Source organism: Streptomyces ovatisporus (genome assembly GCF_042653885.1).
Taxonomy (GTDB): Bacteria; Actinomycetota; Actinomycetes; order Streptomycetales; family Streptomycetaceae; genus Streptomyces; species Streptomyces ovatisporus.
Genome location: NZ_JBHSFH010000003.1, coordinates 1 through 57,671 on the forward strand (window position 1 = coordinate 1; position 57,671 = coordinate 57,671).

Annotated in this window: 41 protein-coding genes, 3 pseudogenes and 2 riboswitches (1 of these 46 running past the window's edge); of the genes and pseudogenes, 33 read left to right on the plus strand and 11 right to left on the minus strand. The window is 71.5% G+C overall.

What is annotated here, in order from left to right:
• Both ACFPA8_RS01780 and ACFPA8_RS01785 read left to right on the plus strand, forming a co-directional pair.
• Positions 1–96, plus strand: coding sequence for a DUF397 domain-containing protein (locus ACFPA8_RS01780; RefSeq protein WP_386442747.1), 96 nt, complete (start codon positions 1–3; stop codon positions 94–96).
• 397 nt (positions 97–493) lie between these two features.
• Entirely contained in the window at positions 494–1,207 is a 714-nt protein-coding gene (locus ACFPA8_RS01785; protein ID WP_386441195.1) for a GntR family transcriptional regulator, read from the plus strand.
• On the opposite strand, the gene ACFPA8_RS01790 is transcribed toward ACFPA8_RS01785, so the two are convergent.
• Positions 1,200–2,039, minus strand: coding sequence for a PaaX family transcriptional regulator (locus ACFPA8_RS01790; RefSeq protein WP_386441198.1), 840 nt, complete (start codon positions 2,037–2,039; stop codon positions 1,200–1,202). The two genes, ACFPA8_RS01785 and ACFPA8_RS01790, sit on opposite strands and share 8 nt — an antisense overlap.
• Before the next feature lie 107 nt (positions 2,040–2,146).
• Between ACFPA8_RS01790 and ACFPA8_RS01795 the strand changes: the two genes are divergently transcribed.
• The 8 genes from ACFPA8_RS01795 (at position 2,147) to ACFPA8_RS01830 (ending at position 13,154) form a co-directional block, all read left to right on the plus strand.
• Positions 2,147–3,067 carry an SDR family oxidoreductase gene (locus ACFPA8_RS01795; protein WP_386441200.1) on the plus strand — a complete coding sequence of 307 codons (921 nt, stop codon included), beginning with the start codon at positions 2,147–2,149 and terminating at the stop codon, positions 3,065–3,067.
• 23 nt (positions 3,068–3,090) lie between these two features.
• Complete coding sequence (locus tag ACFPA8_RS01800) at positions 3,091–3,993, plus strand: amidohydrolase family protein (protein ID WP_386442749.1); 903 nt, start codon at positions 3,091–3,093, stop codon at positions 3,991–3,993.
• Entirely contained in the window at positions 3,990–4,448 is a 459-nt protein-coding gene (locus tag ACFPA8_RS01805; RefSeq protein WP_386441202.1) for a MaoC family dehydratase, read from the plus strand. The genes ACFPA8_RS01800 and ACFPA8_RS01805 overlap by 4 nt, the downstream gene beginning before the upstream one ends.
• Positions 4,449–4,546: 98 nt before the next feature.
• Entirely contained in the window at positions 4,547–5,905 is a 1,359-nt protein-coding gene (locus ACFPA8_RS01810) for an MFS transporter (RefSeq protein ID WP_386441205.1), read from the plus strand.
• 61 nt (positions 5,906–5,966) lie between these two features.
• Positions 5,967–7,508, plus strand: coding sequence for an acyl-CoA synthetase (locus ACFPA8_RS01815; RefSeq protein WP_386442752.1), 1,542 nt, complete (start codon positions 5,967–5,969; stop codon positions 7,506–7,508).
• A gap of 142 nt (positions 7,509–7,650) precedes the next feature.
• Positions 7,651–8,541 carry an amidohydrolase family protein gene (locus ACFPA8_RS01820; protein WP_386441208.1) on the plus strand — a complete coding sequence of 297 codons (891 nt, stop codon included), beginning with the start codon at positions 7,651–7,653 and terminating at the stop codon, positions 8,539–8,541.
• A gap of 622 nt (positions 8,542–9,163) precedes the next feature.
• Entirely contained in the window at positions 9,164–11,875 is a 2,712-nt protein-coding gene (gene aceE / locus ACFPA8_RS01825) for a pyruvate dehydrogenase (acetyl-transferring), homodimeric type (RefSeq protein ID WP_386441210.1), read from the plus strand.
• 103 nt (positions 11,876–11,978) lie between these two features.
• Positions 11,979–13,154, plus strand: a complete 1,176-nt coding sequence (locus tag ACFPA8_RS01830) for a helix-turn-helix transcriptional regulator (protein WP_386441213.1) — start codon at positions 11,979–11,981, stop codon at positions 13,152–13,154.
• On the opposite strand, the gene ACFPA8_RS01835 is transcribed toward ACFPA8_RS01830, so the two are convergent.
• Positions 13,145–14,068 carry an SDR family oxidoreductase gene (locus ACFPA8_RS01835; RefSeq protein ID WP_386441216.1) on the minus strand — a complete coding sequence of 308 codons (924 nt, stop codon included), beginning with the start codon at positions 14,066–14,068 and terminating at the stop codon, positions 13,145–13,147. The genes ACFPA8_RS01830 and ACFPA8_RS01835 overlap by 10 nt on opposite strands.
• Before the next feature lie 308 nt (positions 14,069–14,376).
• Here ACFPA8_RS01835 and ACFPA8_RS01840 point away from each other — a divergent pair, with 308 nt between their 5' ends.
• On the plus strand, positions 14,377–14,895 hold the full coding sequence (locus ACFPA8_RS01840; protein WP_386442755.1) for a DUF4240 domain-containing protein: 519 nt from the start codon (positions 14,377–14,379) through the stop codon (positions 14,893–14,895).
• A gap of 126 nt (positions 14,896–15,021) precedes the next feature.
• On the opposite strand, the gene ACFPA8_RS01845 is transcribed toward ACFPA8_RS01840, so the two are convergent.
• On the minus strand, positions 15,022–15,543 hold the full coding sequence (locus tag ACFPA8_RS01845) for a GNAT family N-acetyltransferase (protein ID WP_386441219.1): 522 nt from the start codon (positions 15,541–15,543) through the stop codon (positions 15,022–15,024).
• Positions 15,544–15,674: 131 nt separating this feature from the next.
• Between ACFPA8_RS01845 and ACFPA8_RS01850 the strand changes: the two genes are divergently transcribed.
• The 3 genes from ACFPA8_RS01850 to ACFPA8_RS01860 all read left to right on the plus strand — a co-directional run bounded on the left by ACFPA8_RS01850 (position 15,675) and on the right by ACFPA8_RS01860 (position 19,018).
• Positions 15,675–16,658, plus strand: a complete 984-nt coding sequence (locus ACFPA8_RS01850) for a TIGR01777 family oxidoreductase (protein ID WP_386441222.1) — start codon at positions 15,675–15,677, stop codon at positions 16,656–16,658.
• 289 nt (positions 16,659–16,947) lie between these two features.
• Positions 16,948–18,537 carry an FAD-dependent oxidoreductase gene (locus ACFPA8_RS01855; RefSeq protein WP_386441225.1) on the plus strand — a complete coding sequence of 530 codons (1,590 nt, stop codon included), beginning with the start codon at positions 16,948–16,950 and terminating at the stop codon, positions 18,535–18,537.
• 193 nt (positions 18,538–18,730) lie between these two features.
• Positions 18,731–19,018 (plus strand): hypothetical protein, encoded by a 288-nt coding sequence (locus ACFPA8_RS01860; RefSeq protein WP_386441227.1) that lies wholly within the window; start codon positions 18,731–18,733, stop codon positions 19,016–19,018.
• A gap of 117 nt (positions 19,019–19,135) precedes the next feature.
• Here the strand turns inward: ACFPA8_RS01860 and ACFPA8_RS01865 are convergent.
• Together ACFPA8_RS01865 and ACFPA8_RS01870 are read right to left on the minus strand one after the other, a co-directional pair.
• A pseudogene (locus ACFPA8_RS01865) lies at positions 19,136–19,551 on the minus strand (DnaJ family domain-containing protein).
• Between the two features lie 306 nt (positions 19,552–19,857).
• Positions 19,858–19,986, minus strand: coding sequence for a hypothetical protein (locus tag ACFPA8_RS01870; protein WP_386441230.1), 129 nt, complete (start codon positions 19,984–19,986; stop codon positions 19,858–19,860).
• 141 nt (positions 19,987–20,127) lie between these two features.
• Here ACFPA8_RS01870 and ACFPA8_RS01875 point away from each other — a divergent pair, with 141 nt between their 5' ends.
• The 3 genes and pseudogenes from ACFPA8_RS01875 to ACFPA8_RS01885 all read left to right on the plus strand — a co-directional run.
• Positions 20,128–20,655, plus strand: coding sequence for a TerD family protein (locus ACFPA8_RS01875; RefSeq protein WP_386441233.1), 528 nt, complete (start codon positions 20,128–20,130; stop codon positions 20,653–20,655).
• A 122-nt stretch (positions 20,656–20,777) separates the two neighbouring features.
• Positions 20,778–22,664, plus strand: a complete 1,887-nt coding sequence (gene nhaA, locus ACFPA8_RS01880) for a Na+/H+ antiporter NhaA (RefSeq protein WP_386441236.1) — start codon at positions 20,778–20,780, stop codon at positions 22,662–22,664.
• A gap of 69 nt (positions 22,665–22,733) precedes the next feature.
• Positions 22,734–22,868: pseudogene (locus tag ACFPA8_RS01885) on the plus strand (VOC family protein); the annotation flags it as partial.
• 24 nt (positions 22,869–22,892) lie between these two features.
• On the opposite strand, the gene ACFPA8_RS01890 reads toward ACFPA8_RS01885, so the two are convergent.
• A complete protein-coding gene (locus tag ACFPA8_RS01890; RefSeq protein ID WP_386441239.1) occupies positions 22,893–23,471 on the minus strand; it encodes a histidine phosphatase family protein in 579 nt (192 codons plus the stop codon).
• A 282-nt stretch (positions 23,472–23,753) separates the two neighbouring features.
• On the opposite strand from ACFPA8_RS01890, the gene ACFPA8_RS01895 reads away from it, so the two are divergent.
• Positions 23,754–23,978, plus strand: coding sequence for a CbtB domain-containing protein (locus ACFPA8_RS01895; RefSeq protein ID WP_386441242.1), 225 nt, complete (start codon positions 23,754–23,756; stop codon positions 23,976–23,978).
• A gap of 18 nt (positions 23,979–23,996) precedes the next feature.
• Entirely contained in the window at positions 23,997–24,767 is a 771-nt protein-coding gene (locus tag ACFPA8_RS01900) for a CbtA family protein (protein WP_386441245.1), read from the plus strand.
• Positions 24,768–24,919: 152 nt separating this feature from the next.
• On the opposite strand, the gene metE is transcribed toward ACFPA8_RS01900, so the two are convergent.
• Entirely contained in the window at positions 24,920–27,259 is a 2,340-nt protein-coding gene (gene metE / locus ACFPA8_RS01905) for a 5-methyltetrahydropteroyltriglutamate--homocysteine S-methyltransferase (RefSeq protein WP_386441248.1), read from the minus strand.
• A 137-nt stretch (positions 27,260–27,396) separates the two neighbouring features.
• Positions 27,397–27,618, minus strand: a riboswitch (cobalamin riboswitch).
• A gap of 388 nt (positions 27,619–28,006) precedes the next feature.
• Here metE and ACFPA8_RS01910 point away from each other — a divergent pair.
• A complete protein-coding gene (locus tag ACFPA8_RS01910) occupies positions 28,007–29,416 on the plus strand; it encodes a cytochrome P450 (RefSeq protein ID WP_386441251.1) in 1,410 nt (469 codons plus the stop codon).
• Positions 29,417–29,548: 132 nt separating this feature from the next.
• On the opposite strand, the pseudogene ACFPA8_RS01915 reads toward ACFPA8_RS01910, so the two are convergent.
• Positions 29,549–30,259: pseudogene (locus ACFPA8_RS01915) on the minus strand (VWA domain-containing protein); the annotation flags it as partial.
• 110 nt (positions 30,260–30,369) lie between these two features.
• On the opposite strand from ACFPA8_RS01915, the gene ACFPA8_RS01920 reads away from it, so the two are divergent.
• The 9 genes from ACFPA8_RS01920 to ACFPA8_RS01960 all read left to right on the plus strand — a co-directional run bounded on the left by ACFPA8_RS01920 (position 30,370) and on the right by ACFPA8_RS01960 (position 47,139).
• Positions 30,370–30,657, plus strand: a complete 288-nt coding sequence (locus ACFPA8_RS01920) for a DUF1360 domain-containing protein (protein WP_386441253.1) — start codon at positions 30,370–30,372, stop codon at positions 30,655–30,657.
• Between the two features lie 258 nt (positions 30,658–30,915).
• Positions 30,916–31,074, plus strand: a complete 159-nt coding sequence (locus tag ACFPA8_RS01925; protein WP_386441256.1) for a DUF7196 family protein — start codon at positions 30,916–30,918, stop codon at positions 31,072–31,074.
• 868 nt (positions 31,075–31,942) lie between these two features.
• Positions 31,943–38,581 carry an Ig-like domain repeat protein gene (locus ACFPA8_RS01930; RefSeq protein WP_386441259.1) on the plus strand — a complete coding sequence of 2,213 codons (6,639 nt, stop codon included), beginning with the start codon at positions 31,943–31,945 and terminating at the stop codon, positions 38,579–38,581.
• Positions 38,582–39,255: 674 nt separating this feature from the next.
• Positions 39,256–40,611, plus strand: a complete 1,356-nt coding sequence (locus tag ACFPA8_RS01935; RefSeq protein ID WP_386441262.1) for an ABC transporter substrate-binding protein — start codon at positions 39,256–39,258, stop codon at positions 40,609–40,611.
• 471 nt (positions 40,612–41,082) lie between these two features.
• The gene (locus tag ACFPA8_RS01940) at positions 41,083–41,952 is read left to right on the plus strand and encodes a HalD/BesD family halogenase (RefSeq protein ID WP_386441265.1); all 870 of its coding nucleotides are present in this window, start codon (positions 41,083–41,085) and stop codon (positions 41,950–41,952) included.
• Between the two features lie 158 nt (positions 41,953–42,110).
• Positions 42,111–42,962 carry a class I SAM-dependent methyltransferase gene (locus ACFPA8_RS01945; RefSeq protein WP_386441267.1) on the plus strand — a complete coding sequence of 284 codons (852 nt, stop codon included), beginning with the start codon at positions 42,111–42,113 and terminating at the stop codon, positions 42,960–42,962.
• Positions 42,963–43,066: 104 nt separating this feature from the next.
• Positions 43,067–44,869 (plus strand): choline/carnitine O-acyltransferase, encoded by a 1,803-nt coding sequence (locus tag ACFPA8_RS01950; protein WP_386441270.1) that lies wholly within the window; start codon positions 43,067–43,069, stop codon positions 44,867–44,869.
• A gap of 115 nt (positions 44,870–44,984) precedes the next feature.
• A complete protein-coding gene (locus tag ACFPA8_RS01955) occupies positions 44,985–45,797 on the plus strand; it encodes an SDR family oxidoreductase (RefSeq protein WP_386441273.1) in 813 nt (270 codons plus the stop codon).
• A 157-nt stretch (positions 45,798–45,954) separates the two neighbouring features.
• The gene (locus ACFPA8_RS01960; protein WP_386442758.1) at positions 45,955–47,139 is read left to right on the plus strand and encodes an acyl-CoA dehydrogenase family protein; all 1,185 of its coding nucleotides are present in this window, start codon (positions 45,955–45,957) and stop codon (positions 47,137–47,139) included.
• 184 nt (positions 47,140–47,323) lie between these two features.
• Here the strand turns inward: ACFPA8_RS01960 and cobN are convergent, their stop codons facing one another.
• Positions 47,324–50,968 (minus strand): cobaltochelatase subunit CobN, encoded by a 3,645-nt coding sequence (gene cobN / locus ACFPA8_RS01965; protein ID WP_386441276.1) that lies wholly within the window; start codon positions 50,966–50,968, stop codon positions 47,324–47,326.
• 50 nt (positions 50,969–51,018) lie between these two features.
• A riboswitch (cobalamin riboswitch) is annotated at positions 51,019–51,104 on the minus strand.
• Between the two features lie 126 nt (positions 51,105–51,230).
• On the opposite strand from cobN, the gene cobG reads away from it, so the two are divergent.
• Genes cobG through ACFPA8_RS01980 form a run of 3 tightly spaced genes read left to right on the plus strand, consistent with a single transcriptional unit; the run spans position 51,231 to position 54,959 of the window.
• Positions 51,231–52,592, plus strand: a complete 1,362-nt coding sequence (gene cobG / locus ACFPA8_RS01970; RefSeq protein WP_386441279.1) for a precorrin-3B synthase — start codon at positions 51,231–51,233, stop codon at positions 52,590–52,592.
• A 4-nt stretch (positions 52,593–52,596) separates the two neighbouring features.
• Positions 52,597–53,304, plus strand: coding sequence for a precorrin-8X methylmutase (locus ACFPA8_RS01975; protein WP_386441281.1), 708 nt, complete (start codon positions 52,597–52,599; stop codon positions 53,302–53,304).
• Positions 53,301–54,959, plus strand: coding sequence for a precorrin-2 C(20)-methyltransferase (locus ACFPA8_RS01980; RefSeq protein WP_386441284.1), 1,659 nt, complete (start codon positions 53,301–53,303; stop codon positions 54,957–54,959). Before ACFPA8_RS01975 ends, ACFPA8_RS01980 begins: the two co-directional genes overlap by 4 nt.
• On the opposite strand, the gene ACFPA8_RS01985 is transcribed toward ACFPA8_RS01980, so the two are convergent.
• Positions 54,945–55,745: a cobalt-precorrin-6A reductase gene (locus ACFPA8_RS01985; protein WP_386441287.1), complete on the minus strand. Its 801-nt coding sequence runs from the start codon at positions 55,743–55,745 to the stop codon at positions 54,945–54,947. The genes ACFPA8_RS01980 and ACFPA8_RS01985 overlap by 15 nt on opposite strands.
• 17 nt (positions 55,746–55,762) lie before the next feature.
• Here ACFPA8_RS01985 and ACFPA8_RS01990 point away from each other — a divergent pair, with 17 nt between their 5' ends.
• Complete coding sequence (locus ACFPA8_RS01990) at positions 55,763–56,911, plus strand: cobalt-precorrin-5B (C(1))-methyltransferase (protein WP_386441290.1); 1,149 nt, start codon at positions 55,763–55,765, stop codon at positions 56,909–56,911.
• A 132-nt stretch (positions 56,912–57,043) separates the two neighbouring features.
• Here the strand turns inward: ACFPA8_RS01990 and ACFPA8_RS01995 are convergent, their stop codons facing one another.
• Positions 57,044–57,671, minus strand: partial view of a maleylpyruvate isomerase N-terminal domain-containing protein gene (locus tag ACFPA8_RS01995; RefSeq protein ID WP_386441292.1) — the 3' portion only. It continues 29 nt past the right edge of the window; only the last 628 of its 657 coding nucleotides appear in the window; the start codon falls outside the window, past its right edge — the gene reads right to left on this strand; it ends in the stop codon at positions 57,044–57,046.

Consider the following 57,671-nt stretch of genomic DNA (forward strand, 5'->3'; position numbering starts at 1 on the left):
GTGCGGGACAGCAAGGACCCCGACGGTCCCGCGCTGCTTCTCTCCACGACCTCCTGGGCGGCGTTCGTCGGCGCGGTCAAGTCGTCCGCCGTGTAGGGCTGTCGCACCCCGAGGACCCGCCGGATCGCGGCCCGCGGCCCCGCACCGGCACGCTCCCGTCATGGACGCTCCGTCGTGGACGTCGCCGCTGAGGTGGTCGCCGTCGCCGGCTGGGCGCGGTGACCTCCGTGTCCGGGTCACGGCAGGGCGGAGCTGCCGCGGGCGCGGTGAAGACCACACCCGTACGAGGCGCTCTCGTCACCTGCGGGGCCGTATTGTCGAGGCACCTCTCCCGCCGGGACCCGTCAGCACCCGCCCGGACCCGCCCGGACCTGTCAGAACCTGCCGCACCCGGCAGAACCTGTCAGGGCAGCCGGAGCACCGGAAGCCGACGACCGCCGGGAGAAACCGCCCGGGAACCACCGAGAGCCCCGCTCAGAAGGAGGCCGCGCCTGTGACTTCGACCCCCTCCCCGCTGCCCCTCGCGCATTCACTGCGTGAGCAGATCCGCGAGCACATCGTGGAGGGCATCGTCAGCGGCCGGTGGCAACCGGGCGAGCGGATCGTGGAGCGGCGGATCGCGGTGGAGCTGGAGGTCAGCCAGACACCCGTGCGGGAGGCGCTGCGCGAGCTGGAGGCGCTGCGGCTGATCGAGTCGGTGACGAACAAGGGTGTGCGCGTACGGGAGTTGTCGGCCGCCGACCTGGAGGAGATCTACCCCGTACGGGCGGGCCTGGAGCAGATCGCCGCCGAGCTGGCGGCCCCGCGCCTCGCGGGCGACGCGTCGGCGCTCCGGCCGCACGTCGAGGCGCTGTACGAGGCCGACCGCACCGGGGACGGAGAGGCGCAGGTGCGGCACACCGTGGCGTTCCACCGCGAGATGGTGCGCGCCGCGGGCAACAGCGTGCTGCTGCACACGTGGGAGTCGCTGGGCATCGAGGTGTGGACGGCGCTGTCGATCCGCTGGCTGGGCACGGTGCAGCAGTCCTACGCGGAGGAGCACGAGGCCGTGATGGAAGCGTTCCGGCGCCGGGATCCGCGCATCGCCGAACTGGTCAAGGCGCACGTGCTCGGCTGCGCTCCCGCGCCGCGCGACGCGGGCGACGGCACCGGCACGGACGTGAGGTCGACGGCCGGATCCGAGGTGGGCAAGGCCCCTCTCAGCTGAGGTCCAGCACGTCCAGCACTTCCTCCGCGATACGCCGGGCGACCGGTTCGTACTTCCGCGCGAGGGAGCGGAAGCACTTCTCCGCCCTGATGGCGGGCCAGTCCTGCGGCAACTGCCCGGCCGGCAGATGGGGGTCCTGGCGGACCAGCTGGAGCCAGTCGGTGTGCAGCATGAGCTGCCGGGCCAGGTCGTCGGGTGCGGAAGGCGACGGACTGCCGGTGTCCCAGCACGCCAGGAAGGCCCGGTAGCCGTCGGCGATGGCCGAGGTGTCGAAGGCCTTCCGTACGAGGTCGGCGGCCTCGGTGGGCTTCGCCGCCTCCGCCTTCAGCACCGTCACGTGTCCGTCGAGGCCGAGCGGCGCGAGGATCGCCACGGCGTCCTTCTCGCCCGGTGCGATCCACAGTCCGCTCTGGAGCGGCCCGAACCCTTCCCAGGTCAGCAGGGAGCGCAGATCGTGCCGCTCGCGGCGGCGGCTGTCGGGCAGTGAGAACCCCACGAGCGTCCAGCTGCCGTCCCAGTCGCGGTTGACGGCGCCCGTCTCCCAGATGCGGCGGTGGCCGTCCTGGAGCACCTCCTCCGCGTGGGGGGTGAGCGCGAAGTACACCTTGCGGCCGTGCCGGTGGCGCACCAGCAGGTTCCGCTTGACCATGCGGGCCAGGGTCGAGCGCACGGCCTCCTCCGAGACCCCGACCCGGGCGAAGACGTCGATGATGCTGCCCGAGTAGACGCCCGTGCCGCGCCCGAGGACGTAGATGCCGAGAAAGCTGAACATCAGGGACTGCGGGCGCACCGACGGTCTCCGGCCCTGGTCCTCTTCACTGCTGAGCGTCACACGCAAGAGCGTAGCCGCGCCGCTCGATGTTGTGCACATTATTGACGAGCGTCACAAGACAGCCTTACGTTCCTGGCGTACAGACGCACCGAGAGAGGTACACAGTCATGGACCTGTCCGGGAAGTCCGCCGTCGTCACCGGCAGCGGACGGGGCCTCGGCCTCGCCTACGCGGAGGCGCTCGCCGCCGCCGGAGCGTCCGTCGTGATCAACGACGTCGACGCCACGGCCGCCGAAGCAGCGGTCAAGAAGATCACGGACGCGGGCGGTTCGGCGGTGGCCGTCGTCGCGCCCGTCGGAGACACCGCAACCGCGAACGCCCTCGTGGAGACGGCGGTCGAGACGTACGGGCGGCTCGACGTCATGGTCACCAACGCGGGCATCCTGCGGGACAGGGTGCTGTGGAAGATGTCCGACGAGGACTTCGACGCGGTGATCGACGTGCACCTCCGCGGCACGTTCACATGCGCCCGTGCGGCCGCCGTCCGCATGCGCGAACAGGACACCGGAGGCCGGCTGATCCTGGTCTCCTCACCGGCGGGCCAACGCGGCAATTTCGGGCAGACGAACTACGCGGCCGCCAAGGCGGGGATCGTGGCCATGGCCCGTACCTGGGCGCTCGAACTGGCCCGCGCCCGTATCACCGCCAACGCGGTCGTGCCCGTGGCGGCCACGGAGATGACGAGGACGATCCCGGCCTTCGCGCCCCTCATCGAGGAGGCGGAGAAGACCGGGGATCCGCTGCCCGGCTGGCTCCGCAGGGACGAGGGGTTCGGGACGGCGCAGGATGCCGCGCCCCTGGTGGTCTTCCTCGCCTCCGACGCCGCGAGTGAGGTGACCGGGCAGGCGATCGGCATCGGGGGCGACAAGCTCACGCTGTGGGCGCACCCGCAGGAGAAGGCACCGGCGGCGTACGCCGACGGCGGCTGGGACGCCGACTCCATAGCCGGGGCATGGGCGGCCGGGCTCGGCTCAGAGCCGGAGACCTACGGCATCCCCGCACCCCGGCCGCCCCAGGAGCGACAGTGAACGGCGGCGCGTCCGGATCCCGCATCGACGTCGAGAAGCTGACGGCGATCGACGTCCACACCCACGCGGAGGTGTCGGCCGACGGTCACGGCTCGCTGAGTCCCGAACTCCTGGGCGCCTCCGCCGAATACTTCAAGTCGCACACCGAACGGCAGCCCACGATCCCGCAGATGGCCGCCTACTACCGGGAACGCAGCATGGCCGCGGTCGTCTTCACCGTGGACGCCGAGCACGCGACCGGTCATCCCCGCATCTCCAACGAAGAGATCGCCGAGAGCTGCGCCGCGCACTCCGACGTGCTGATCCCGTTCGCGAGCGTCGATCCCTGGAAGGGCAGGGCCGCCGTACGCGAGGCACGCAGGCTCGTGGAGGTCTGCGGCGTGCGGGGCTTCAAGTTCCATCCGAGCGTCCAGGGCTTCTCACCGGATGACCGCATGGCCTACCCGCTGTACGGGGCGATCGAGGAGCTGGGCGTACCGGCCCTCTTCCACACCGGCCAGACCGGCATCGGCGCGGGCGTCCCGGGGGGCGGGGGGATCCGGCTGAAGTACTCGAACCCGATGCTGGTCGACGATGTCGCCGTGGACTTCCCGGAGTTGCGCATCATCCTCGCGCATCCTTCCTTCCCCTGGCAGGACGAGGCGCTGGCAGTCGCCACGCACAAGCCGTACGTCCACATCGACCTGTCCGGCTGGTCGCCCAAGTACTTCCCGCCGCAGCTCGTCCGGTACGCCAACAGCCTGCTCAAGGACAAGGTCCTCTTCGGCTCTGACTACCCGGTCATCACACCCGACCGCTGGCTGGCCGACTTCGGCAAGCTCGAGATCAAACCCGCTGTACGCCCCAAGATCCTCAAGGAGAACGCGGCAAGGCTGCTCGGCCTCACCGGGCCGTCAGCGCGACGAGTGGAGGGAGAAGGCGCATGACCACCACCGCACACGGCATCGAGGAACTCAAGGCGCTGGCCGGAACGGACCTGGGCGGCAGCGACTGGCTGGAGATCACGCAGGAACGCGTGAACACCTTCGCCGACGCGACGGGCGACCACCAGTGGATACACGTCGACGCGGCCAGAGCGGAGGAGGGACCCTTCGGCCGTACGATCGCACACGGCTACCTGACCCTCTCGCTGGTCATCCCCCTCTTCACCGAGCTCCTCCAGATCACCGGCGTCTCGATGAGCGTCAACTACGGCCTGGGGAAGGTGCGTTTCCCCAGCCCCGTACCCGTCGGCAGCAAGATCCGGCTGACGGGCAGGGTCGGCGCCGTGGAGGACGTGGGCGAGGGCGGGGTCCAGATGGAGCTCGACTTCGCAGTGGAGAACGACGGTTCGGACAAGCCCGCCTGTGTCGGCCGGGCCCTCTACCGGCACTACGCCTGAGCTTCACGCTCACGGTCGCAGTCACGGTCACCGCAGCAACACCACACGCGAGCCCTCCCGTTGAAGCGGACGCTCGCGACGGACACGGGACGGCAGTCATGGCCAAATCCGCAACACCACCTCCCGACAACACCCAGCTGCACCGCGCGGTCACCTCCAGCTTCTTCGGCAGCGTGATCGAGTACTACGACTTCCTGCTCTACGCCACAGCCTCGGCCGTGGTCTTCAGCAGGGTCTTCTTCACCGATCTGGATCCGCTGGCCGGTACGGTCGCCAGCTTCGGCACCTTCGCCGCCGGTTACCTGGCACGCCCTCTCGGCGGCGTCGTCTTCGGGCACTACGGCGACCGGCTGGGCCGCAAACGCATGCTCGTGCTGACGATGACCCTCATGGGCACGGTGAGCTTCCTGATCGGCGTGCTCCCGACGTACGAACAGGTCGGCAGCTGGGCGGCGGTCCTGCTGGTCCTGCTCCGCGTGCTCCAGGGCGTCGCGGTGGGCGGCGAGTGGGGCGGGGCCGTGCTGATGTCGGCCGAGCACGCCCGTACGCGCCGCGGCCTGTGGGCGAGCTTCACCAACGCCGGAGCACCCTGCGGCATGGTGCTCTCGACCGCGGCGCTCACGGGGACGGGCGCGCTGGTGGGCGAAGAGGCGTTCCTCGCCTGGGGCTGGCGCGTCCCCTTCCTCCTCAGCATCGTGCTGCTGGCGGTGGGCCTGTTCGTGCGGATGCGGGTGGAGGAGACACCGGTCTTCGCCGCGTCCCGGCGCGACCCGGCGAAGGAGATCAGGCTCCCGCTGCTGGACGTTCTGCGGACCCGTCCGCGCACTCTGCTGCTCGCCGTCGGGGTGGGACTCTCGGCCTTCGTCGCGCAGGGAACACTCATGACGTTTCTCATCGCCCACGGCGTCCAGACCGGGCACGAACGGCAGACGGTGCTCAACGCGCTCACCCTCTCCTCCGCGCTCGCGGTCTTCGGCATCATCGGGTGGTCGGCGCTGTCGGACCGGCTGGGGCGGCGTCCCGTCGTCCTCGTCGGGGCGGCCGCGATGGCCGTCTTCGGCTTCGCGCTCTTCCCGATGGTCGATGCCGGGAGTGCGCTGCTGCTGACCTGCGCACTGGTGCTGGGCCAGTCCGTCATCCACCCGATGATGTACGGGCCGCTGGCGGCTCTGTACGCGGAGATGTTCAGCACCCGCAACCGGTACACGGGGGCCTCGCTCGGCTACCAGCTCTCCGGAATGGGGGCGGGGCTCGCCCCGCTGCTCTTCGCCGAGGTCCAGCGCGCGTCCGGCGGCGGCGCCACCCTCGTCGTATCGCTGGTCATCGCGGCTTTCTGCGCGCTGACGATGGTGAGCATCCTGCTGCTGGGCGAGACCAGCGGGCACGACCTGGGCGACGAACCCGAGACGGCCGGCGCCCCGCGTCCCGCCGACGCCGGTCCCCTGCCCTCACCATGAGGGCCCGGGCACGCACGCGCAGCCGTACCCGGCCGGAAGCCAGGAACCCATGGAGCTGAAGATGCAGAACGAGGGCATCGGGTCGTGGCCCGCGCGGCGGGCTCAACTGTCCCCCCGCCGCACGGCCTTCATCCACGAGGGCGCCGAGGTGACCTACGCCGAGGTGTACGAGCGCAGCACGAAGCTGGCCTCGCAGCTGAGGAACGCCGGTGTACGGGCGGGCGACAGGGTCGCATACCTGGGCGTGAACCATCCGGCCTTCGCCGAGACGATGTTCGCCACCCACATGCTCGGCGCCGTCTTCGTGCCGCTCAACTTCCGGCTGACGGCGCGCGAACTGGACTACGTGCTCGACCACTGCGGGGCCTGCGCGCTCGTCCACGGACCCGAGTGCGCCGAGGCCGTCGGCGCACTCACCGTCCGCGAAGGGATCGGCACCGTCGTCGCCCTGCGCGATCCGGCCGCGGGCGAGGAGGACTACGAACCCTGGCTGGCCTCCGGCGACCCGGAGCCCGCCGACGTCCCCGTGGCACGCGACGACGCCGCGTTCATCCTCTACACCTCCGGGACCACCGGCAGGCCCAAGGGCGCCACGCTCACCCACGCCAACCTGATCTGGAACACCCTCAACCTGATGGTGGGCCTCGACATCGCCTCCGACGAGGTGACGCTGATCAGCGCCCCCCTGTTCCATGTCGCTGCTCTCAACCAGACGCTGCTTCCCACCTTCCTCAAGGGCGGCTGCTGCGTGATCATGCCGTCGTGGGACGTCGACGTCTGCTACGACCTCATGGCCGAGCACCGCATCACCTGGATGTTCGGCGTGACGACCATGTTCGCCGCGTTCGCCCAGTCCCCGCGCTGGAAGGACGCGGACCTCTCCTCGCTGCGGAACCTGATGTCGGGGGGCGCCCCGATCCCGGAGGCGCTCATCCGCACGTACCAGGAGCGGGGGCTGGTCTTCTGCCAGGGCTACGGGCTCACCGAGACGGCACCCGGCGCGACGTTCCTGGAGGCGGCGGAGAGCATCAGCAAGGCCGGCACGGCCGGGCTGCCCGCGTTCTTCGTGAACGTGCGGCTGGTGCGTCCCGACCTGACGGACGTGGCGGCCGGGGAGCGCGGCGAGGTCCTGATCCAGGGACCGAACGTCACCCCCGGATACTGGAACGACCCGGAGGCGACGGCCGCGGCGTTCTCGGAGGGCGGCTGGTTCCACTCCGGGGACATCGCGACACGTGACGAGGACGGCTACGTGTCCATCGTCGACAGGATCAAGGACATGTACATCTCCGGCGGCGAGAACGTCTACCCCGCCGAGGTCGAGGGCGCTCTGTTCGCGCATCCCGCCGTGACGGGCTGCGCAGTCGTGGGCGTTCCGCACGAGAAGTGGGGCCAGGCGGGACGCGCCTTCGTGACTCTGCGCCCCGGTGCGCAGACCTCGGGGGAGGAGCTGCGGGCGTTCCTGGCGGGGCGGTTGGCGAAGTACAAGGTGCCCGCACACTTCGACCAGGTCGACGCCCTTCCCCGTACGGGCTCGGGGAAGATCCAGAAGCAGAAGCTGCGCGGGATTCCCCTGCGCGGGGAGGGCGTACACCGGCTGTGACACCCACGGAGTGTCCGGACCCGCACGCCGGGCAGCCGTGCTCCGTCGCCCGGCGGACGCCGCGTACCGGCCGGACCGTGTCTGTGATGAGGTGGCCGGTGCCGCCCCGTGAACCAGGGGTCTGGGCGAAGGGAGGTCCGGGATGTCCGTGCCGGAGGAGTCGGAAGAGCAGGCCGAAGTCGCGGCGTTCCGCGCGTCGTTGGGGCTGGAGTCCCTCATCGACGTCCACACCCACTTCATGCCGCAACGCGTACTGGCCAAGGTGTGGGCGTACTTCGACGAGGGAGGCCCCCTCGTCGGGCGCCCCTGGCCCGTCAACTACCGGCACGAGGAGCAGCAACGTCTGGAGGTGCTACGGGGGTTCGGCGTGAAGGCCTTCACCTCGATGCTCTACCCGCACAAGCCGGGCATGGCGCGGTGGCTCAACGACTGGTCCGCCGACTTCGCCGCACGGACGCCGGACTGCCTCCACACAGCGACGTTCTACGCCGAACCGAGCGCCGCCGACGACGTGCGCCGCGCCCTCGACCAGGGGGCGCGGGTGTTCAAGAGCCACCTTCAGGTCGGCGGGTACGACCCCAACGACCCGCTGCTGAAGGAGGTCTGGGGCATGCTGGCCGAGGCACAGGTCCCGGTGGTGACGCACTGCGGGTCCGGTCCGGCGCCGGGCGCCTTCACCGGACCCGGGCCGATCGCCGCGCTGCTCGCCCGGCATCCGCAACTGCCGCTGGTGATCGCACACTTGGGCATGCCGGAGTACGAGGACTTCATGGGCCTGGCCGAGCAGTACGACCGCGTCATGCTGGACACGACCATGGCCTTCACCTCGTTCGTCGAGGCCGCCGCCCCCTTCCCCCGTACCGCCCTTCCCCGCCTGGCCGCCCTTCAGGACCGGGTGCTGCTCGGCACGGACTTCCCGAACATCCCCTACACCTACGCCGAGGCGCTCAGCTCTCTCGAACGGACGGGCCTGGACACGGCCTGGCTCCGCGCCGTATGCCACGACAACGCGGCACGCCTCTTCGACGTGTAACCGGGACCACCTGCCTGCCCCCGACCAGAACCCGACGCGGAACGCGAGGGCCGGGGCCGAAGGACGCGAGGCACCGAGCCCGAACAGGCCGAACGCGAGGCACCGAGACCGAACAGGCCGAACGCGAGGCACCGAGACCGAACAGGCCGAACGCGAGGCACCGAGACCGGACAGGCCGAACGCGAGGCGCCGGGGCCGAACAGGCCGGACGCGAGGCGCCGGGGCCGGAGGGGAGGACGGGCGTACGGGGACACTCAAGCGTGATTTGCGGACCGCGCCCGCTCCGTCGGCCTGAGGACAATTCTTCCGGTGGCGCGGTCCGTAAATCATGCCGTCCCCGTATGCCCGTCCGGACCGCAGGTCCCGGCGCCGCCCCGACACCGACCGGCACCCCCACCCCGCACCCGCACCCGCACCCACACCCACCCAGCCGACCACCCCAAGCACCACCCGTCACCGCGTGCCGACTTTCGTGGCACGGAATGCCAATTTCACTGGAAGCTTTGATCGATCATCGATCGCCGGAGTACAGTCCGATTGCCGGGCCGCCCTGTCCTGCCCCTTCAGGGGGCCCGCCCTGTTCCCCTCACCCCCCAGTCCGCCCGTACGGAAGGTGGCCACCATGCCCCGTCCCGCACGCAACCAGCCGAGCGAGCTCGACCAGCTCCCGGACCGCGACCCGCAGGAGACCGCCGAGTGGCGGGATTCGCTGGACGCAGTGACCACGCACGCGGGTCCCGAGCGGGCCGCGTACCTCGTGCGCCGGGCTCTGGACCACGCCCGGGACAGCGGGCTCCGCGTGCCGCGGCTCCTGGAGACGGACTACGTCAACACCATCCCCACCGCCGCCGAACCGGACTTCCCCGGTGACGAGGCGATGGAGTCCCGCATCACTGCCTGGAACCGCTGGAACGCCGCCGCGATGGTCACCCGCGGCAGCCGGTACGGCCTGGGCGGGCACATCGCGACCTTCGCCTCCGCGGCGTGGCTGTACGAGACCGGCTTCCAGCACTTCTTCCGCGGCAAGGACGGCCTCGGCGCCGCGCAGGCCGGTGGCTCGGGCGACCAGCTCTACATCCAGGGCCACGCCTCCCCCGGCATCTACGCCCGCGCCTTCCTCGACGGACGGCTCACGGAGGCCGACCTCGACCGCTTCCGGCAGGAGGCCGCCGGCGGAGGTCTGCCCTCCTACCCGCATCCCCGCCGCCTGCCGTGGCTGTGGGAGTTCCCGACCGTCTCCATGGGCCTCGGCCCGATCAACGCCGTCTACCAGGCGCGGTTCAACCGCTACCTGACCAACCGCGGCATCAAGGACACCTCCGGCTCCCACGTGTGGGCCTTCCTCGGCGACGGCGAGATGGACGAGCCCGAGTCGACCGCTGCCCTCGCCCTCGCCGGGCGCGAGCAGCTCGACAACCTCACCTTCGTCGTCAACTGCAACCTCCAGCGCCTGGACGGGCCCGTACGCGCCAACTTCAGGGTCGTGCAGGAGCTGGAGGCGCAGTTCCGCGCCGCGGGCTGGAACGTGGTCAAGTCCCTCTGGGGCACCGCCTGGGACGAACTGCTCCAGCTGGACACCGCCGGCGCCCTGGTGAAACGCCTCCGCGAGGTGCCGGACGCCCAGTTCCAGACGTACGCCACCCGCGACGCCGCCTACATCCGCGAGCACTTCTTCGGCGCGGACCCGCAACTCGCCGAGATGGCACGACTGTTGAGCGACGACAAGATCACCGCCTGCTTCCACGGCTCACGTGCCGGGCACGAGCCGCGCAAGGTGTACGCGGCCTACAGGGCGGCCGTCGAGCACAAGGGCGCCCCGACCGTGATCCTCGCGCAGACCGTGAAGGGCTGGACGCTGGGCCCCGGCTTCGAGTCCCGCAACGCCAACCACCAGATGAAGAAGCTCTCGGGCAAGGAGTTCCGCGCGATGCGGGACCTGCTCGAACTGCCCATCCCCGACAGCAGGCTGGACGACGAGCTGGTGCCGTACGTGCACCCCGGCCCCGACTCCCCCGAGGTGCGCTACCTCCAGGAGCGCCGCGCCGCGCTCGGCGGTCCCGCACCCGCCCGCAAGGTGCACCCGGTGGGTCTTCCGGAGCCGGCGGCGAAGCCGTTCACCGCGCTGGACAAGGGCTCGGGCAGCCAGGAGATCGCCACGACCATGGCGTTCGTGCGGCTGGTCAAGGACCTGATGAAGGAGAAGGAGAGCGGCAGGCGGTGGGTGCCGGTGGTGCCGGACGAGGCACGCACCTTCGGGATGGAGTCGCTGTTCCCGTCGGCCGGCATCTACTCACCGCTCGGCCAGAACTACGACCCCGTCGACCGCGACCAACTCCTGTACTACAAGGAGGCGTCGGACGGGCAGATCCTCAACGAGGGCATCACGGAGGCCGGTTCGCTGGCCGACTTCACGGCCGCCGCCACGTCGTACGCCACGCACGGCGAGCCGATGATCCCCTTCTACATCTTCTACTCGATGTTCGGCTTCCAGCGCACCGGCGACCAGTTCTGGTCGCTGGCCGACCAGTTGGGCCGCGGCTTCGTCATCGGCGCGACGGCCGGACGTACGACCATGACGGGCGAGGGCCTGCAGCACGCCGACGGCCACTCGCCGCTGCTGGCCTCGACCAACCCGGCGGTCGTCACGTACGACCCCGCGTTCGCCTACGAGGTCGGCGCCGTCGTCAAGGACGGGCTGCGCCGCATGTACGGTCCGGACCCGGCCGCGCACGAGGACGTCGTCTACTACCTGACGGTCTACAACGAGCCGAAGGTGCAGCCGCCCAGGCCGGAGGGCGAGGAGGTCGAGGAAGGCATCCTCAAGGGCCTCTACCGCTTCAAGGAGGGCACCTCGCCCCGCCCGGACTCCCCGAGCGTCCAGCTGCTGGCCAGCGGCACCGCCGTCCACTGGGCGCTGGAGGCGCAGCGGATGCTGGCCGAGGAGTGGGAGGTGCGCGCCGACGTGTGGTCGGCGACGTCCTGGAACGAGCTGCGGCGGGACGCTCTGGAGTGCGACGCGGCGCGGCTGCGGGGCGAGGACCGCGTTCCGTACGTGACGCGGGTGCTGGAGGACGCCCCCGGGCCGGTGCTCGCCGTCAGCGACTGGATGCGGGCCGTCCCGGACCAGATCAGCCAGTGGGTGCCGCAGGACTGGACGTCGCTGGGCACCGACGGCTTCGGGCTCTCCGACACCCGCGAGGCGGCACGCCGGTACTTCGGCGTGGACGCCGAGTCGGTCGTCGTGGCGGCGCTGGCACAGCTGGCACGGCGGGGCGAGGTCAAGCGCGAGACGGTACGGAAGGCGTCGGAGACGTACGGCTTCGCCACGGCCTGACGACCCGGCCCGCACGGGCGGCTCCCGCGTCCCCTCCCGGACGGCGCGGGAGCCGCCCGGCACGGCGGTTCCCGCCGCCGGGTGCCGGCGGCAGAATGCTGCCATGCGCGCGTCCCGGCTGATCAGAATGGTGCTGCTGCTCCAGACCCGCAGTGCGATGACAGGCGCCGAACTCGCCGCGGAGCTGGAGGTGTCGGAGCGCACGGTCTCCCGCGACGTGCTGGCGCTGTCGGAGGCCGGTGTCCCCGTCTACGCGGACCGCGGACGCAGCGGCGGCTACCGCCTCGTCGGGGGTTACCGGACCCGTCTGACGGGGATCGCGCGCAGCGAGGCCGAGGCCCTCTTCCTCTCCGGGGTGCCGTCCGCGCTGCGGGACATGGGGCTCGCGGACGCGGCGTCCGCGGCGCGGCTGAAGGTCTCCGCGGCGCTGCTGCCGGAGCTGAGCGACGCCCCGCACACCGCGGCCCAGCGGTTCCATCTCGACGCCCCCGGCTGGTGGCAGGCGCCGGAGGAACCGCCGCAGCAGCTGCCGGCGCTGGCGGAGGCGGTCTGGGACGACCGGCGCGTGCGCGTGCGCTACCGGCGCCGGGGGAACGACGTGGAACGCGAGCTCGAACCGTACGGACTCGTGCTGAAGGCCGGCGTCTGGTATCTGGCGGCCCGGGTGGCCGACGGGGGCGACCGGCGCGTGTACCGGGTGGACCGGGTCGCGGACGTCGTGGCGGGAGGCGGACGCTTCGAGCGGGACGAGGACTTCGACCTGCCCGCTTTCTGGGAGGAGCGGTCCGCGGCGTTCGCCCGGTCGATCCTGCGGGACGAGGTCGTGTTGAGGCTGACGCCCGCCGGGAGGCGGAGGCTGCGGCATGTGACCGACCGGAGGGCCGCTGAGGAGGCACTGGCGAAGGCGGAGCCGCTGCCGCGGGCGGACGGCGACGCCGGGCGCGCGGAGGACGCGGGGGACGCGGAGGAAGCGGAACAGGCCGAACAGGCCGAACAGGCCGAAGGTGCACGGGGCGACGGGCGTCCCCGAGCCGGCGGGCCCGGGGAGGACGACGACGTCCGGGTCGTACTGGCCGTGGAGTCGCTGGACGTCGCCCACTCCCAGCTGCTCGCCCTCGGCCCGGAGTGCGAGGTGCTCGAACCCCTCGCGCTCCGGGCCCGGTTCGCGGGCGCGGCACGCCGCATGGCCGCGCTCTACGAAGACGTCGGGCACGCCCCGGAAGCGCCGGACGCGGCCCCTGCCGCCCGGGAGGACCTCCCGGTCACGGATCAGCGGTAGCCGGTGACGTCGGCCGGCCTGCCTTCCTGCTCGACCTCCGTGATGTAGCGCCAGGCGTCCGGGGCCGACCCGTCCACGTCGGTGAATCCGTACTCCTGGGCGAGGCCGCCGCTGGAGAGCGACCGGCCGTTGAAGCGGGCCACGTCGGGATCTGCGGCCAGCGCCGCGACGGCCCGCCCGACGAACGTGGGCGACTCCGAGATGGCGAAGTGCGGGTCCTGGGCGGTGCCTTCACGCCAGTTCTCCTCCGTCACCTTGAACGCGGTGTCGAGCATGAACTCCGACCGCAGCCAGCCCGGCGTGACGCAGACCGCGGTCGCGCCGTGCTCGGGCAGCTCCTCCGCCAGTCCCACCGTCATTCTCAGCGGACCGTACTTCGCCAGGTCGTAGTAGAAGGGCTTGCGGTAACGGGTGTTGAACTCCGCGGTCCCGTCGGTGACTTCGACGACCAGGCCGCCGGGGCGGCGGATGAGCAGCGGGATGGCGTACCGGCTGGTGACGATGTGGGACTCCACGGCGAGCCGCAGGATGCGCAGTCCCGCGTCCAGGTCGTGCTCCCACATCTTCTTGTCCCACTCGACGAGGTGGTCACCGCCCCAGATGTCGTTGACCAGCACGTCGAGACGCCCCTGCTCGCGGTCGATCCGCTCGACGAGCTCCTTCACCTGCCCGGGTTCGAGGTGGTCGGTGGGCACGGCGACGCCCCGGCCGCCCGCCTCCTCGACCCGTTCGGCGGTGCCCTCGATGGTCTCGGACGCGCGGCCGATCTCGCTGACGTGTTCGCGGGTGGTGCGGCCCGTCACGTAGACGGTGGCGCCCGCCCTGCCCAGTTCGACGGCCATGGCGCGGCCCGCGCCTCGCGTGGCGCCCCCCACCAGTGCGACCTTGCCGGTCAGCGGCGATGCATTGCTCATTCCTGTGTCCCTCCGGTGCGTACGGCCCCGGCGCCCGTGCCGTACGGCTCACGGCGTACGGCACGCGGAGTGCGGCGGAGGCTGTACGGGATCTCCTGTGCCCAGCACGTTCGCACGGATACCGGACATCTCCTGTCGTGCTTTCTCGGTCGCACCGCTGCTCGCCCCCGAACCTGCGGTGAAGGCTGTTCCGTGGGATGGTCACAACAACCACACATTGAGCTCTTGACGCGCCCTGGTAACGACAAGGCGGCATCCGAGGGAGTCCGCGTGCGTCGGGCGGGTACAAGGCGGATGCTGTGTTCGTGATGGACGAGACCGAGTTCTGGGCGCTGATCGATTCCACCCGCGAGGACGCCGAGGGCGACCCCGAGGAGCAGGCCGACCTGCTCATCGAGCGGCTGACCCGGCTCGATCCGGAAGCCGTGATGTTCTTCGCCCGGCATTTCGAGTCCCGCTACAACCGGGCGAGCCAGTGGGATCTGTGGGCCGCGGCGTGGATCCTGCTCGACGGCGTCAGCGACGACGCGTTCGACTCGTTCCGCTGCTGGCTCATCGGCCAGGGCCGTGAGGTCTTCGAACACGCGGCGCACGACGCCGACTCCCTGGCCGACGTGCTCGAAGGGTTCGACGAGGAGCTGGACGGCGACGCAGAGGACCTGGGATACGCCGCGGACGAGGCGTACGAGCAGCTCACCGGCGTGATCATGCCGGACCTGGGTCTGCCGGAAACACCCGAGGACCCGACGGGCGTCGCCCTCGACCTGGAGGACGACGAGGCACTCGCCGAGCGGCTGCCCAAGCTCTGGGACCGCTTCCGCGGCTGACCAGCGGCGGAGGGCGGGAACACGCAGGAGCGCAGGACGCGCAGGGCGCTCAGCCCCGGCGAAACGCGAAACGCGGAATGGGGAACGCGGAACGCGGAATGGGGCCGTCGGGCTGGGCTCCGGCCGTCAGACGGCGTCCAGCCGACGCCCCATCAGGACGTCGTCCACGTACTCGCCGTCGAGCAGGAACTCCCCCGGCAGTACGCCCTCCACGGCGAAGCCCGCCGCCTCGTAGAGCCGACGGGCAGGCGCGTTGTGCGCGAGCACGCGCAGCGTGATCCGCCGTGCGCCCTCCCCGCGCGCCCGTTCGCATGCGGCCTCCAGCAGGGCGTGACCGGCGCCGCGCCCGCGGGCGGCGGGATCGACGGCGAGGCCCTGTATCTGCCGGACGTGCGCGTTGCTCGCAAGGTCCGTGGGCGGTACGAGCCGCAGATAGCCGACGACGCCCGGACCGGCCAGTTCCGCGACGAGGTAATGCGCGGGCAGATGCGCCGGGTCGAAGAAGGGCGCGTACGGCGGGCGGGGCGGAGGCTGGACGGAGTGGAGCCTCGACCAGCAGCGCCTGTCGAGCTCCGCGAGCGGGTCTTCGTCGGCGTGGGTCGCTGCGCGTACGGCCGGTGTCGCCGGCATGGCTTGCGTGGACGGCATGCGCGCAACCCTGCACCGGCGGCCCGCACGCCGCCACCGGTTTCCCGGCCGGACCGCGTCCGCCCCAAGTCCCCGCAGATGGCCCGTGCCCGGCGCTTCAGCATGGCGGTCCCAGACGGCAGGATGACCTCATGCGTATCGCGGTCACCGGTTCCACCGGCCTCATCGGCACGGCTCTCACGCGCTCGCTCCGCGCGGACGGGCACGACATCGTCCGGCTCGTGCGGCGCTCCTCGCAGGACGCCCGGCGCTACGAGGGCGCGGCGGCGGCCGGACGTCCCGCTCCGGAAGGCGGGAGCACAGGCGGCTCGCCGGCGGGGAGCGCGGAACGGCCGCCCTCCGAGGTCAGGTGGGACCCCAAGGGCCAGTACGTGCAGGTGGAGGGTCTGGCCGGCTGCGACGCCGTCGTCCACCTTGCGGGCGCGGGTGTGGGCGACCGCCGCTGGACACCCGCGTACAAGAAGGAGATCCGCGACAGCCGGGTGCTGGGCACCGCCGCCCTCGCGGACGCGCTCGCGTCCCTCGACGAGCCGCCGCGCACCCTGATCGTCGGCACGGCGATCGGTTACTACGGCGAGACGGGCGACCGCGCCGTCGACGAGAGCGCACCGCCCGGTGAGGGTTTCCTGCCCGACGTCTGCCAGGAATGGGAGGAGGCGGCGGCCGCCGCGGAGGAGGCCGGAATCCGCACGGTCTACGCACGCACCGGCCTGGTCGTCGCACGCGGCGGCGGAGCGTGGGGGCGGCTCTTCCCGATCTTCAAGGCCGGCCTCGGCGGGCGGCTCGGCGACGGGACCCAGTACTGGAGCCACATCGCACTGCACGACCACATCGCCGCCCTGCGTCACCTGCTGGACCACGAGGACCTGTCCGGGCCGTTCAACCTGACCTCGCCGGAGCCCGTCACCAACCGCGAGGTGACCGCCGCGATGGGCCGTGTCCTGCACCGTCCGACGCCGTTCCCGGTACCCGCGCCGGTGCTGAAGGCGGCACTCGGCGAGTTCGCCGGGGACGTGCTGGGCAGCCAGCGGGTCCTGCCGAAGCGATTGCTGGACTCGGGCTTCAGATTCGCGTTTTCGAACATCGATGACGCGGTACGCGCCGCACTGCGCTGACAGTACGCACGGGCGTCCGCGCAGGCGGGCAGGGACCCGGGGCAGAGCTCTGCGGAAGGCCGGGGGCCTGCACCCGGGGCAGGGCACCGCACGGCGAGGCGTCCGCGACGTGCTGCGGCTGCGCACCGAAGCGGTGTGCGACCGGCGTGCGTCCGTGCTCTGCCCGTGTGCCACTGACCGCAACCTGACCGCTGCGTAGAGTCCTGAACTCCACGGTTCACTCGCGCTGGTTCGGGGCAGGACGACCGCAGGACGGCCCCCGCACCGCGCGCCGACCACGGGAGGCACCGTGCACTCCAGCGACACTGCACGCTCCGGACCGCCGCACACCCCGGACGCCGATGTCGTCGTCATCGGCGCGGGTCTCGCCGGGCTCGCGGCAGCCCACCACCTGACCCGGGCCGGGCTGCACGTCACCGTCCTGGAAGCCACGCCCCGGGTGGGCGGCAGGATGGCCACGGAACGCGTCGACGGTTACCTGCTGGACCGCAGCGGACGACTGCTGTGCCCCGCCTGGCCCGAGTTCGCGCGGCTGCCCGCGCTGGCGCAACTGGAGCTGCGGCACTTCGCGCCGGGCGCGCTGCTGCGCACCGACGGCCGCACGCACCGCGTCGGCGACCTGCAACGCCTGAACGGCCGCCGCGCGGCCCGCTCCGCCCCGGCACAGCGCACCGGCACGCCGGACGCCGCCGCAGCCACGGCCGCGGGTGCTGCGGCGCCGCCCGGTGTCCGTACGGGACGCACGGGACTCACGGGACGGGCCGACGCGCACGCGGACCGCTCCGAGCCCGTCGCACGGGCGGAACGGGCCGCGCGGACGGAACGTACCGATCGGCGGCGCACGAGGGGCGCACTCACCACTGCGCGCGCCCTCACCAGCGCACGCAGCCGCGCCGCCGTGACGGGCGCCCTCGACACCGCCCGGCTGCGCAACGCATTGGCCAGGTTCGCCGCCGTACCGTCCGACCGGCTGCTGGCCCGCACCGAACTCCCCGCCGCCCAGGCCCTGTCCACCCGCGGCCTGCCCGCCCGTACGGTCGGCTCCCTCGTACGTCCGCTGCTCGCGGCGCTGCTCTCGGACCCCGGCCTGACGACCTCCAGCAGGGTCGCCGACCTGGCGCTGCGCGGGTTCGTGCGGGGCGGCTGCTGCGTGCCCGCGGGGGGCATGGCGGCAGTGCCCGATCTGCTGGCCGCAGAACTGCCCCCGGGCACGATTCGTACGGACGTGCACGCCGTGTCCGTCACCACGAACTCCGTCACGACCCGGGACCACGGCACGCTCGCCTGCCGCGCCGTCGTGGTGGCCACCGACGCCGCCGACGCGGGTGAGCTGCTGCCCGGTCTCCGCGTGCCCGGCTTCCACCCCATGACCGTGCTGCACCACGCCGTCGACGAACCGCTGCCGCTGTCGCCCTCCCTGCTGGTGGACGGCGACGCGGACCGGCACGGGCCGGTCTCGCACACCTGGGCCGCCTCCGCCGTCGACCCCACGAGAGCGGAGCCGGGAAGGACCTTGATCACCTCGGTCGTGCTCGGACAGGCCGCCGCCGACCCGGTCACCGTCCTGGACAAGGCCTCCCGTCCCCAACTCGGCACCCTGCACGGCATACCCGCCGACCGCTGGACCCTGCTGGCGGCCCACCACGACGCACGGGCCGTACCCGCCATGCCGGCTCCGCACGACATGCGCCGGCCGGTGCGCGTGCTCTCCGGCCTGTACGTGTGCGGCGAGCACCGTGACACCAGCACGGCTCAGGGCGCGCTCGTCTCAGGGCGGCGCGCGGCGAGTGAGGTGCTGCGGGACTTCGGAATGCCGCTGCCGAAGGAGGAGCCTGCGTCGCAGCCCGCGCCGGGACGCCGTTCTCACGCCGCTGCCTGACCGCTGCCGCAGCGGTGCCGCAGCGGTGACGGGAAGCCGCCTCGCACCACACCCAAAAAATCGAACACACCGGCCCCAATTTCCGTGTTCACCAGGGACGTTGGGGCGTTCGATTGTCAGTGCCGACGGGTATTCTGATGACAGAATCCTGGTGCAGAGGCCAGGCGGATCACGACACTCTTGGAGGTCGCCGATGACCGCAGCGAGCACCCTGACGATCCCGTTGCCGCTCCCCGTGCCGACGTCCCACGCTCAAGTGCCGCTGCCGAAGAAGCGGTTGCCCGCCGGCCGCCCCCGGGAGTGGTACATCTCGCACAACCGCCAGCTGAAGGCGATGCGCCTCGCCATCGCCCTGCTCGACTCCGGCGTCTACACACCGGGGCAGGCGCGGGACCACACGATACGGCGCACGGCGGCCCGTATCGGCGTGCATCCGCCGTCCAACACGACGTGCAGGCTGGTGCGTTCGCTGCTGCCGTAGCCGCCGCGACTCCACCCTCGGAGCCGCCGGGGCCCCCGCCGAGCGCGGGGGCCCCGGCCGTGGACGGGGTCTCCGGCCGGTGGACGGGGTCTCCGGGTGCGCCGCGGGTCCCCTCGCTCAGTCGCCCCGGTCCTGCGCCTCGCCCTCACCGCGCCATTCGGCGACGACGCGGTCCACGTCGTACGGCACCAGATTGTGCGGCGGGCCCGACAGCGGGCGGCGGATCGCCTCACGGATCTTCTCGTTGATCCCCTCCACGATCCGCCGCACCTCCTTCTCCGACCGAGCGCGCGAGGCAGCCCTCAGCGCGTCCTCGGCCTCCTTGCGCAGTGCGAGGGTCGGCGGCAGGTGCGACAGGCCCTCGTCGCGCATCTTCTGCTTCAGCCACCACGTCTCGTCGTACGGGGCGTTCGCGTCCCGGAGCGGCTTCCCCGCCCCGGCAGCCCCTCGAAGGCGCCCCGCTCCTCGGCCTCGCGGATCTGCCGGTCGACCCAGGACTCGAAGCTGACGCCCGGTGGTTTGCGTTCGGTCATGTCCCCATTCTCCCTCGGCCCGGGCAGCGTGGGGCTGCCGTGTCGCCGCCGCCTCCGGGGTCTCGTTCCGTCTCGTCCAGTACTACTTCCACCTAGGGTGCGTCGTTTGGATCTTCGTGGGTCGGCGAGCGGCGTCCGGTGCGTCCAGATGCCAGGCGGAGGATCGCCCTCGTACTGGGCGTACTCGGGCGACTCCGACAACGCAGCAGATGGGCGGGCCGGGCGTCGCGAGCCCGCGAAGATCCAAACGACGTGCCCAAGGGCACGGCTGATGCGGGCGGCGCCGGAACGCCTGGAGGCGCAGAGTCACGAGCGCTCGGCCACGGCCTGACGCGCCGGCTCACGGTCGAGGGCGTCGAGGCGCACGCCCCGCACGACGGCCGCCGGCATGCCCGTACCGCCCACCACCAGGGCGGGCGGAGCTTCTTCGGCCACCGTGCGCCTCCATCGGGCCGGGACGTGCCCGGGGTTGCGCCGGACTCCCTTGACCGCGTTCCAACTGAGTCCTCCGCCAGTACAGTTGAGCATGTGAGCGCGGTCGCTTCCCGCCACATCCGCACGGAGGAAGGGACGTTTGTGAGCATCAGCAAGGGACTCGGAAAGGTCGGGGTGGCTCTGAAGTGGGACCCCAGTCCCATCGGTGCACCAGTGCACGATCTCGACCTCGTGGCCGCCACGTACACGGCTGACGATCCGTACGGAAAGCCCGCCTACCTCGTCACCTTCGACAGCCGCTCACCCGACGGCACGATCACCCTCAACCGGGACAGCCGTACCGGGCAGGGCTTCGGACCCGACGAGGCCATGACGCTCGAACTGGAGCGGCTCGCCCCCACCTACACGCGGGTGATCGTGGGGGTCGTCATCCAGCAGAGCGGCGGACGGATGACGTTCGGCGACGTACCCAACACCGCCGTGTCCGTCGCGGAGGGCTACACGCAGCTGGCGGACGACGACTTCGCGGGCGTCGCCGGCGCCACCGCCGCGATCGTCGCGGAGTTCTGCCGCCTCGAATCCGGGGAGTGGGAGCTGCGGGCGGGCGTCCGCGGTTTCGACGCCGAACCGGAGGAGTTCGTCGCGCTGATGGGGAAGAAGACCCCCTGACCCCGGGCGGCCGTGAGTGAGGCCGCGAGACCCGGCCCCGTGGCCGCACCGCCGCCGGCACCAGGCGCGACGCACGTCCGGGGTGCTGGGCCGCCTCGTCGCCCCCGGGGCAGACTTGCCGGATGAACGAGTCCCGGGGGCCCCGCACGGGGCAGACCGAACGGAGCCACTGGGCGACGCTCCAGCGCCCACTGCGCCGCTTCCTGCGCACCGAGACCGGCAGCGCAGCGATGCTGCTGGGTGCGACCCTGGCCGCACTCGTCTGGGCGAACCTCGACTTCGCGTCGTACGAGCGCCTGTGGGCGACGCGGCTCTACGTCGGCCTCTCCGACGCACGGATCTCGCTCGACCTGCACGGCTGGGTCAACAGCGGGCTCATGACGTTCTTCTTCTTCGTGGTCGGGCTGGAGGCGCGCCGCGAGTTCGACATGGGCGACCTGCGGGAACGCCGCCGCGTCACCCTGCCCGTCCTCGCCGGGATCGGCGGCATGGCCGTGCCCGTCGCGATCTACCTGGCCTTCAACGCGGGACGCCCCACCGCACAGGGGTGGGGCACCGCGATGTCGACGGACACGGCTTTCGCGCTGGGCATGCTGGCCCTGGTCGGGCCGCGCTTCCCGAGGCGGCTCCGGGCGTTCATGCTCACCTTCACCGTCGTGGACGACGTCATCGCCCTGGCGGTCATCGCCCTCGTCTACAGCGAACAGATCGCCCGCGGCCCGCTGCTGACGGCGTGCGTCATCTTCGCGGTGGTGCTCCTCGTCCGCGCTGCCGGTGTGACCTCGGGTCTCGTGTACGCGGTGCTGGGCGTGGCCCTGTGGGTGGCGATGTTCGAGTCCGGGGTGGATCCGGTCACCACGGGTCTGGTGCTGGGACTGCTCACGTACGCCTATCCGGCGTCCCGCGGCGACCTGGAGCGGGCGAGCGGCCTCTTCCGGCTCTTCCGCGAGCAGCCCACGGGGGAGCTGGCCCGTACGGCGCGGGTGGGGCTGACGGCCGCGATCTCGCCGAACGAACGTCTGCAGGAGGTCTTCCACCCGTGGACGAGCTACATGATCGTGCCGCTGTTCGCCCTCGCCAATGTGGGGGTCCCGCTGACGGAGGAGCTCCTCTCACGCGCCTTCACCTCTCCCCTCACCTACGGCATCCTCTGCGGCTTCGTGCTGGGGAAACCCGTCGGCATCGTCGGCGTCTCCTGGCTCGTGACCCGGCTCAGCCGTGGCCGGCTGCGCCCGCCGGTGGGCTGGGCCGCCGCGGCGGGCGGCGGCACGATCGCCGGCATCGGCTTCACCGTCTCGCTGCTGATCGCCGGACTGGCCTTCCGCGGAACGGAGTTGGAGGAGGCGAAGATCGGCGTACTCAGTGCGGCGCTGTGCGCGTCGGCCCTCACCTGGGGGCTGTCGAGGGCGACGGCGCTGCTGCCGCACCGGCTCCGGGGCCGGGCCCTGCTGGGCCTGTCCGACCCCGTCGTCGACCTGGCCTCGGTCGTCGACGAGGAACGCGACCACGTACGGGGCCCCGCGAAGGCCGTCGTGACGATCCTCGAGTACGGCGACTACGAATGCCCCTACTGCAGCGGCGCGGACCCTGTCGTCCGAGAACTGCTCGGTGAGCACGACGACGTCCGGCACGTGTGGCGTCACCTGCCGCTGACGGACGTGCATCCGAACGCGCAGCTCGGTGCCGAAGCCGCCGAGGCCGCCGCCGCGCAGGGCGCGTTCTGGGAGATGCACGAGTGGCTGCTCACGCACCAGGACCGGCTGCGGGTGCCGGACCTGGTGCGGCAGGCGGAGGCGTTCGGGCTGGACACCGACCGCTTCCGGGAGGACCTGCGGGACCGCGTCGGCCAGGACCGCATCGTGGAGGACCTCGACTCCGCCGACGAGAGCGGCGTCTCCGGCACGCCGACGTTCTTCGTCAACGGGCGCCGGCACCGCGGCGGTTACGACAAGGACAGCCTGTACAAGGCGGTGAAGGCCGCGCGGGTACGGGCGCACCTGGGTTCGTGACGCGTGTTCCTGCGCCGGTGCCCGCGGCTCCGTCCATACGCTGCGGAAACAGCCCGCACGCAGCACTCGGTCACGGCACCCCTCGACCGCAGAGCCGAACTGCGCTGCTACGCAAGGGATCCCGACGGCTATCTCATCGAGGTGGGGCAGGCCACGGGCCTGCTGGAGAGTGTGCTCGCCGACCCTCCCGCCGGGCGGGGGTGAGAGCGGGCGCCCGGCGGCCGGCGGTCAGCGAGGACCGAGCGGCGTCCCCGTGCGGACGTTCCATCGCCCGGCTCTGCCGCTGAACTCCGTCGCGGTCAGCGGTTCGACGTCCACCCGCCACAGGCCCTGCGCCGGCGCGCCCAGCGCGCACAGCACCGCCGCGCGCACGACGTCGGGCTCCACCACGGCCAGCACCCGGCCGGGCCGTGCCGCCAGTTCCGTCAGCCACTCCTCCACCCGGGCGCACAACTCCCGTACGGATTCGCCCCCGTGGGGCGCGCTCCCGGGATCGGACAGCCAGCGTCCCACGCCTTCCGGCTCGGCTGCCGTGACCTCGTCGAGAGTCCTCCCCCGCCAGCGGCCCATCGCACATCCGGCTGCCTGCGGCGCCGGGACCACGGGCAGACCCAGTGCACCGGCCGTCTGCTCGCAGCGCCGCACCGGGGAGGCGAAATGGCGTACGGGCGGAGCCGCCGGAAGAGTCCCGGCCGCCGCGGACGCGGACTGCAGGCCCGCCGCGGTCAGTCCGCTGCCCGAGTCGAAGCGGAACTCGTCCGACGCTTCGCTGCGGGCGGGCGAGATCAAAGTCACTCGGCTGGTCATCTTCCCCTCCTCCACCGCGAACTGAAGCCCTGCACAAGGGAGTTGAACAGGCGGACCGCTCTCCGGCACCGCGTGCGGCCTTGGCCGGGCAGCCCCCCTCGCGGTACCTTCCGCAGGTATCGACGGCAGGGCGGAAGCCGGTGGGAATCCGGCGCGGTCGCGCCACTGTATGCCCCTTCCGGATCGCTGCCGCGCGCAGCGTACGGGCGGGACGAGTCAGACCCGCCGTGCCGTCACGGGCTCCACCAACAGGGACGCGAGTTCCCAGCAGGAGGTCATGTCATGGCACAGTCCATCGCCCCGCCGTCCACCGGCACCCCCACCGCAGTCCCGGCTCCCCTGCCGGTCAGGACGATCCTGCCGTGGGCCGTCTTCTTCGGGCTTCTGACGCTGATCGCGCTCTACTTCGTCGGCGCGGAGCAGGGTGCCACCTCTGTCTTCGCCGGAACCGGCGTGCACGAGTGGGTCCACGACGGACGCCACCTTCTCGGCTTCCCCTGCCACTGACAGGGGAGGAAGCACACCTTGAACTCCTCGACAGTGCGGGTTCTCCTCGTACGCGGCATGCTCGCCGGTCTCGTCGCAGGCGTGTTCGCCCTGGTCACGGCCTACTTCCTCGGTGAGCCGCAGATCGACGCCGCCATCGCGTACGAGGAAGCCCATACACACGCGCACGAGCACGGCCCGGAAGTCGTCAGCCGTTCCGTGCAGTCCACCGCCGGACTGGCCACCGGCGTGCTCGTCTACGGCGTCGCCGTCGGCGGCATCGCCTCGCTCGTCTTCAGCTTCGCGCTGGGACGGGTGGGCGGCCTCAGCCCGCGCGCCACGGCGCTGCTGCTCGCCGGCGCGGCGTTCGTGAGCGTCTACCTCGTGCCGTTCCTGAAGTACCCGGCCAATCCGCCCTCGGTGGGCGACCCGGCCAGCCTCGACAAGCGCACCGCGCTGTTCTTCCTCATGGTGGTCCTCGGTGTGCTGCTGGCGGTCGCGGCGACGATCGCGGGCAGGCGGCTGGCTCCGCGGCTGGGCAACTGGTACGCGACCGTCGTCGCCTGCCTCGGCTTCGCCGCAGCCGTGGGGATCGCCTACGCCTTCCTGCCGTCCATGAGTGAACTGCCGGAGCACTTCCCGGCGTTGCTGCTCTGGCGGTTCCGCGTCTCGGCGCTCGCCGTGCAGCTGGTGCTGTGGGCCGCCTTCGGCCTGACGTTCGCGCACTTCGCCCAACGGGCCCTGCAGGGCGCGTCCGGCGAACGCGGCGGCACCGGGAGGACGGCCGCGGCGGCAGCCGCCCCGGGCTGACCGGCCCGGCCGGCACCCGGCTGGTCGCGGACTCCCGGAACACCGCCGCTGCCACGGACCTCGTCAAGAGGCCCGTGGCAGCGGCTTGTTCGTCGTCCGGGTTCTTCATGGCCACGGGCCGTCCGCCCCCGCGGACGGTTCACGCGGACGGTTCACCCCGCGGACGGTTCACGCGGCGGTCCGCCCACCTCCGCCCGCAGTGTCCGTGCCGCGGCCACAAGGTTCTCCAGCGCCGCCCGTACCTCGGGCCGGCCGCGCGTCTTCAGCCCGCAGTCCGGGTTGACCCACAGCCGCTCCGGCGGGATGGCCGCGAGCCCTTTGCGCAGCAGCGACGCCATTTCGTCCGCCGTCGGCACCCGCGGCGAGTGGATGTCGTAGACGCCGGGGCCGACTTCACGCGGATAGCCGGCGGCGGCCAGCTCGTCCGCGACCTGCATGTGCGAGCGGGCGGCCTCCAGGCTGATGACGTCGGCGTCGAGGTCGTCGATGGCCGGGAGGATGTCGCCGAACTCCGCGTAGCACATGTGGGTGTGGATCTGGGTGTCTGCCCGTACGCCGGCGGTGGCCAGGCGGAAGGACTCGGTCGCCCACGCCAGGTATTCGGCGCGCCGGGCCGCCCGCAGCGGGAGGCTCTCCCGGAGCGCGGGCTCGTCGACCTGGATCACGGCGGTTCCCGCGGCCTCCAGATCGGCGACCTCGTCGCGCAGGGCGAGAGCGACCTGCCGTGCGGTCTCGGCCTCCGGCTGGTCGTCGCGTACGAAGGACCAGGCGAGCATGGTGACGGGGCCCGTCAGCATCCCCTTCACGGGGCGCCGGGTCTGCTCCTGGGCGTAGCGCGTCCACGCGACGGTCATCGGCGCGCGGCGTGAGATGTCCCCGGCGATGATGGGCGGACGGACGTAGCGCGTGCCGTAGGACTGGACCCAGCCGTGCTGCGTCGCGACGCAGCCGTCGAGCTGCTCGGCGAAGTACTGCACCATGTCGCTGCGTTCGGGCTCACCGTGCACCAGCACGTCGAGTCCGGCCTGCTCCTGGAAGTGGATCACCTCGCGGATCTCGGCTGCGATGCGCCTGTCGTAGCCCTCGGCGTCCAGCCGGCCCGCCCTCAAGTCGGCGCGGGCTGCCCGAAGTTCACCTGTCTGCGGGAAGGAGCCGATGGTGGTGGCCGGCAGCGGCGGCAGTTTCAGCTTCGCCCGCTGGGCGGCGGCCCTCTCGGGATAGGGCTGCGCGCGGCGCGTCCCGGCTTCGGTGACGGCCGCGGCCCGTGCCCTCACAGTCGCGTCACGGGTGAGCTTCGAGGACGAACGGGAGGCGAGCGCTGAGGAGTTGGCGGCGAGCAGCCCCGCGATGATCCCGGTGCCCTCGCTCAGTCCCTGGGCCAGGGTGACGGCTTCCTCCGCCTTCTGCCGGGCGAAGGCCAGCCAGCGCCGGATCTGCGGGTCGATGTCACGCTCGACGGCTGCGTTCAGCGGTACGTGCAGCAGGGAGCAGGACGGTGCGACGTCCACCCGCTCGGCGAAGCCGAGCAGCGAGACCAGTGTGGCCAGCGACCTCTTCAGGTCGTTGATCCACACGTTGCGGCCGTCCACGACTCCGGCGATCAGCCGCTTGCCCGGCACCCCGCCCGCACGCGCCAGATCGTCGAGGTTGGCGGCGGCGGGACCGGTGAAGTCCATCGCGAGGCCCTCGACGGGAGCCTTGGCCAGGACGCGCAGCGCCTCGCCGAGACGGTCGAAGTAGGAGGCCACCAGCAGCTTCGGCCGGTCGGCCAGGGCGCCCAGCTCACGGTAGGCGCGGGCAGCGGCGTTCAGCTCCGCGGGGCTGCGGTCCGCCACGAGTGCGGGCTCGTCGAGCTGGACCCACTCGGCGCCCGCCGCACGCAGGTCGGCGAGCACCTCCGCGTAGACGGGCAGCAGCCGGTCCAGCAGCGTCAGAGGCTCGAAGTCGCCGGGGGCTCCGGGCGCGGGCTTGGCGAGCAGCAGATAGGTGACGGGCCCGACGAGCACCGGGCGTGCGGTGTGGCCCTGGGCGACTGCCTCGGCGAGTTCGCCCGTCTGCTTGCCGGAGTTCGCGGAGAAGACCGTGCCGGGGTCCAACTCCGGTACGAGGTAGTGGTAGTTGGTGTCGAACCACTTCGTCATCTCCAGGGGCGCCACGTCCCGCGTGCCGCGTGCCATGGCGAAGTAGCCGTCCAGTGCGTCGGCTTCGGCCGCGGCGCGGTGCCGTTCCGGGACGGCACCGACCATGACGGTCGTGTCCAGCACGTGGTCGTAGAGGGAGAAGTCCCCCGTGGGGACCTCGTGGAGGCCGGTGCGCGCGAGCTGCCGCCAGTTGTCCCGGCGCAGTCGGGCAGCGGTCCGGTGCAGCTCGTCTGCGGTGACGCGGCCCTTCCAGTATCCCTCGACGGCCTTCTTCAGCTCACGGCCGGGCCCCTGCCGGGGGTAGCCGTGGACGGTGGCACGGGAGGCCGCGGCTGCGGACTTGGTGGTCACTCAACTCTCCTTCGCGAGTCTCGCCGGTGTCCCCGGGAGCCGGGCGCGAGCAGGAGAGGTGACGCGGCGGCACGTACTGCGTGCTCGCCTTCCGCCGCCGACCCGCCCTCGAGGTCACCGAGATCGCCGCGCACGCGTCACGTGCACGGGCAGTGGCAGGTCTTCGGACTCGTGGGCGTGCCGTGTCCGTCACGGACCGGCTCCTACTTGCCGTCGCTTCCCGGGCCCGTACGGGCCCAGTGCGTCTGACGGCGTTCGTTCCCACTCACCGCTGCGGGGCAGTTCCGGATTCGCACCGGATTCCCTCTTGCGACCCCCTGCCTGGCGGACAGGGCGAACCGACCGCCCTTCAAGCGTACGAGCGCGCGGGACGCGGCGGCAAAGGCCGGCGGTGAGGGGTTGCTCATGCCCGAGGGCGGTTTGAAACGCAGTACGCGGGGGCGGGCGTGCGCGCTGCGGCCGGGAGCCGTCCGCGGGGAGTCCCGCACCGCGTGGTCCGCTTGCCTGCTCCTCCCTGCGCCGACGGAGGGGGCCGTCCCGTCCGCGGCGGTGTGGCGGGCCCCTCGGGGCGGCCGCCGGTCCCAAGCTGCTCCCGGAGAGTCACCGCCCGCCCCGCCGCCGCGGCGCCCCGGACGGCCCAGCGGTACGTGCTGTGCCGCACTGCGCCGTCCCCCGGCCCGGGGCCCGTGCGCTGCCCGTGCCGGAGCGGCGACGAAGCCCCGTCAACACGTGACAGGAGAGACGACCATGCAACTCCCCGGACCCGCCGAGTCCGCCTCGATCACCCCGCCCGCGGACCTTCCGCCCGAGGCGAACCCGGCAGACCCCCGCTTCTGGCAGCTGCCGCACGACCAGCGACTGGCGGTGTTCGCGAAGCTGCGGAGCCGGGAGTCGCCGGAGTTCTTCAGCCCTCCGGCCGGTGCCCTGCGCCGAGGGAACCAGCCGGGTTTCTACGCTCTGGTCAGGCACGAGGACGTACGCGAGGCCAGCCGCAACCCCGCCGTGTTCGGGAGCGCGCCCGGTGTGACCACGCCGCTGCCCGCCCGGTGGGTGCAGACCCTGTTCGGGCAGTCCATGGTCAATCTCGACGGTCAGGAGCACGCACAGCTCCGGAAGATCGTCTCGCGCGCCTTCAGTCCGCGTCTGCTGGCGCAGGCGGAGCGGGACATCCACGACGTCGTGGCGCGGGTCGTGGAGGAAGCGGTGGAGCGCCCGTCACGCGAGTTCGTCACCGCCGTCGCCTCCCGCGTGCCGTTCGAGGTGGTGTGCAACATGATGGGCATCCCCGAACGGCACCGGCCGCGTATCCTCGCCCAGCTCAACGACGCCTCCGAGGACATCGGCGTGGGGCGGGGAGCGCGCCGGAGGTTCCGCGTCCCCGGCAAGGGCCTGCGGGCCCTCGCCCGTATGCACGTCATGATCGCCAGGCTCGCCCGTGAGCGGCGGCGGCGTCCCACGGACGACCTCATCTCCGCACTCGTCACCGCCGACGTCGACGGGGAATGCCTGGGCAACCGTCAACTGGGGGCGTTCTTCACCCTGTTGATGGTCGCGGGTGTGGAGACCACCCGCAACGCCATCTCGCACGGGCTCTCGCTGCTCGGCGACCACCCGGAGCAACGCGACCTGTGGGCCGGGGACTTCGAGAAGTACGCCGACTCGGCCGTGGACGAGATCGTGCGCTGCTCGACACCCATCATCCAGTTCAAACGCACCCTGAGACGCGACCACGTGGTCGGCGGACGCACCCTGCGCGAGGGCGAGATGGTCGCCATGTACTACGCCTCCGCCAACCGCGACGAGGCCGTCTTCCCGTTCCCCGACGTCTTCGACATCACTCGCGACCCCAATCCCCACCTCGGATACGGCGGCGGCGGGCCCCACTACTGCCTCGGCGCGCACCTCGCCCGGCAGGAGCTGAAGGCCCTGTTCCGGCTGCTGCTCGACGGGTCCGTGGCGATGCGCGCGGCAGGCCCGCCCGAGCTCGTGCCCTCCAGCTTCGACAACCGCATCCGGTCGCTCCCCTTCGGCCTCGGCAGCTGCCCGGCCTCCAGCGACTCCGCGGCACACGGCAGTTCCACGGCACCGGACTCCGCGGACGGCGCGGACGGCGCGGACGGCACTGAGTGTCCGGTGTCCGGAGCGCGGGAGGCGTAAGGGCCGCTGTCGAGCCGGGCAGTCCGCGGGGCCGGCGTCCCGCACTGCCCGGCCGCCGTCGCTCCCGGGCGCCACCGTTCATCGGCTCCTCCCACCCCGACCGGAGCGCTCGTCCCCGGGGAGGGTGCCGGGTCAGATCACACGGAACAGGTCGGCGGCGGTGTGGACGTCCGTGAGGTCGTCGATGGTACGGAGGTTGTCGCACAGGGACTCCAGGACCGAGCCGGTCTCGGTGGCGTCCGGGGTGGCGATGGCGACGCCGAAGAGGCGGAAGTCCAGGCGGTGCTTGGCCTCGTTCCAGCCGCGCACCCACTTCTCCGAGACCTCGCACGCGTCGTCGGTGATCATCACGATGTCGCCGCGTCTGCGGGCCGTGTCGTCGAACTCCTCCTCCAGCAGTTCCGCAGCCGTGCCCAGCGGGCGCTGGAAGTCGGTGCCGCCGCCGAGGAAGGTCTCCGCGAAGTCGAGGACATCGGCGATACCGGCAGGCCGGTCGCCGGGGAAGCGGAAGACCTGGATCTTGTCGGCGGCGGAGAACAGGATGCCGACGAAGTCACGCCCGGCATGGCGGGCCTGGTCGAGCAGGGCCAGGGCGCATGCCTTGGACCATGCCTCGCGGGTGATTTCGCCGGGCCCTTCCGCGTACATGGAGTGCGAGGTGTCCACGCACGCGATGACGGCGCCCTGGCCGGTGGTCTGCTCGCCCTGGGTGTCGTACAGCATCAGCGCCCCGGCGGCGTAGCGCGCGGCGAACACCGCACGCAGCTCCGGCACGCCGAGGACCGCCAGTTCGGAGGGGATGACTCGGGAGAGGTCGTCGCCGAGGGTGACGCCGACCAGTTCCACTCCCCCGATGGACCCTCACGCAAGATCGAGGCCGGCGGAGGTCCGCGCACCTCCGATTTCCGTACGGGGGGCTGTTCTTGAGATCGCGTCACCGTACGATGAATGCCATGAATGTAGTGGTGTTTCTTCTGGCCCTGGGCATCACTTGTCGTATTACACGACTCATAACGAAGGATACGCTCGCCGCCGGTTTCCGCTCCTGGACGGCGCAACGATTCGGCGACGACTCGAAGTTCGCCTATCTCGTCACATGCAGCTGGTGCACCAGCATCTGGGTGGCCGCCGCTGTCGTTCCCGTCGCTTTCGTCGCGGGGAGCACGGTCGCCTTCCAGGGAGTGGCGATGGTGCTGACGCTGTCGTATCTCAGCGGCGTGGCATCCAACTGGCTCGACTGACCGAGGTATTGAGGTCCGGCCCGGGTGTCGGACGGCGCCGAAGCGGGGAAACTGGGCGTCGAGGGGGAATTCGTCCACGCCCCTTCCCTGGGCGGACTGCTCCCCTTCCGCGCCCCGGCGGTTCCGCCGTCACTTCATCGTGAACTCCCGGGCACACGGCACGCTTTCAGGGAACCGGGGCTCGGTGCCGCCTGCTGTCGGCGAGCGCAAGTGAACTCGCACCGGGGTGGAGTCGGCCAGGCTGAAGGAGAATTCGCGATGGGATGCAACTGCGGCGGACGCAGCCGCCGGACCGTCACCGTTTACCGGCTCGTGCTGCCGAACGGTGCGGGACACGACTACGTCACCCGGCAGGAGGCCGAGGCGGCGAAGCAGCGAAGGGGCGGCACGGGAAGGATAGTCGTCGTCAACCGATAGCCGGACGGCACTGGTCGGCGGCTCGTCCGCCCGGGTTCGGGCACGCCGCACACAGTGCCCCGCACGTACATTCGCCGGCTGCCGGCGTGCTCCTCGGAGCACGCCGGCATTGTTGTACCCGGACACAATCCTTACGATTACCCGAACGCAGGCTGCCTGTGATTCAGGGCGTACAACCGGCGTATGCAGCAGGCGCGTTGGACAAGGGGAACGTGCCGTGCTTTTCAGCCGCCCCGCTTGACAGAGGGCGGCTCCTCTCCATTCCCGGTCTCCGTCACGCGGCGTCACGGGATGGGCGAATACCGGCCCGCAGACGACGAGTTCACCTTCACCGTCCCGGAAGGCCGCCAGAAGCGGTTTTGCGGGTGCACCCAACGTCCCGTCAGGGGGCGCAAAGTTCTGGTACGGGGCAGGCGTGCGGGCGCTCCGAGAAGTTCGACACCCCACGACAGTTCACTGCGCGTCGAGGGCCCGCCCGGTTCGCCCCCCTCCCAGCGACGGGAAAGCGCCCCACTTCACGGCCCGACCAGGTCTCTGCACGTGACTTTCGGCCTTTCATGCCCGTGCGCCGTAGCGCGGGGACCCAGAGGTGATTGCACCCCTCACTCCGTACCGCGCTCCGCCATCCGGGGGTAATTGCCGCCGCACGTATGGCCCAAGCGCTGTATTCGGGCGCCTACTTGAGACATCGCCGGGCGAACGGCACAGGGCCGTGGCCCTGAATCGCTCCCCGTCGGAACCGAGTTCGTCTGCCTCCTCCCAGCCCGGAGAGGAAGAGGGCCCGAGCAGAGGCACCGATTCACCGGGGCTGCAATTCCGTCAGCCCGCGAGATCCGTGAATTCCACGCAATCCGTGAAAGAGGCTTCCATGCCCAGTACGACCACGACCATATCCTCGGCACCCGACCCGTCCGTCTGCGGCGAACTCGTCACGTTCACCGCGCAGGTGACCGTCGTCCCTCCCGACACAGGGACACCGACAGGCACCGTCACCTTCATCGTCAGTGACGACGGACCCTCGATGACCGTTCCGCTGGACGGAGCGGGCCAGGCGCAGGCCGTGTTCAGCGGCCTCGGTACGGGAACGCACGACGCGGTAGCCCTGTACTCCGGCGACGGCACGTTCGACCCCTCGGCGTCCACCCTCGATCAGCAGACGGTCACTCAGGCCGCCTCGACGACGGTGGTCGCCGCAGACCCGGACCCCTCGGTCTGCGGGCAGCTCGTCACGCTCTGCGCGACCGTCACCATCGACCCGCCCGGTGCGGGCACGCCCACGGGCACGGTCACCTTCACCGGCCCCGGGGGTTTCACCGACAGCGCGACGCTCGACGCGAGCGGTGAAGCATGCGTGTCGACAACGGAGTTGACCACGGGCACCGTCACAGCGACCTGGGTGGGCGACGACTGCGCGACCGGCTCGGCCGGCACTGTCGACGTCACCGTCGGTCCGGCGAGCTCCACCACGACAGTCACCGCGAGCCCGAACCCGGCCGTCTGCGGCGAAGTGGTCGAGGTCTGCGCAGTCGTCACCACCGACGCGCCGGGGGTGGGCATTCCCACCGGCACCGTCACCTTCACCGCAGGCGGCGGGTTCAGCCAGACGGTCACGCTCGACGCCGCCGGCGAGGCGTGTCTGACGAGCAACGCGCTGCCCGACGGCACCGTCACCGCCACCTACAACGGCGACACCTGCAATCTCTCCTCGGTCGGGACCGTCGACCTCGTCCTCGTACCGGCGGAAAGCAGCACCGTCGTCACAGCGACGCCGAACCCGGCCGTGTGCGGCGAACCGGTGGAGCTGTGCGCCTTCGTGACCGCCGACCTGCCCAGCACCGGTACGCCCACCGGCACCGTCACCTTCACCGGACCCGGCGGCTTCACCCAGACCGTCACCCTCGGCGGCGGCCAGGCCTGCCTGACGAGCAACACGCTGCCCGCCGGGACCCTCACGGCCACCTACAACGGCGACGCGTGCTTCAACGGCTCGTCGTCCACCACCGAGTTCGTCCTCACGCCTGCTACCACCACGACCACCGTCACTGTCGTGCCGGACCCGTCGGTGTGCGGCGAACTGGTCGAGGTCTGCGCCGTCGTCGCCGCAGACGCACCCAGCACCGGTACGCCCACCGGAACCGTCACCTTCACCGGACCCGGCGGACTCAACCTGACCGCCACCCTCGACGGCACCGGCCAAGCCTGCCTGACGACGACGTCGTTGACGAGCGGCACGCTCGTCGCGACCTACAACGGCGACGCATGCAACAGCGGTTCCGCCGGTACGACCGTGGTCACCGTGGCGCCCGCCGAGACGACGACGGCCCTGACCGCCGTCCCGGACCCGTCCGTGTGCGGCCAGTCCGTACAGCTGTGCGCCACCGTCACCACCAACGCACCCGGCTCGGGTACTCCGACAGGCACCGTCACCTTCACCGGACCCGGCGGACTCAACCAGACCGCCACCCTCGACGGCACCGGCCAGGCCTGCATCACCACCACCGGCCTGGAATCCGGAACCGTCACCGCCACCTACAACGGCGACACCTGCCACAACGCCTCGACCGACACGGCAGCCGTCACCGTGGACCCGGCCGGCACGACGACCGTCGTCACCGCCGTCCCGGACCCGTCCGTGTGCGGCCAGTCCGTACAGCTGTGCGCCACCGTCACCACCGACGCACCCGGCTCGGGCACACCCACCGGAACCGTCACCTTCACCGGACCCGGCGGACTCAACCAGACCGCCACCCTCGACGGCACCGGCGAAGCCTGCGTCACCACCACGACCCTCGCCACCGGAACCGTCACCGCCACCTACAACGGCGACGGTCCCTGCTTCGCCGGATCGGTCGGCACGTTCGACGTGACGGTGGGCCCCGCCGACACCGTCACTGTCGTCACCGCCGACGTGAACCCGTCGGTGTGCGGGCAGCTGGTCGAGCTGTGCGCCACCGTCACCACGACCCCACCCGGCTCCGGCACACCCACCGGAACCGTCACCTTCACCGGCCCGGGCGGACTCGCCGAGACCGTCACGCTCGACGGCACCGGCCAGGCCTGTACCACCACCACCGGCCTGGAATCCGGCACCGTCACAGCCGTCTACAACGGCGACACCTGTCACAACGCCTCGACGGGGACGCTGGCCGTCACGGTCGACCCGGCCTCGACGACGACCTTCGTCACCGCGACCCCGGACCCGTCCGTCTGCGGCCAAACCGTCGAGGTCTGTGCCACCGTCACCATCGACGCACCCGGCTCGGGCACGCCGACGGGCACGGTCACCTTCACGCTGCCGAGCGGGGCGGAGAGCACCGTCCCCGTGGACGGCACCGGTGAAGCCTGCTTCACCACAACCGAGTTGACGAGCGGCACCGTCGTCGCCGTCTACAACGGCGATGCCTGCGCGACCACTTCGACAGGCACGTTCGTCGTCTCGGTGACACCGGCGGCCACGAGCACGGCAGTCACGGCCGTCCCGGACCCGTCCGTGTGCGGCCAGTCCGTACAGCTGTGCGCCACCGTCACCACCGACGCACCCGGCTCGGGCACACCCACCGGAACCGTCACCTTCACCGGACCCGGCGGACTCAACCAGACCGCCACCCTCGACGGCACCGGCCAGGCCTGCATCACCTCGACCGTGCTGACCTCCGGCACCGTCACCGCCACCTACAACGGCGAGGGCCCCTGCTTCGACGGCTCCGTCGGCACCACCACGGTCACCGTCAACCCGGCCGACACGACAACCGTCGTCACGGCCGTCCCGGACCCGTCCGTGTGCGGCCAGTCCGTACAGCTGTGCGCCACCGTCACCACCAACGCACCCGGCACCGGCACCCCGACAGGCACCGTCACCTTCACCGGACCCGGCGGACTCAACCAGACCGCCACCCTCGACGGCACCGGCGAAGCCTGCATCACCACGACAGTGCTGACCTCCGGCACCGTCACCGCCACCTACAACGGCGACACCTGCCACAACACGTCCACCGGCACGGACACCGTCACCGTGGACCCGGCCGGCACGACAACCGTCGTCACCGCCGTCCCGGACCCGTCCGTCTGCGGACAGTCCGTACAGCTGTGCGCCACCGTCACCACCAACGCACCCGGCTCGGGCACACCGACGGGCACGGTCACCTTCACCGGACCCGGCGGACTCAACCAGACCGTCACGCTCGACGGCACCGGCCAGGCCTGTACCACCACCACCGGCCTGGAATCCGGCACCGTCACAGCCGTCTACAACGGCGACACCTGCCACAACACGTCCACCGGCACGGACACCGTCACGGTCAACGCGGCCGCGACGACGACCGTCGTCACCGCGACCCCAGACCCGTCCGTCTGCGGCCAAACCGTCGAGGTCTGTGCCACCGTCACCATCGACGCACCCGGTTCGGGCACGCCGACGGGCACGGTCACCTTCACGCTGCCGAGCGGGGCGGAGAGCACCGTCCCCGTGGACGGCACCGGCGAAGCCTGCTTCACCACAACCGAGTTGACGAGCGGCACCGTCGTCGCCGTCTACAACGGCGATGCCTGCGCGACCACTTCGACAGGCACGTTCGTCGCCTCGGTGACACCGGCGGCCACGAGCACGGCAGTCACGGCCGTCCCGGACCCGTCCGTGTGCGGCCAGTCCGTACAGCTGTGCGCCACCGTCACCACCGACGCACCCGGCTCGGGCACACCCACCGGAACCGTCACCTTCACCGGACCCGGCGGACTCAACCAGACCGCCACCCTCGACGGCACCGGCGAAGCCTGCATCACCACGACCGTGCTGACCTCCGGCACCGTCACCGCCACCTACAACGGCGAGGGCCCCTGCTTCGACGGCTCCGTCGGCACCACCACGGTCACCGTCAACCCGGCGAACAGTACGACCGTGGTCACCGCGTTCCCGAGTACCTCGGTCTGCGGGCAGAGCGTCACGCTGTGCGCGGCTGTCTCGACCGCACCTCCCGGTGCGGGTATGCCGACCGGCACGGTCACCTTCACCGGACCCGGCGGACTCAACCAGACCGCCGCCCTCGACGGCACCGGCCAGGCCTGCGTCACCACCACGACCCTCGCCACCGGAACCGTCACCGCCACCTACAACGGCGACACCTGCCACAACGGCTCGTCCGGGACGCGGGCTGTCATCGTCAACGCGGCCGCGACGACCACCGCCGTGAGCGTCTCCCCCAACCCGTCCCAGTGCGGACAGAGCGTGGAGGTCTGCGCCACCGTCACGACCAACGCACCCGGCTCGGGTACACCCACCGGAACCGTCACCTTCACCGGACCCGGCGGACTCAACCAGACGGTCACGCTCGACGGCACCGGTGAAGCCTGCCTGACGACAACGGAGCTGGCTTCCGGGAGTGTCACAGCCGTCTACAACGGCGACGCCTGCCACACCACGTCGACCGGCACCGCGGTCGTCACGGTCAACGCGGCGTCCACGAGCACCTCGGTCACCGCCGTCCCGAATCCCTCGTCCTGCGGCCAGTCGGTGGAGATCTGCGCCACCGTCACGACCAACGCACCCGGCTCGGGCACGCCGACAGGCACGGTCACCTTCACCGGACCCGGCGGACTCAACCAGACCGCCACCCTCGACGGCACCGGCGAAGCCTGCATCACCACCACGACCCTCGCCACCGGAACCGTCACCGCCACCTACAACGGCGACAGCCCCTGCTTCGGCGGCTCCGTCGGCACCACCGCCGTCACCGTCGACCCGGCGGCGACGACCACCGTGGTCACCGCGACACCCAACCCCTCGGTGTGCGGACAGTCCGTCGAAGTGTGCGCCGACGTCTCCTTCAACCTGGTAGGCGGTACGCCGGCCGGCACGGTCACCTTCACCGGACCCGGCGGACTCAACCAGACCGCCACCCTCGACGGCACCGGCCAGGCCTGCGTCACCACCACAACCCTCGCCACCGGAACCGTCACCGCCACCTACAACGGCGACGGGTGCGGGGCACCGTCATCCGGGACCACCCCGGTCGAGGTGAACCCGTCGGCCACCACGACCACTGTCGAGGTCGATCCGGACCCGTCGGTGTGCGGTCAGTCGGTGGCGATCTGCGCCACTGTCACACCTGACATGCTCGGTTCCGGTACGCCGACGGGCACGGTCACCTTCACCGGACCCGGCGGACTCAACCAGACCGCCACCCTCGACGGCACCGGCCAGGCCTGCATCACCTCCACAACCCTGGCAAGCGGAACCGTCACGGCCGTCTACAACGGCGACACCTGCCACACCACGTCCACCGGCACGGACACCGTCACCGTCGGCTCCGCAGCCACGACGACAGCCGTCACCGCGGCACCCAACCCCTCGGTGTGCGGACAGTCCGTACAGCTGTGCGCCACCGTCACCACCAACGCACCCGGCACCGGCACACCCACCGGAACCGTCACCTTCACCGGACCCGGCGGACTCAACCAGACCGCCACCCTCGACGGCACCGGCCAGGCCTGCATCACCACCACAACCCTCGCCACCGGAACAGTCACCGCCACCTACAACGGCGACACCTGCCGCCAGAGCTCCTCGGGCACCGTGGCCGTCACGGTCAACTCCGCGGCCACCACGACCGTCGTCACCGCGACACCCAACCCCTCGGTGTGCGGAGGGTCCGTACAGCTCTGCGCCACCGTCACCACCAACGCACCAGGCTCGGGTACGCCGACGGGCACGGTCACCTTCACCGGACCCGGCGGACTCAACCAGACCGCCACCCTCGACGGCACCGGCCAGGCCTGCGTCACCACCACGACCCTCGCCACCGGAACCGTCACGGCCGTCTACAACGGCGACACCTGCCACACCACGTCCACCGGAATCCGCGCCGTCACCGTCAACTCCGCGGCCACCACGACCGTCGTCACGGCGACACCCAACCCCTCGGTGTGCGGCCAGTCCGTACAGCTCTGCGCCACCGTCACCACCAACGCACCCGGCACCGGCACACCCACCGGAACCGTCACCTTCACCGGACCCGGCGGACTCAACCAGACCGCCACCCTCGACGGCACCGGCCAGGCCTGCATCACCTCCACGACCCTGGCAAGCGGAACCGTCACCGCCACCTACAGCGGCGACACCTGCCGTCAGAGCTCCTCGGGGACGGTGACCGTCACCTCCAACACGACGGGCACGACGCTGACCGCGGGACCGGCGCAGGTCCGGCTGCGCACGAACGGCACGTTCGTCATCCCGGCGATGAGCGCCACGCTCAGGGAGACGGCGACGAACAACCCGATCCAGGGCCGTACGGTGACCTTCATCGCCAACACGGCTGCCGGAGGTTCCACCGTGCTCGGGAGCGCGGTCACCGACGCCTCCGGGGTGGCGACCCTCGCTCCCCCGAACCGCCAGGTCCCGTCGGTGGTCATCACGGCGACCACGTACCGGGCGACCTTCGCGGGGGACGGCTGCCTCAGCCCGTCCACGACGACGGCACCGCTGACGCTCGTTGTGTCGCCGCTGCTGCCCTGACCCTGTCCGTACGACCGCACGATCCAGCACACCCCACGCCGGGCCGCTCTGCGCGGCCCGGCGTGGCCGTGGTGTGCGCCCTGCTGCCGCCGGGCCCCTCGCGGTGCCGCGGGTGCGGCCGGGGCTCCCGTCGAGGCGGGTTATTACCCGGCGTATCACCGCCACTCGCCCCACTCGGATATTCATTGCCACACTTCGGCTATTCGACCTTCCTTCGTATTCCGACTTTGTCGACGTAATCGACGTTCCCGGTGAATTCGCTGCCACAGGCCGTCTTCGGCGCATCACCGCCGGGCACGGTCTGAGATTTTTTCGTCGCCTTCTGCAACAACCGTGTCGCTGCTCAGCACACTCCACTACGTTGTCTGGCGCGAACACCTCGCGAACCGGTCGGGTCAGACCAGCCCGTCTGACGCCGTGACGGGCCAGATTGCGCCGTGAGCGCTGCCCGCACGGCGGGGGCAGCATGCGCTCACTGGAGACGCCCGTCCAACGCTCGTCTTCGCGTGGCGACGGACAGTTGAACAGGGAGTTCCAGCAGCGCTCCGGACCGGGCGTGTGACCGCTTCGTCTTCTCCGGCCGAGGCGACTGCTGCGCCAGCAATACGCGCTCCACTGCGAAAGGTGAACCGGCGCGATTCAGCACACGGATAAGCTGCCTCGAAAGAGAAATCATGAGAAAACCTCGCAAAGCGGTATCAAGACTGTCGGGGGCCGCCCTGGCACTCGCCGTCACGGCGACTGCCTGCAGCGGCCTCAGTCAGGGTTCCGGCGACCAGGAGTTCAGCGGCCAGACGCTCACCGTCGCCGGCACCTGGGTCGGCGGAGAGGGCAAGGCCTTCCGGAAGGTGCTGGACGGCTTCACCGCGAAGACGGGCGCCAAGGTGAAGTTCGAGTCCAGCCGAGCCACCGGCGTGGATGACTTCGCCGCGTTCATCCGGGACAAGATCAAGACCAAGAAGTCGCCCGACGTGGCGATGGTGCCGCAGGTCGGCGTGCTCCAGCAGTTCGCGCAGAAGGGCTGGCTCGAACCACTTCCGCCGAGGGTCGAACTCGAAGCCGCCCGCAACTTCGCGCTGGTGTGGCAGAACTACGGCAGCTACAGGCGTGTCTTCTACGGCATGTACTTCAAGGCCTCCCACAAATCGACCGTCTGGTACAACCCGAAGGCGTTCGAGAAGGCCGACGTACAGCCGCCCGGCGATTACGACGAGATGCTGACGGCGGGCAAGAAGCTCGCCGCCGCGGGTTACCCCGCGTTCTCGGTCGCCGGCAAGGACGCCTGGCCGCTGACCGACTGGTTCGAGAACATCTACCTCGCCCAGGCCGGCCCCTCCAACTACGCCAAGCTCGCCACCAACGAGATCGGCTGGACGGACCCGACCGTCGTCAAGGCGCTGAAGACGCTCGGACGCCTGGTCAAGGACCAGGACCTGGTCGCCGGAGGGGGCACGGAAGCCCTGCGGACCGACCTGAACGAGTCCGTCGACGCGGTCTTCGGCAAGGACCCCAAGGCCGCCATGGTCTACGAAGGCGACTTCGTCGCGAGCATCATCGCCGGCGAGGAGAAGAAGAACGTCGACAAGACCGCCAAGTTCTTCCCCTTCCCGAAGGTCGACGAGGGCGAACCGCCCGTACTGAGCGGCGGAGACGCCGCGGTGGCGATGAAGGACTCGAAGAACAAGGACCTGGCCATGTCCTTCATCGAGTACCTGGCGAGTCCGAAGGCCGCCGAGATATGGGCCAAGGAGGGCGGCTTCCTGTCTCCCAACATCAACCTCGACCTGGACGCCTATCCGGACGAGACCACCCGCAAGATCGCCAAGTCCCTGGTGGACGCGGGCGAGGCGGTGCAGTTCGACATGTCCGACCAGGCCCCGGGCCCCTTCGGCGGAACTCCCGGACAGGGTGAATGGCAGCTCCTGCAGGACTTCGTACGGGACCCCTCCAACCCGGAGGCGACCGCCCGGAAGCTGGACGCGGCAGCAGCGAAGGCGTACCTCGACGCTTCAGCAACGGGCACGGGGTGATCGCCGCAGAACACCGCAGCACCGCACAACGCTGAACTCCCCTGCGGGGGTGCAGCGTCGACGTCCGGCTCGCGCGAGCAGCCGCCGGACGCCGACTGGTGGTGACGGCGTGGGGGCCGTCCCACTCCCCGCCCGGCCCGCGACCGGGCAGACAGGCATGACCGGCCTTGGCAGGTGTTGCCGCAGGCGCCGCTGACGAGGCGCGCCGCCCCGGCAGCGCCCGGGCCGCACCGAGGGGGACCGCGGGTCCCTCCACGGCAGCCGGCCGGGCCAGCCGCGCGCGCCGCCGGTGAACGGCACACCCGCATGGCGCCGTACGCGCAGCCACGGACGTCTGCCGTCCTCCCTCCCGGCGCCTCTCCGCTCTGCACCCGTTGGTCACGTGTGGCGTGTCACAGACAACCGGGTCCGCGCTGTGGGAGCTTCAACTCTGTTACTACTCAGTAGAGTTGAGATTCCGGAGAGGACCAGATGAGCACTTCGGAAGCCCTGCCCCTTGAAGACCTGGTCGACACGGCCCGGTATCCCCTGTCGGATCTGGACGGCGCGGCCGGGGCCGCCGTCGTCTCCCGCGCCCGGCGCGAACTGGCGGCCGACGGCTGCACAGTGCTCCCCGACTTCATCAGCCCGTCGCTGCAGGGTCTCCTGCAGCAGGAGTGCGCGGCAATGGCTCCCCGCGCGCACTTCGACGTCGCGACGGTCAACGTCTACAACATGGCCGTCGACGCCGACCTCCCGGAGGACCATCCGGGCCGTACGGCCTTCGAGCGGGGCAACGCCTTCGTCCCCCGCGACCGCGTCCCCGCCGGCTCCCTGATCAGCCGGCTCTATTCCCACACGCTCTTCCAGCAGTTCGTCGCGCGCTGCTTCGAACTGCGCGAGCTGCACGAACTGGCCGATCCGCTCTCCGGGTTGGTCCTCAACGTCGTCGAGCCCGGCATGGAACACCCCTGGCACTTCGACACCAACGAGTTCACCGTCAGCATGCTCACCCAGGAGGCGGAGGACGGCGGCGTCTTCGAGTACTGCCCCAACATCAGAAGCGCGGAGGAGGAGAACTTCGGCCGGGTACGGGACGTCCTCTCCGGCAGGGGCGGGGAGTCGACCCGGCGGCTGCCTCTCCGTCCGGGAGACCTCCAGTTGTTCAAGGGCCGCTACTCGCTGCACAGGGTCAGCCCGGTGCGGGGCCGAGTGGCCCGGCACTCGGCGATATTCGCCTACAGCGAGCGTCCGGGTGTCATCGGGAGCGTGTCGCGGACGCGGCAGCTCTTCGGCCGTGTCCTGCCCGAGCATCTGGCTGCCGAAGGCAAGGCCGTACGGGGCGACCGGCTGCTGGACTGACCTCCGGCCCGGCCTCCCCGGCCGAACCTGCCCCGCCGAACCTGCCCCGCCGTTCCTGCCCCGCCGTTCCTGCCCCGCCCGACCGCCCGACGCCGGCGGAACGCGCCCGGCGCACCCCCGCGACTCCCCCACCGCGACGACTCCCAGGAGCAAATCCCGTGCGCTTCGACGCCACCGGCAAGGTCTCGCTCGACCACATCTACACCCAGCCCGATCCGCGCGCGTACTTCACCCAGCTCCGCCGACTCGACTACCGCGTCCCCCAGGAGGCCAAGCCCTACTTCGCCAAGTTCATCGAGGAGTACCGGGAGGCGCGGGGCGTGGAGGTGCCGAAGATCCTGGACGTCGGCTGCTCCTACGGCATCAACGCGGCGCTGCTGAAGTACGACGTGACCATGGACGCCCTCTACGCGCGCTACCACGACGAGCGGGCCGGTGCCGAAGGTGCGGCACCGGCAGAGACCACCGCCGCACTGCTCGCCAGGGACCGGAAGCTGGCCAGATCGCATCTGCCCGCGCGCCGCACCCGCTTCCTCGGACTGGACACCTCGGCGAGCGCGCTGGCGTACGCGCTCGAAGCGGGGTTCCTGGACGAGGTCGTCCAGGCGGACCTGGAGCAGGACGAACCGACGGAGCATCAGCGGGCGCGGTTCGCCGGTACGGATCTGGTGATCTCCACGGGGTGCATCGGCTACGTCACCGAGCGCACTCTTACGCGTATCGTCCGTTCCATGGGTGAACACCGGCCCTGGATGGCGCACTTCGTACTTCGCATGTTTCCCTTCGACCCCGTCGAGCAGGCGCTCGCGCAGCTCGGCTACGAGACCGTCCGCTTCGACGAGGTCCACAAGCAGCGCCGGTTCGCCTCGCGGGACGAACAGGCGCTCGTGCTGAAGACGATGAGGGAAGCCGGAGTCGATCCGCGGGGCCTGGAGGAGGAAGGCTGGCTGTACGCGCAGCTCCATCTCTCCCGCCCCGCCGGCGCGGGCCTGTCCGGCCCGTCCGCGTAGAACCCCGGCGCCGTGTGCCCGGAGGACGAAAAGCCCGCACCTGCCACCCGTATCAACGAACCGAAGAGAGAGCAGAATTGAACAGCAGTCAGGGAAGTGCGACCGTGCCGACCTTCGCGCAGGAGGACTCGCTGCCGCGCGTGCCGCTGCCCACTCTTGAGGAGAGCTGCGAGAGGTTCCTCGCCTGGTGCGCACCGCTGCTCACTCCGGACGAACTCGCCGCGACGCAGGCGGAGGTGGAGGAATTCCAGCGGCCCGGCGGCTGGGGACGTGTCCTGCAGTCCGCCCTGGAGGAGTACAACGCCCGGGAGGAGGTGAACAGTTGGCTGGACACCTTCTGGCCCTACCGCTACCTGGGGCGCCGGGACCGTATCGCTCTCAACGCCAACTTCTTCTTCCTCTTCCAGGATTCGCACCGGCCGCAGGTGGAGCGTGCGGCCGGGCTCGTCGCCGGAGCGGTGGCCTACAAGCGGCAGATCGACCAGGAGGCCATCCCGCCGGTGGTGCTCCGCGGCCGTCCGCAGTCGATGGAGCAGCACAAGTATCTCTTCTCCAGCACCCGTATCCCCGGCGTCGAGCTGGACACCTCCCGCACTCCCTACTCGGACGAGTGGCCGGGCCCGTCGCAGGCACGGCACGTCGTGGTCCTCCACAAGGGGCAGATGTTCCGGATGGACGTCCTGGGCGGGGACGGCACGCCGCACAGCCTCGGCGATATCGAGTCGGGACTGCGCGCGGTCATGAAGGCGGCAGCGGAACCGGCGGCACCGGACTCCTCGGTGGGGCACCTGACGACGATGGCCCGCGCCGAGTGGGCGAGGACGCGGGAGTCGCTCATCGCCCTCCACCCGGGCAACGCCGAGTCGCTGGAGGTGATCGAGACGGCGCTCTTCTGCGTCTGCCTCGAGGACTTCGCGCCCGCGGACACGCAGGAGGCGTGTGACGAGCTGCTCCACGGCGACCGCGGCAACCGCTGGTTCGACAAGGCCGTCTCGATCGTGGTCTTCGAGGACGGCCGTGCCGGTCTGAACATCGAGCACTGCCAGCTGGACGGCACCACCGTCCTCAGCTTCACCGACGCGTTGCTGAACAGCACGCCCGAGGAGCACGTCGCCCTCTCGGGGGCACGTTCGCAGGGTCAGCCCGCGGTGGAGCCGGTCGGCTTCGCGCTGGACGACTCGCTGAAGGCACAAGTGCGCTCCGCCGCCGACGCGTTCGCCCAGTACGGGCGCGACACCGCCACGCGCACCGTCTCGTTCGAGGACTTCGGCAGCAGCGCCGCGAAGGCGCTGGGGGTGTCGCCCGACGCGTTCGTGCAGCTCGCCTACCAGCTCGCGCACAAGAGGGCCAAGGGCCACCTCGGCGCGACGTACGAGTCCATCGCCACGCGGCAGTACCGGCACGGGCGGACCGAGGCGATGCGTGTCGTCACGCCCGAGATGTTCGACTTCGTCGCGGCGATGGACGACGCGTCGGCGGACGGAGAGACGCGGCGCGCCGCGTTCCGTGCGGCGGCGGAGAAGCACGTGGCGCGGGCGAAGGAGTGTCAGGCCGTCGAGGTGCCCGAACAGCACCTGTGGGAGCTGGAGTTGATCCAGCGGCGCCGCGGCGAGGAGCTCGGCGTGCCCGAGCAGCCGGCGCTCTTCCGTACCCCGGGCTGGCTGACGATGCGGGACGACTACCTGAGCACCAGCTCCGCCCCCTCCGTCAACATCCAGTACTTCGGCTTCGGTTCGACCAGCAGCCGCTGCATCGGCGTCGCCTACGTCCTGCTGCCGGACCGCTTCAACCTCTACCTGAGCACGCCGAAGACGGTGGCGGAGCAGATGCACACCTTCGCCGACTGCCTGCGGGACGCGGTGTCCGAACTGCGTGAGCTGCTCGCGGACGGGCGTACGGTCGGCTGAACTCCCCTCTTCCCGGGTCCTGCTGCGTCCGCGGAAGGCCCGCCGCGGGGCCCGGGGAAGGCGGAGCGGGGTGAGGCAGGGCACCCTCGTAAAGAACACGGTCATACTGACGGTCATGTCCAGTCCTCACGGTGCGGGCAGCCGCCCCGAGCAGCAGACCACCGCCGGGCCGAACGGCGCCGCAGCAGCCGGAGTCGCCCTCGTGACCGGGGCATCCCGCGGTCTCGGTGCCGCGATAGCAAGGCAGTTGGCTGCCGACGGGTGGCCTGTCGCCGTCAACTACAGGTCCGACGCGGCCGGGGCCGCGGGTGTGGTGGCGGACATCCGCGCCGAGGGCGGCACTGCCGAAGCCCTGTGCGCGGACGTCACGGACGAGGAGTCGGTCACCGGCCTCGTCGCGCAGGCCACGCGGTCCCTGGGCGGCCCGGTCGAGGTGCTGGTACTGAACGCCACCGGCCCCCAGCCGGCCGTCCCGGTCGAACAACTCACCTGGGAAGCGCACCTGGACCAGCTGCGCTTCTTCGTCAAGAGCCCCACCCTGCTGCTGCGGGCCGCCCTGCCCGGCATGAAGGCCCGGGGCCGCGGCAGAGTGATCCAGATCGGCTCCGACATGTTCGAACGCGCCCTGCCGGCCATGTCCGCGTACGTCGCGGCCAAGGGGGCGCAGCTCGGTCTGACGCGTTCCTGGGCACGGGAGTTGGGTCCGCACGGGATCACCGTCAACCTCGTGGCCCCCGGCTGGGTGCCCGTCGAGCGTCATGCCTCGGCGACCGAGGAGGAACTGGGCGAGTACACGTCCGAAGTTCCGCTGGGCCGCACGGGAAGCCCCGGCGACGTCGCGGCGACCGTGTCGTTCCTGGCCTCCGGCGCTGCCGCGTTCATCACCGGGGAACGCGTCACCGTCAACGGCGGGCACACCATCGACTGACGCAGCCGCCCCGACGCGCACCGGAGATCCGGGAGACGTGGTGTGGCGACGGGTTCACCGTGCGTAGCGTGGCGTGGCTTCGCCGCAGGTCGGCCTGTAGCGTGCGCAGAGATCCGACGCAGATTGCGGCGTGGAAACGCTGTCCGTGGACGAGGAGATCTCCGTGGCCCCCGTGACACCTCAGAGCCCGCTCGGCCTGTTCGGCACCGACTCGCTCATCGGGGAGGAGGACCGTGCGATCCGGGACACGGTCCGCAAGTTCGTCGAGGACAAGGTGAAGCCGAAGCTGGCCGACTGGTACGAGGCCGGTTCCGTACCCGCCCGCGATCTCGCCAAGGAGCTGGGCTCGCTGGGCGTCCTCGGGATGCACCTGACGGGCTACGGCTGCGCGGGGACCAGCGCCACGGCGTACGGCCTGGCCTGCATGGAGCTGGAGGCGGGCGACTCGGGGCTGCGGTCGCTGGTGTCCGTGCAGGGTTCCCTCGCGATGTTCGCCATCTGGAAGTACGGCAGCGAGGAGCAGAAGCAGCAGTGGCTGCCGGCGATGGCAGCCGGTGAGGCGATCGGCTGCTTCGGGCTCACCGAGCCGGACTTCGGGTCCAACCCCGCGGGGATGCGTACGCGCGCGCGGCGGGACGGCTCCGACTGGGTGCTCGACGGCACCAAGATGTGGATCACCAACGGGTCGGTGTCCGACGTGGCCGTGGTGTGGGCGCAGACCGACGAACGCATCCGCGGGTTCGTCGTCCCCACCGGCACCCCCGGCTTCTCGGCTCCCGAGATCAGGAAGAAGATGTCGCTGCGCGCGTCGGTGACCTCCGAGCTGGTGCTGGAGGGCGTGCGGCTCCCCGAGTCGGCGGTGCTGCCGGACGCGGCGGGGCTCTCCGGCCCGCTGTCGTGCCTCAACGAGGCCCGCTACGGCATCGTCTTCGGCGCTCTGGGTGCCGCTCGCGACTGCCTGGAGACCGCGATCGGCTACGCCAGGGAGCGCGAGATCTTCGACAAGTCCCTTGCCGCGTACCAGCTTTCGCAGGCGAAGCTCGCCGACATGTCGCTGGAGCTGGGCAAGGGAATGCTGCTGGCGCTCCACCTGGCCCGGCTGAAGGACGCCGGGGCGCTCCGGCCCGAACAGGTCAGCCTCGGCAAGCTGAACAACGTACGGGAGGCCATCGCGATCGCCCGCGAGTGCCGCACCCTGCTCGGGGCCGCGGGCATCACGCTGGAGTACCCGGTCATGCGGCACGCCAACAATCTGGAGTCCGTGCTGACCTACGAGGGGACGTCCGAGGTTCACCAGCTGGTGATCGGACAGGCCCTGACGGGCGAGGCGGCCTTCCGCTGAGGTGGCACTTCGCGAGGTGGCCTTTCGCGAGGCGGCCTTTCGCCGAGGCGCCCTCCGAAGGCCCGGCCCTGAGCAGCCGGGTTGTGGTTCCCGCCTCCACCAGGACGTGCCGCGGCCTGTCCTGGTGGAAGCTGCTCGGAGCAGGCCGGCGGCTCAGGGGAAGCTCAGCGCAAGGGAGTTCGGCTCACTCGTCGTCCTCCAGCTCGCCCTCCGTCTCCAGGAAGACCCGCCGCAGCTCTTCGAGCACGGCCGGGTCGGGCTCGGCCCACATGCCACGGGACTCCGCCTCCAGGAGGCGTTCCGTGATGCCGTGCAGGGCCCACGGGTTGGCCTCCTGGAGGAAGGCGCGGTTGTCCGGGTCGAGGACGTAGGACGACGCGAGCTTGTCGTACATCCAGTCGGCCACGACGCCCGTCGTCGCGTCGTAGCCGAAGAGGTAGTCGACGGTGGCGGCGAGTTCGAAGGCCCCCTTGTAGCCGTGCCGCTTCATCGCCGCGATCCAGCGGGGGTTGACGACGCGGGCGCGGAAGACCCGTGAGGTCTCCTCCACGAGGGTGCGGGTGCGTACGGTCTCGGGCCGGGTCGAGTCGCCGATGTACGCCTCGGGTGCGGTGCCGCGCAGTGCGCGTACCGTGGCGACCATGCCGCCGTGGTACTGGAAGTAGTCGTCGGAGTCGGCGATGTCGTGCTCGCGGGTGTCGGTGTTCTTCGCGGCCACCGCGATGCGCCTGTAGGCCGTCTCCATCTCCTCGCGGGCGGGGCGGCCTTCGAGTTCACGGCCGTAGGCGTAGCCGCCCCACGCCGTGTAGACCTCTGCCAGATCGGCGTCGGTGCGCCAGTCCCGTGAGTCGATGAGCTGCAGCAGGCCCGCTCCGTACGTGCCGGGGCGGGAGCCGAAGATGCGTGTGGTGGCGCGGCGTTCGTCGCCGTGCACGGCCAAGTCGGCCTGGGCGTGTGCCCGTACGCGGTTGTCCTCCCCGGATTCCTCCAGGGACGCGGCGAGCCGCACGGCGTCGTCGAGCAGACCCACGGCGTGCGGGAAGGCGTCGCGGAAGAATCCGCTGATGCGCAGTGTGACGTCGATGCGCGGCCGCCCCAGCTCCTCCAGCGGCACGGGTTCGAGCCCCGTCACTCGACGCGACGCGTCGTCCCAGACGGGACGGATGCCGAGCAGCGCGAGCGCTTCGGCGATGTCGTCCCCCGAGGTGCGCATCGCGCTGGTGCCCCACAGGGACAGGCCGACGGAGCTCGGCCATGCGCCGTTGTCGGCGCGGTAGCGCTCCAGAAGGGAATCGGCGAGGGCGACGCCGGTGTCCCAGGCCAGGCGGCTGGGCACGGCCTTGGGATCGACGGAGTAGAAGTTCCGGCCCGTCGGCAGCACGTTGACCAGGCCGCGCAGCGGAGAGCCGGACGGGCCCGCCGGTACGGACCCGCCGGCCAGCGCGTGAACGGCGTGGTCGATCTCCTGCGTGGTGGCGGCCAGCCGCGGCACGACCTCGCGGGCCGCGAAGTCCAGTACGGCGCCCACCTGCTGACGCTGTTCCCCGGGCAGCGGGGCGAGAGTTCCGGCGACGGCGTCGGGGTCCCAGCCGGCCTCCTCCATCGCCTCGACGAGCGAACGGGCCGCCGCCTCGGCGGCGTCGGCGCCGCTGCGGTCGCCCGCCGACTCGTCCAGGCCCAGCGCCTCACGAAGCCCCGGCAGGGTGGTGGCGCCGCCCCAGATCTGGCGTGCGCGCAGCACCGCGAGGACGAGGTTGACACGTTCGGGGCCCTGCGGTGCCGCGCCCAGCACGTGCAGGCCGTCGCGGATCTGGGCGTCCTTGACCTCGCACAGCCAGCCGTCGACGTGCAGCAGGAAGTCGTCGAAGCCCTCGTCGTCGGGACGTTCCTCCAGGCCCAGGTCGTGGTCGAGTTTCGCCGCCTGGATGAGCGTCCAGATCTGGGCGCGGATCGCGGGCAGCTTCGCCGGGTCCATGGAGGAGACGGCCGCGTACTCGTCGAGGAGCTGTTCCAGCCGCGCGATGTCGCCGTAGGACTCGGCACGTGCCATGGGCGGCACGAGGTGGTCGACCAGCGTGGCGTGGGCGCGGCGCTTGGCCTGGGTGCCCTCACCGGGGTCGTTGACGAGGAAGGGGTAGATCAGCGGCAGGTCGCCGAGGGCGGCGTCGGGGGCGCACGTGGCGGACAGGCCGGCGTTCTTCCCCGGCAGCCACTCCAGGTTGCCGTGCTTGCCGAGGTGGATCATCGCGTCGGCGCCGAAACCCCCGTCCTCGCGAGGCGCGGAGATCCAGCGGTAGGCCGCCAAGTAGTGGTGGGAGGGCGGCAGATCGGGATCGTGGTAGATCGCGACGGGGTTCTCGCCGAAGCCGCGCGGCGGCTGGATCAGGATCAGCAGATTGCCCCGGCGGAGGGCGGCGAGGACGATGTCGCCGTCCTCGTCGCGGCTGCGGTCGACGAACATCTCACCCGGTGGCGGGCCCCAGTGCTCCTCCACCGATTCCCGGAGTTCCGCCGGAAGTCGCCCGTACCAGCGGCGGTAGTCGGCGGCGGGGATGCGTACGGGGTTGCGGGCCAGCTGCTCCTCGGTGAGCCAGTCCTGGTCGTGGCCGCCTGCCTCGATGAGGGCGCGGATGAGTTCGTCGCCGTCCCCGGACTCCAGTCCGGGCACGGGCCCGGCACCGCCTCCGGCATCCCCGGCTCTCTCCTGCTCCCCGAAGTCGTAGCCCTCGTCCCGCAGTCGGCGCAGCAGGGCGACCGCGCTGGCCGGTGTGTCGAGACCGACGGCGTTGCCGATCCGGGAGTGCTTCGTCGGGTAGGCGGACAGCACGAGAGCAAGTCGCTTGTCCGCAGCGGGAGTCCGGCGCAGCCGGGCGTGCCGCACCGCGATCCCGGCGACACGGGCGGCGCGTTCGGGGTCGGGGACGTAGGCGGGCAGGCCGTCCTCGTCGATCTCCTTGAAGGAGAACGGCACGGTGATCAGACGTCCGTCGAACTCGGGTACGGCGACCTGACTTGCGGCGTCGAGAGGTGAGACTCCCTCGTCGTTCTGCTCCCACGCGCTGCGCGGGCCGGTGAGGCAGAGGGCCTGCAGGACGGGCACGTCGAGGGAGGCGAGTGCGCCTGCGTCCCATGCCTCGTCGTCGCCGCCCGCCGAGGCTTCGGCGGGCCTGGTCCCGCCGGCGGCCAGCACAGTGGTGACGACGGCGTCCACGGGCCGCAGCGCGTCGAGCAGTTCGGGTTCCGGCGCGCGCAGCGAGGCCACGTACAGCGGAAGCGGCCGGCCTCCGGCGTCCTCGATCGCACGGCAGAGGGCGTCGACGAAGGCGGTGTTGCCGCTCATGTGGTGCGCACGGTAGTAGAGCACCGCGACGGCCGGCCCGTCCGCATCGGGCCGGGTCTCGCGTTCCAGCGGGCCCCAACTGGGCGCCGCGGCGGGCGGATCGAAGCCGTGCCCCGTCAGCAGAACGGTGTCGGAGAGGAAGCGGGCCAGCTGCTCCAGGTTGGCGGGGCCTCCGTGCGCGAGGTAGGCGTGCGCCTCGGTCGCGATGCCGACGGGCACCGTGGAGTGCTCCATCAGCTGTGCGTCGGGCGCCTGTTCGCCGGTGAGGACCACGACGGGACGGCCCTGGGAGAGGACGAGCTCCAGCCCCTCCTCCCAGGCGCGCACTCCGCCCAGCAGCCGCACGACGACGAGTTCGGCGCCGTCGAGCAGCCCGGGGAGCTCGTCGAGGGCGAGCCGGGAGGGGTTGGCGTAGCGGTAGGGCACCGGGCCGGCCGCGGAGCGTGCGCTGAGCAGATCGGTGTCGGACGTGGACAGCAGCAGAATCATGCGACAGGCCTTCCTCGGGGTCCGCGCCCCGGGCGGTGAAGAGACGGCGGGAGTTCCTGGCTCGCCCTCACGTGCTCAGTGCGCACGTGCCGGGCTCACAGTGGCGGGACCGCGCCGGATTTCCACCGGCTTCCTCCCCTGATGCCGTCGCTGACGGTGGCGGGCCGCGCGGCCCGCCGTGGAACATCGTAAGGGCCGCGGCAGGAGCGCGGGGCATACGGGCACGGCGGCCTCCGCCCAGGCCGTCGGTATGCTCGCCGCCATGCCGCAACTCGCCTCCACCCCACGGGAACGGGACGGAACGGACGTCCCGGCGCAAGATGCCCGGCCCGCCCGTGACCGCGGCGACGCCTGCCCCGGAGCGCTGCGTCTGCACTCCGCCGACGACGGCGCCCTGGCCCGTATCCGCATCCCCGCCGGCCTGTTGAACGCTCCGCAGGCGCACGCGCTCGCCGAGACGGCTGCCCGCATGGGCGACGGCCACGTCGACATCACCTCACGCGGCAACCTCCAACTGCGGGGCCTGGACGGGCAGAAGGGCGCTGAGCTGGCGGCACGTCTCGACGAGGCCGAGCTGCTGCCGTCGCCCCGGCACGAACGCGTACGCAACATCGTGGCCTCCCCGCTCAGCGGTCTGGACGGGCTCGGTCACGCTGATGTGCGGCCGTGGGCCGCCAGGCTGGACGAGCTGCTCTGCCGGAGCGAGGACGCGTCGCGGCTGTCGGGCCGGTTCCTCTTCGCCCTCGACGACGGCCGCGGTGACGCCGCCGGCCTCGAAGCCGATGTGACATTGATCGCTCTGCCCGGCCGCTCCGAGGCCCTGCTGCGGGTGGGTGACGGGCCCGAAGGCATGCGTGTGCCGGCCGAAGACGCCCCGGCCGCGGCGCTGCTGGCGGCCGAGACCTTCCTCACTGCCGTGCGGGAAAGCGGGTCGCGGGTCTGGCGGGTGAGTGAACTGCCGCAGGGGCGGGAGCAGTTCACCCCTCGGCTGGCGGGCCGGCTGAGCAGCCGTGGCATCCCGGCGCGGCTGGTGACCGGCCTGTCCACGCCTGCCGGTTCCCCTCCACCGCCGGGCGTCGTGGACGGCGGAGCGGGCCGGTGCGCCCTGTCCGTCCTCGCCCCGCTGGGGCGCCTGACGTCGGCGCAGCTGCACCGACTGGCCTCCCTCGCCGAGCAGTTCACGGACGCGGACGGCGGTGACGCGAACGGGGAACTGCGGATGACGCCCTGGCGCGGAGTCGTGCTTCCCGGACTGCCGCGGGCGGACGCCCAGGCGGGGCTGCGGCAGCTGCACGATGCCGGGCTGATCACGGACGGGGCCTCCCCCTGGCTCGGTGTCAGCGCCTGCACGGGCCTGCCGGGCTGCGCCCGTTCGCACCGCGACGTACGCTCCGACGCCGCCCGCCCGGCCGCCGGAACGCCTGCGGGAACGTCACTGCTCCCGGTCCACTGGTCCGGCTGCGAGCGCCGTTGCGGACGCCCCAAGGGTGACGTGGTCGATGTCGTGGCGGGCGAGGACGGCTATACGGTGGCGGTTCAGGCAGAGGGCTCCACACGGGAGCGGCCCGTGCCGGACGGGGAACTCGCCCACGCCGTCGCATCAGCACGTGCCGAACGAGAGTGACGGGATGAGCGACAGCGCAGTGTCCGAGCACGACGAGCACGCCCAGCACCACGAGCACCACGAGCACGACGAGCACCCGAAGCACGAGTACCGCTACGAGAAGGACGGTGCGGCGATCTACCGCCGGTCCTTCGCCACCATCCGCGCAGAGTCCGACCTGTCCGGCCTGCCCCCGGACGTCGCCCAGGTCGCCGTCCGCATGATCCACGCCTGCGGCATGGTCGACCTCGTCCGCGACCTCGCCCACACCCCGCAGGTGGTCTCGCGCGCACGCGCGGCCCTGCGCGCCGGTGCGCCGGTCCTGTGCGACGTGTCGATGGTGGCGAGCGGCGTCACCCGCAGGCGGCTGCCCGCGGACAACGAGGTGGTGTGCACGCTCTCCGACCCCTCGGTGCCGGAACTCGCCGCCCGCATGGGCACCACTCGCAGCGCCGCGGCGATGGAGCTGTGGCGGGAGAGGCTGGAGGGTGCCGTGGTGGCGGTGGGCAACGCGCCGACCGCTCTGTTCCGGCTGCTGGAGATGGTCGAGGAGGGCGCGCCCCGCCCGGCTGCCGTCATCGGTGTGCCGGTCGGTTTCGTCGGCGCCGCCGAGTCCAAGGACGCACTCGCGGCGCACCCGTCCCGCCTGGACCACCTCGTCGTACGAGGACGACGCGGCGGCAGCGCGATCGCCGCGGCCGCGATCAACGCGATAGCGAGCGAAGAAGAGTGAACGAGCAGCAGAATCCACAACAGCCGCCCGAGCGGGATTCCGGCCAGGACGCCGCCACGCAGCACCGGCGGCACCGGGACCCGGCGCGAGCGGCCTCCCCCGGCCGCCTCTACGGGGTCGGACTCGGCCCCGGCGACCCGTCGTTGATGACCGTGCGGGCGGTGCAGGTCATCGCCGAGGCCGACGTCGTCGCCTACCACAGCGCCCGGCACGGCCGTTCCATCGCGCGGGCCATCGCCGCGGAGCACCTGCGCCCGCACCACATCGAGGAGGCGCTGGTCTACCCCGTCACGACGGGCACCACCGACCATCCCGGCGGCTACAAGGGCGCGATCGAGGAGTTCTACGCGGAGTCCGCCGCACGCCTGGCCGAGCATCTCGACGCGGGCCGCACCGTCGCCGTCCTCGCCGAAGGCGACCCGCTCTTCTACGGCTCGTACATGCACATGCACAAGCGGCTCGCCGGCCGCTACCCGACCGAGGTCGTCCCGGGCGTCACCTCCGTGAGCGCTGCCGCGTCCCGGCTGGGTACGCCCCTCGCCGAGGGCGACGAGGTGCTGACGATCCTGCCGGGCACGCTGCCCGAGGAGGAGCTGACCGCGCGTCTCGCCGCCACCGACGCCGCGGTGGTGATGAAGCTGGGCCGTACCTTCCCCGCCGTGCGCAAGGCCGTCGAGGGCGCGGGCCGGCTGGCCGAGACCCACTATGTGGAGCGGGCCACGATGAGCGGCGAGCGCACCGGCATGCTGGCGGAGGCCGACGCGGACTCGGTGCCCTACTTCTCCCTCGCGGTGCTCCCGAGCCGCGCGGGCCGGGAGCCCGAACCGCCGCAGTCCGGCGCCGGCGAGGTCGTGGTGGTGGGCACGGGCCCGGCCGGACCGCTGTGGCTCACCCCCGAGGCACGCGGTGAACTCGCCGCCGCGCAGGACCTGGTGGGCTACACCACCTACCTCGACAGGGTGCCGGTACGCCCCGGTCAGCAGCGCCACGCCTCCGACAACAAGGTGGAGTCCGAACGCGCCGAACTCGCCCTCGACCTCGCGCGGCGGGGCCGGCGCGTGGCCGTCGTCTCGTCCGGCGACCCGGGTGTCTTCGCGATGGCCAGCGCCGTGCTGGAAGTCGCTGCCCAGGAGCCGTACCAGGACGTGCCGGTGCGGGTCGTACCCGGCGTGACGGCGGCGAGTGCGGCGGCCGCACGCGCGGGTGCGCCCCTGGGGCACGACTACGCCGTCATCTCCCTCTCCGACCGTCTCAAGCCCTGGGAGGTCATCGCCGGACGGCTGGCGGCGGCAGCGTCGGCCGATCTGGCGCTCGCGCTGTACAACCCGGGCTCACACAGCCGTACATGGCAGGTCGGCAAGGCCCGCGAACTGCTGCTGGAACACCGCGCTCCGGACACCCCGGTCGTCGTGGCCCGCGACGTGGGCGGCCCAGGAGAGCGGGTGCGGACCGTGCAACTGGCCGACCTCGCACCGGAGGAGGTCGACATGCGCACGATCCTGCTCGTCGGGTCGTCCCGTACGAGGGCGGTGCGGCGCGGTGACACCGGCGAGCGCGGTCCGCGCGACCGGAGCGCGGTCCGCGGCGGGGAGAGTGCCACGGCCACCGTCTGGACGCCCCGCCGGTACGTGCCGGAGGAGTCACCCGAGCCGTGACCGCACCCAGGCCGCGGCCTGCTCCGGCTCCTCCACGGTCTGCGTGCCCGCCACGACGGGCGGCCTGCGCACGAGGACGACGGGCAGGCCCGCCTCGCGGGCGGCGGCGAGCTTGGGCGCGGTCGCCGCGCCACCGCTGTCCTTGCTGACCAGGACGTCGATGCGGTGTCTGCTCAGCAGTTCGCGCTCGCCTTCGATGCCGAAGGGGCCGCGGTCGAGCAGCGTCACCAGGTTCCGGGGACGGGGCGGCTCCGGCGGGTCGACGGACCGCAGCAGGAACCACAGGTCGTCGAGGTGCGCGAAGGCCGGCAGGCCCGTGCGTCCGGTGGTGAGGAAGACCCGCTTCCCCAGCGCCGGCAGTGCTCCGGCGGCCTCTGCCAGCGACGCGACAGAATGCCAGTCGTCGCCCTCGGCCGGTTCCCAGCCGGGCCGCCGGAGCACGAGCAGGGGAACATGGACGAGGGAAGCGGCCTGCGCCGCGTGGGAACTGATCGTGCCGGCGAAAGGATGGGTGGCGTCGATGAGCACGTCCACCTTGTGCTCGCGCAGCCAGCGCGCCATGCCCTGTGCTCCGCCGAACCCTCCGACGCGCACGGCACCGGGCACCTGCGCGGGCCTTGCGACGCGGCCGGCGAGCGACGTCGTGACGTGCAGCGGCGCCGGCCCCGCGGGGGCCCGCTCCGCCCGGTCCTCCAGCAGCAGCCCGGCAAGGCGCCGGGCCTCCGTGGTGCCGCCGAGGATCAGCACACGGCGCGCGGGGCCGTCGGTCTCGGCGGCACGGTGCATCAACAGCAGGACCTTCCATGACGACGTCTGATTCCGGAGCGCGGGGCTCCGCCGGCGGCGGACGCGACGCCCAACTCAAACACACGGGTCTGCGACCCGGATGGACGACCGGCGCCTGCGCGACGGCCGCCGCCACCGCCGCCTACACGGCCCTGCTGACCGGCGAGTTCCCCGACCCGGTGACCATCACCCTGCCCAAGGGCCGGACTCCCTCCTTCGCGCTGGCCGTCGAAGAACTCACCCGGGCGCCGGAGCGGGAGGCCATGGCGGGCGTCGTGAAGGACGCCGGCGACGACCCGGACGTCACGCACGGCGCCCTGATCCGCGTACGGGTACGGGCGCTGCCGCCCGGCTCCGGCGTCGTCTTCCGCGCCGGGCCCGGCGTCGGCACGGTCACCCGCCCCGGTCTCCCCCTCGACGTGGGCGAGCCCGCGATCAACCCGGTGCCGCGGGAGATGATGCGCGACCACCTCGGCCGCGTCGCCGCCGGGCACGGCATCACCGCGGACGCCGAACTGACCGTCTCCGCCGACGACGGCGAGGAGATCGCCCGCTCCACCTGGAACCCGCGCCTGGGCATCCTCGGCGGGCTCTCCATCCTCGGCACCACGGGCATCGTGGTGCCTTACTCCTGCTCGGCGTGGATCGACTCGATCCGGCGCGGCGTCGACGTGGCACGCGCGGCCGGGCGTACGCATGTGGCGGGCTGCACCGGCTCGACGTCGGAGCGTACGGTCACCGCCGAATACGCCCTGCCTGACGACGCGTTGCTCGACATGGGCGACTTCGCCGGGGCCGTCCTGAAGTACGTACGCCGCCATCCCGTCCGGCGGCTCACCCTCTGCGGCGGCTTCGCGAAGCTCTCCAAGCTCGCGGCGGGCCACCTCGATCTGCACTCCGCACGTTCCCAGGTCGACAAGGGATTCCTCGCCTCACTGGCCCGCGAAGGAGGCGCCGGCGAGGAACTGGCCGCGGCCGTCGCCCACGCCAACACGGGCCTCGCCGCACTCCAGTTGTGCACGGCCGGGGGTGTGCCACTGGGCGATCTGGTGGCCGCAGCGGCACGGGACCAGGCCATCGGGGTGCTGCGAGGCGCACCGGTCACCGTGGACGTCATCTGCATCGACCGTGCGGGCACGATCGTCGGCCGCTCCGCGCCACGCTGACCGGAGCCGGAGCACCACCGGCCCGGCCGTAACTCTGCGCACCCGGCGGCCTGTTGGACGCCCGCGTCCGGTCCGTCCGCATGCCTGTCCGTCCGTCTGGCTGCCCGTCTGTCCGTCCGCAGGGGACGGCTGTCAGCCGAGGAAGAGCGGCAGTTTCGCGGCCTGCTCACCGAGTTCGGCCTTCTCCTCGCCGGTCGGCGCCCGGCGGCCCGTCCCGACCAGGAGGGCGTCCCTGTCCGTGAACGACGCGGGGAACGCCGCGCCGGCGATCTCCTCCAGCAACGCGCGGGACCGGGCCAGCCCCTCCGCGGGCGGTCCGGCCGCGTCCGGGAGGTGCGCGACGAGGTCGAGGTGGTGGAGCGTCCATTCCAGGACGTACGCGGTCAGGTAGTCGCCCACGGTCAGGACCTCGTCCCGGGTGCTCACCCGGACGCCGTGGTCGGCGAGTTCGGCGGCGCGTCCGGCGGCGGAGCCGACGTCGTCGAGGTGGAACTTGAGCAGGCGCGGTTCCTCGTACGCGGCGGCCAGCCGGACCGTCAGCGCGTCGAGCGGGTCCTCCCCGGTCGGCGGCCGGTCCTCGACCTTCCAGTAGGTCGACGCGTTGACGGTCGGGGGCGTTCCCGCAGGGGTGACGAGCGTGATCAGGACGTCTTGCGCGTCGATGACCAGGTGGCACACGAGGTCCCGGACGAGCCACCCGGTGCAGCCGGACGGACGCGCGAAGTCTTCGTCCGGGAGTTCGGCGACCGCCCTGCGCAAT

Excerpts from the sequence above, each read along its gene's own strand:
- nhaA (WP_386441236.1), top strand. The coding sequence starts at position 20,778 with ATGAACGAGTCCCGGGGGCCCCGCACGGGGCAGACCGAACGGAGCCAC.
- ACFPA8_RS01910 (WP_386441251.1), top strand. The coding sequence starts at position 28,007 with ATGCAACTCCCCGGACCCGCCGAGTCCGCCTCGATCACCCCGCCCGCG.
- ACFPA8_RS01940 (WP_386441265.1), top strand. The coding sequence starts at position 41,083 with ATGAGCACTTCGGAAGCCCTGCCCCTTGAAGACCTGGTCGACACGGCC.
- ACFPA8_RS01860 (WP_386441227.1), top strand. The coding sequence starts at position 18,731 with ATGACCGCAGCGAGCACCCTGACGATCCCGTTGCCGCTCCCCGTGCCG.
- ACFPA8_RS01930 (WP_386441259.1), top strand. The coding sequence starts at position 31,943 with ATGCCCAGTACGACCACGACCATATCCTCGGCACCCGACCCGTCCGTC.
- ACFPA8_RS01985 (WP_386441287.1), bottom strand. The coding sequence starts at position 55,745 with ATGCACCGTGCCGCCGAGACCGACGGCCCCGCGCGCCGTGTGCTGATC.
- ACFPA8_RS01795 (WP_386441200.1), top strand. The coding sequence starts at position 2,147 with ATGGACCTGTCCGGGAAGTCCGCCGTCGTCACCGGCAGCGGACGGGGC.
- ACFPA8_RS01990 (WP_386441290.1), top strand. The coding sequence starts at position 55,763 with ATGACGACGTCTGATTCCGGAGCGCGGGGCTCCGCCGGCGGCGGACGC.
- ACFPA8_RS01935 (WP_386441262.1), top strand. The coding sequence starts at position 39,256 with ATGAGAAAACCTCGCAAAGCGGTATCAAGACTGTCGGGGGCCGCCCTG.
- ACFPA8_RS01920 (WP_386441253.1), top strand. The coding sequence starts at position 30,370 with ATGAATGTAGTGGTGTTTCTTCTGGCCCTGGGCATCACTTGTCGTATT.
- ACFPA8_RS01925 (WP_386441256.1), top strand. The coding sequence starts at position 30,916 with ATGGGATGCAACTGCGGCGGACGCAGCCGCCGGACCGTCACCGTTTAC.
- ACFPA8_RS01815 (WP_386442752.1), top strand. The coding sequence starts at position 5,967 with ATGCAGAACGAGGGCATCGGGTCGTGGCCCGCGCGGCGGGCTCAACTG.
- ACFPA8_RS01845 (WP_386441219.1), bottom strand. The coding sequence starts at position 15,543 with ATGCCGTCCACGCAAGCCATGCCGGCGACACCGGCCGTACGCGCAGCG.
- cobG (WP_386441279.1), top strand. The coding sequence starts at position 51,231 with ATGCCGCAACTCGCCTCCACCCCACGGGAACGGGACGGAACGGACGTC.
- ACFPA8_RS01975 (WP_386441281.1), top strand. The coding sequence starts at position 52,597 with ATGAGCGACAGCGCAGTGTCCGAGCACGACGAGCACGCCCAGCACCAC.
- ACFPA8_RS01810 (WP_386441205.1), top strand. The coding sequence starts at position 4,547 with ATGGCCAAATCCGCAACACCACCTCCCGACAACACCCAGCTGCACCGC.
- ACFPA8_RS01835 (WP_386441216.1), bottom strand. The coding sequence starts at position 14,068 with ATGAGCAATGCATCGCCGCTGACCGGCAAGGTCGCACTGGTGGGGGGC.
- ACFPA8_RS01840 (WP_386442755.1), top strand. The coding sequence starts at position 14,377 with ATGGACGAGACCGAGTTCTGGGCGCTGATCGATTCCACCCGCGAGGAC.
- ACFPA8_RS01850 (WP_386441222.1), top strand. The coding sequence starts at position 15,675 with ATGCGTATCGCGGTCACCGGTTCCACCGGCCTCATCGGCACGGCTCTC.
- aceE (WP_386441210.1), top strand. The coding sequence starts at position 9,164 with ATGCCCCGTCCCGCACGCAACCAGCCGAGCGAGCTCGACCAGCTCCCG.
- ACFPA8_RS01820 (WP_386441208.1), top strand. The coding sequence starts at position 7,651 with ATGTCCGTGCCGGAGGAGTCGGAAGAGCAGGCCGAAGTCGCGGCGTTC.
- ACFPA8_RS01805 (WP_386441202.1), top strand. The coding sequence starts at position 3,990 with ATGACCACCACCGCACACGGCATCGAGGAACTCAAGGCGCTGGCCGGA.
- ACFPA8_RS01890 (WP_386441239.1), bottom strand. The coding sequence starts at position 23,471 with ATGACCAGCCGAGTGACTTTGATCTCGCCCGCCCGCAGCGAAGCGTCG.
- ACFPA8_RS01895 (WP_386441242.1), top strand. The coding sequence starts at position 23,754 with ATGGCACAGTCCATCGCCCCGCCGTCCACCGGCACCCCCACCGCAGTC.
- ACFPA8_RS01955 (WP_386441273.1), top strand. The coding sequence starts at position 44,985 with ATGTCCAGTCCTCACGGTGCGGGCAGCCGCCCCGAGCAGCAGACCACC.
- cobN (WP_386441276.1), bottom strand. The coding sequence starts at position 50,968 with ATGATTCTGCTGCTGTCCACGTCCGACACCGATCTGCTCAGCGCACGC.
- ACFPA8_RS01830 (WP_386441213.1), top strand. The coding sequence starts at position 11,979 with ATGCGCGCGTCCCGGCTGATCAGAATGGTGCTGCTGCTCCAGACCCGC.